The sequence below is a fragment of the Vibrio sp. Vb1127 genome, assembly GCF_033338735.1.
Taxonomy (GTDB): Bacteria; Pseudomonadota; Gammaproteobacteria; order Enterobacterales; family Vibrionaceae; genus Vibrio; species Vibrio alginolyticus.
Window position 1 is genome coordinate 634,386 of the sequence record NZ_JAWOTF010000001.1, and the last position, 57,671, is coordinate 692,056.

At 45.8% G+C, this 57,671-nt stretch carries 49 protein-coding genes and 1 pseudogene (1 of these 50 only partly in view); 31 read left to right on the top strand and 19 right to left on the bottom strand.

The window, feature by feature from the left end; translation table 11 throughout:
- Nucleotide 1: 1 nt before the first annotated feature.
- Nucleotides 2–871, bottom strand: a complete 870-nt coding sequence (locus tag R7H07_RS02745) for an AraC family transcriptional regulator (protein ID WP_005387011.1) — start codon at nt 869–871, stop codon at nt 2–4.
- Nucleotides 872–996: 125 nt separating this feature from the next.
- Between R7H07_RS02745 and R7H07_RS02750 the strand changes: the two genes are divergently transcribed.
- Nucleotides 997–2,145, top strand: a complete 1,149-nt coding sequence (locus tag R7H07_RS02750; RefSeq protein WP_017819834.1) for a PLP-dependent aminotransferase family protein — start codon at nt 997–999, stop codon at nt 2,143–2,145.
- Between the two features lie 412 nt (nt 2,146–2,557).
- Nucleotides 2,558–3,586, top strand: a complete 1,029-nt coding sequence (locus tag R7H07_RS02755; RefSeq protein ID WP_054574562.1) for a hypothetical protein — start codon at nt 2,558–2,560, stop codon at nt 3,584–3,586.
- Between the two features lie 79 nt (nt 3,587–3,665).
- On the opposite strand, the gene R7H07_RS02760 is transcribed toward R7H07_RS02755, so the two are convergent.
- Entirely contained in the window at nt 3,666–3,992 is a 327-nt protein-coding gene (locus R7H07_RS02760; RefSeq protein ID WP_025767966.1) for a DUF4156 domain-containing protein, read from the bottom strand.
- 224 nt (nt 3,993–4,216) lie between these two features.
- On the opposite strand from R7H07_RS02760, the gene R7H07_RS02765 reads away from it, so the two are divergent.
- Entirely contained in the window at nt 4,217–4,927 is a 711-nt protein-coding gene (locus R7H07_RS02765; protein WP_005373753.1) for a biotin/lipoate A/B protein ligase family protein, read from the top strand.
- Nucleotides 4,928–4,986: 59 nt separating this feature from the next.
- On the opposite strand, the pseudogene R7H07_RS23915 reads toward R7H07_RS02765, so the two are convergent.
- A pseudogene (locus R7H07_RS23915) lies at nt 4,987–5,064 on the bottom strand (VOC family protein); the annotation flags it as partial.
- 148 nt (nt 5,065–5,212) lie between these two features.
- Here R7H07_RS23915 and R7H07_RS02770 point away from each other — a divergent pair.
- On the top strand, nt 5,213–6,781 hold the full coding sequence (locus tag R7H07_RS02770; RefSeq protein WP_065275163.1) for a DEAD/DEAH box helicase: 1,569 nt from the start codon (nt 5,213–5,215) through the stop codon (nt 6,779–6,781).
- Between the two features lie 106 nt (nt 6,782–6,887).
- Here R7H07_RS02770 and R7H07_RS02775 read toward each other — a convergent pair whose 3' ends face one another.
- Nucleotides 6,888–9,767 carry an MGH1-like glycoside hydrolase domain-containing protein gene (locus R7H07_RS02775; RefSeq protein WP_206958734.1) on the bottom strand — a complete coding sequence of 960 codons (2,880 nt, stop codon included), beginning with the start codon at nt 9,765–9,767 and terminating at the stop codon, nt 6,888–6,890.
- A gap of 220 nt (nt 9,768–9,987) precedes the next feature.
- On the opposite strand from R7H07_RS02775, the gene R7H07_RS02780 reads away from it, so the two are divergent.
- The gene (locus tag R7H07_RS02780) at nt 9,988–10,899 is read left to right on the top strand and encodes a LysR family transcriptional regulator (protein WP_206958733.1); all 912 of its coding nucleotides are present in this window, start codon (nt 9,988–9,990) and stop codon (nt 10,897–10,899) included.
- On the opposite strand, the gene R7H07_RS02785 is transcribed toward R7H07_RS02780, so the two are convergent.
- On the bottom strand, nt 10,852–11,787 hold the full coding sequence (locus R7H07_RS02785) for a LysR family transcriptional regulator (RefSeq protein ID WP_206958731.1): 936 nt from the start codon (nt 11,785–11,787) through the stop codon (nt 10,852–10,854). The genes R7H07_RS02780 and R7H07_RS02785 overlap by 48 nt on opposite strands.
- Before the next feature lie 199 nt (nt 11,788–11,986).
- Between R7H07_RS02785 and grxB the strand changes: the two genes are divergently transcribed.
- Nucleotides 11,987–12,616: a glutaredoxin 2 gene (grxB, locus tag R7H07_RS02790; protein WP_021452472.1), complete on the top strand. Its 630-nt coding sequence runs from the start codon at nt 11,987–11,989 to the stop codon at nt 12,614–12,616.
- Nucleotides 12,617–12,626: 10 nt separating this feature from the next.
- Nucleotides 12,627–13,751 carry an alkene reductase gene (locus tag R7H07_RS02795; protein ID WP_206958729.1) on the top strand — a complete coding sequence of 375 codons (1,125 nt, stop codon included), beginning with the start codon at nt 12,627–12,629 and terminating at the stop codon, nt 13,749–13,751.
- Between the two features lie 83 nt (nt 13,752–13,834).
- Here R7H07_RS02795 and R7H07_RS02800 read toward each other — a convergent pair whose 3' ends face one another.
- Genes R7H07_RS02800 through R7H07_RS02810 form a run of 3 tightly spaced genes read right to left on the bottom strand, consistent with a single transcriptional unit; the run spans nt 13,835 to nt 16,212 of the window.
- Nucleotides 13,835–14,893 (bottom strand): zinc-binding dehydrogenase, encoded by a 1,059-nt coding sequence (locus R7H07_RS02800; protein ID WP_206958727.1) that lies wholly within the window; start codon nt 14,891–14,893, stop codon nt 13,835–13,837.
- A gap of 4 nt (nt 14,894–14,897) precedes the next feature.
- The gene (locus R7H07_RS02805; protein WP_206958725.1) at nt 14,898–15,410 is read right to left on the bottom strand and encodes a 2,4'-dihydroxyacetophenone dioxygenase family protein; all 513 of its coding nucleotides are present in this window, start codon (nt 15,408–15,410) and stop codon (nt 14,898–14,900) included.
- Nucleotides 15,411–15,450: 40 nt separating this feature from the next.
- Nucleotides 15,451–16,212 (bottom strand): SDR family NAD(P)-dependent oxidoreductase, encoded by a 762-nt coding sequence (locus R7H07_RS02810; protein WP_064354539.1) that lies wholly within the window; start codon nt 16,210–16,212, stop codon nt 15,451–15,453.
- A gap of 131 nt (nt 16,213–16,343) precedes the next feature.
- On the opposite strand from R7H07_RS02810, the gene R7H07_RS02815 reads away from it, so the two are divergent.
- Nucleotides 16,344–17,366 (top strand): helix-turn-helix domain-containing protein, encoded by a 1,023-nt coding sequence (locus R7H07_RS02815; RefSeq protein ID WP_206958723.1) that lies wholly within the window; start codon nt 16,344–16,346, stop codon nt 17,364–17,366.
- A 20-nt stretch (nt 17,367–17,386) separates the two neighbouring features.
- On the opposite strand, the gene R7H07_RS02820 is transcribed toward R7H07_RS02815, so the two are convergent.
- Nucleotides 17,387–18,820 carry a PLP-dependent aminotransferase family protein gene (locus R7H07_RS02820; protein ID WP_158155766.1) on the bottom strand — a complete coding sequence of 478 codons (1,434 nt, stop codon included), beginning with the start codon at nt 18,818–18,820 and terminating at the stop codon, nt 17,387–17,389.
- Between the two features lie 271 nt (nt 18,821–19,091).
- Here R7H07_RS02820 and doeA point away from each other — a divergent pair, with 271 nt between their 5' ends.
- The 6 genes from doeA (at nt 19,092) to R7H07_RS02850 (ending at nt 25,759) form a co-directional block, all read left to right on the top strand.
- Nucleotides 19,092–20,279 (top strand): ectoine hydrolase DoeA, encoded by a 1,188-nt coding sequence (gene doeA / locus R7H07_RS02825; RefSeq protein ID WP_005373780.1) that lies wholly within the window; start codon nt 19,092–19,094, stop codon nt 20,277–20,279.
- Nucleotides 20,280–20,333: 54 nt separating this feature from the next.
- Nucleotides 20,334–21,341, top strand: a complete 1,008-nt coding sequence (gene doeB, locus R7H07_RS02830) for a N(2)-acetyl-L-2,4-diaminobutanoate deacetylase DoeB (protein WP_054729346.1) — start codon at nt 20,334–20,336, stop codon at nt 21,339–21,341.
- 124 nt (nt 21,342–21,465) lie between these two features.
- Nucleotides 21,466–21,945 (top strand): Lrp/AsnC family transcriptional regulator, encoded by a 480-nt coding sequence (locus tag R7H07_RS02835; RefSeq protein ID WP_005373784.1) that lies wholly within the window; start codon nt 21,466–21,468, stop codon nt 21,943–21,945.
- Nucleotides 21,946–22,100: 155 nt separating this feature from the next.
- Nucleotides 22,101–23,621 carry an NAD-dependent succinate-semialdehyde dehydrogenase gene (locus tag R7H07_RS02840; protein WP_031781093.1) on the top strand — a complete coding sequence of 507 codons (1,521 nt, stop codon included), beginning with the start codon at nt 22,101–22,103 and terminating at the stop codon, nt 23,619–23,621.
- Between the two features lie 41 nt (nt 23,622–23,662).
- A complete protein-coding gene (locus R7H07_RS02845) occupies nt 23,663–25,066 on the top strand; it encodes an aspartate aminotransferase family protein (RefSeq protein ID WP_054729349.1) in 1,404 nt (467 codons plus the stop codon).
- Between the two features lie 171 nt (nt 25,067–25,237).
- Nucleotides 25,238–25,759 carry a DUF2058 domain-containing protein gene (locus R7H07_RS02850; RefSeq protein WP_033906326.1) on the top strand — a complete coding sequence of 174 codons (522 nt, stop codon included), beginning with the start codon at nt 25,238–25,240 and terminating at the stop codon, nt 25,757–25,759.
- A 93-nt stretch (nt 25,760–25,852) separates the two neighbouring features.
- Here the strand turns inward: R7H07_RS02850 and R7H07_RS02855 are convergent, their stop codons facing one another.
- The 3 genes from R7H07_RS02855 to R7H07_RS02865 form a co-directional block, all read right to left on the bottom strand.
- Nucleotides 25,853–26,467, bottom strand: a complete 615-nt coding sequence (locus tag R7H07_RS02855) for a LysE family translocator (RefSeq protein WP_017633575.1) — start codon at nt 26,465–26,467, stop codon at nt 25,853–25,855.
- Nucleotides 26,468–26,544: 77 nt separating this feature from the next.
- Complete coding sequence (locus R7H07_RS02860; RefSeq protein ID WP_017819813.1) at nt 26,545–26,937, bottom strand: ribosome recycling factor family protein; 393 nt, start codon at nt 26,935–26,937, stop codon at nt 26,545–26,547.
- Between the two features lie 19 nt (nt 26,938–26,956).
- On the bottom strand, nt 26,957–27,826 hold the full coding sequence (locus tag R7H07_RS02865; protein WP_005373812.1) for a LysR family transcriptional regulator: 870 nt from the start codon (nt 27,824–27,826) through the stop codon (nt 26,957–26,959).
- Between the two features lie 105 nt (nt 27,827–27,931).
- Here R7H07_RS02865 and R7H07_RS02870 point away from each other — a divergent pair, with 105 nt between their 5' ends.
- Both R7H07_RS02870 and ansB read left to right on the top strand, forming a co-directional pair.
- Nucleotides 27,932–29,188: an adenylosuccinate synthase gene (locus R7H07_RS02870; protein WP_054574549.1), complete on the top strand. Its 1,257-nt coding sequence runs from the start codon at nt 27,932–27,934 to the stop codon at nt 29,186–29,188.
- Nucleotides 29,189–29,558: 370 nt separating this feature from the next.
- On the top strand, nt 29,559–30,623 hold the full coding sequence (gene ansB / locus R7H07_RS02875; RefSeq protein WP_206958721.1) for an L-asparaginase 2: 1,065 nt from the start codon (nt 29,559–29,561) through the stop codon (nt 30,621–30,623).
- Nucleotides 30,624–30,707: 84 nt separating this feature from the next.
- On the opposite strand, the gene R7H07_RS02880 is transcribed toward ansB, so the two are convergent.
- Nucleotides 30,708–31,544: a pyruvate, water dikinase regulatory protein gene (locus tag R7H07_RS02880; RefSeq protein ID WP_005373820.1), complete on the bottom strand. Its 837-nt coding sequence runs from the start codon at nt 31,542–31,544 to the stop codon at nt 30,708–30,710.
- Between the two features lie 251 nt (nt 31,545–31,795).
- Here R7H07_RS02880 and ppsA point away from each other — a divergent pair, with 251 nt between their 5' ends.
- The 4 genes from ppsA to tyrS all read left to right on the top strand — a co-directional run bounded on the left by ppsA (nt 31,796) and on the right by tyrS (nt 37,460).
- On the top strand, nt 31,796–34,168 hold the full coding sequence (gene ppsA, locus R7H07_RS02885; protein ID WP_005373822.1) for a phosphoenolpyruvate synthase: 2,373 nt from the start codon (nt 31,796–31,798) through the stop codon (nt 34,166–34,168).
- 170 nt (nt 34,169–34,338) lie between these two features.
- Nucleotides 34,339–35,118, top strand: coding sequence for a hypothetical protein (locus R7H07_RS02890; protein WP_005373824.1), 780 nt, complete (start codon nt 34,339–34,341; stop codon nt 35,116–35,118).
- 193 nt (nt 35,119–35,311) lie between these two features.
- Nucleotides 35,312–36,118, top strand: coding sequence for a response regulator transcription factor (locus R7H07_RS02895; protein WP_021707696.1), 807 nt, complete (start codon nt 35,312–35,314; stop codon nt 36,116–36,118).
- Nucleotides 36,119–36,200: 82 nt separating this feature from the next.
- On the top strand, nt 36,201–37,460 hold the full coding sequence (tyrS, locus tag R7H07_RS02900; RefSeq protein WP_206958719.1) for a tyrosine--tRNA ligase: 1,260 nt from the start codon (nt 36,201–36,203) through the stop codon (nt 37,458–37,460).
- Nucleotides 37,461–37,567: 107 nt separating this feature from the next.
- Here tyrS and R7H07_RS02905 read toward each other — a convergent pair whose 3' ends face one another.
- The gene (locus R7H07_RS02905; protein ID WP_053304597.1) at nt 37,568–38,602 is read right to left on the bottom strand and encodes an ABC transporter substrate-binding protein; all 1,035 of its coding nucleotides are present in this window, start codon (nt 38,600–38,602) and stop codon (nt 37,568–37,570) included.
- A 137-nt stretch (nt 38,603–38,739) separates the two neighbouring features.
- Nucleotides 38,740–39,099: a DUF6559 family protein gene (locus tag R7H07_RS02910; protein WP_017819807.1), complete on the bottom strand. Its 360-nt coding sequence runs from the start codon at nt 39,097–39,099 to the stop codon at nt 38,740–38,742.
- Nucleotides 39,100–39,267: 168 nt separating this feature from the next.
- Here R7H07_RS02910 and R7H07_RS02915 point away from each other — a divergent pair, with 168 nt between their 5' ends.
- Entirely contained in the window at nt 39,268–39,522 is a 255-nt protein-coding gene (locus tag R7H07_RS02915; protein WP_005387084.1) for a hypothetical protein, read from the top strand.
- Nucleotides 39,523–39,623: 101 nt separating this feature from the next.
- On the opposite strand, the gene R7H07_RS02920 is transcribed toward R7H07_RS02915, so the two are convergent.
- On the bottom strand, nt 39,624–42,032 hold the full coding sequence (locus R7H07_RS02920) for a beta-mannosidase (protein ID WP_047102766.1): 2,409 nt from the start codon (nt 42,030–42,032) through the stop codon (nt 39,624–39,626).
- Between the two features lie 303 nt (nt 42,033–42,335).
- Between R7H07_RS02920 and R7H07_RS02925 the strand changes: the two genes are divergently transcribed.
- Nucleotides 42,336–43,922, top strand: coding sequence for a BCCT family transporter (locus R7H07_RS02925; RefSeq protein WP_005373846.1), 1,587 nt, complete (start codon nt 42,336–42,338; stop codon nt 43,920–43,922).
- 62 nt (nt 43,923–43,984) lie between these two features.
- On the opposite strand, the gene R7H07_RS02930 is transcribed toward R7H07_RS02925, so the two are convergent.
- Nucleotides 43,985–44,713: a UTRA domain-containing protein gene (locus tag R7H07_RS02930; RefSeq protein ID WP_047102767.1), complete on the bottom strand. Its 729-nt coding sequence runs from the start codon at nt 44,711–44,713 to the stop codon at nt 43,985–43,987.
- A 210-nt stretch (nt 44,714–44,923) separates the two neighbouring features.
- Between R7H07_RS02930 and R7H07_RS02935 the strand changes: the two genes are divergently transcribed.
- From R7H07_RS02935 to R7H07_RS02975, 9 genes are all read left to right on the top strand, one after another.
- Nucleotides 44,924–45,991 (top strand): ABC transporter substrate-binding protein, encoded by a 1,068-nt coding sequence (locus R7H07_RS02935; RefSeq protein WP_047102768.1) that lies wholly within the window; start codon nt 44,924–44,926, stop codon nt 45,989–45,991.
- A gap of 12 nt (nt 45,992–46,003) precedes the next feature.
- Nucleotides 46,004–46,828, top strand: a complete 825-nt coding sequence (locus R7H07_RS02940) for an alkaline phosphatase family protein (protein WP_005373854.1) — start codon at nt 46,004–46,006, stop codon at nt 46,826–46,828.
- Complete coding sequence (locus R7H07_RS02945; RefSeq protein ID WP_047102769.1) at nt 46,825–47,715, top strand: ABC transporter permease; 891 nt, start codon at nt 46,825–46,827, stop codon at nt 47,713–47,715. Before R7H07_RS02940 ends, R7H07_RS02945 begins: the two co-directional genes overlap by 4 nt.
- A 2-nt stretch (nt 47,716–47,717) precedes the next feature.
- Entirely contained in the window at nt 47,718–48,506 is a 789-nt protein-coding gene (locus R7H07_RS02950; protein ID WP_017633567.1) for an ABC transporter permease, read from the top strand.
- Complete coding sequence (locus R7H07_RS02955) at nt 48,503–49,522, top strand: ABC transporter ATP-binding protein (RefSeq protein ID WP_005373862.1); 1,020 nt, start codon at nt 48,503–48,505, stop codon at nt 49,520–49,522. Before R7H07_RS02950 ends, R7H07_RS02955 begins: the two co-directional genes overlap by 4 nt.
- Nucleotides 49,523–49,524: 2 nt before the next feature.
- A complete protein-coding gene (locus R7H07_RS02960; protein WP_017633566.1) occupies nt 49,525–50,184 on the top strand; it encodes an HAD family hydrolase in 660 nt (219 codons plus the stop codon).
- 192 nt (nt 50,185–50,376) lie between these two features.
- Nucleotides 50,377–51,033: a TetR/AcrR family transcriptional regulator gene (locus tag R7H07_RS02965; RefSeq protein WP_025767986.1), complete on the top strand. Its 657-nt coding sequence runs from the start codon at nt 50,377–50,379 to the stop codon at nt 51,031–51,033.
- Entirely contained in the window at nt 51,020–52,348 is a 1,329-nt protein-coding gene (locus R7H07_RS02970) for an efflux RND transporter periplasmic adaptor subunit (RefSeq protein WP_025767987.1), read from the top strand. The genes R7H07_RS02965 and R7H07_RS02970 overlap by 14 nt, the downstream gene beginning before the upstream one ends.
- The gene (locus R7H07_RS02975) at nt 52,345–55,446 is read left to right on the top strand and encodes an efflux RND transporter permease subunit (RefSeq protein ID WP_206958717.1); all 3,102 of its coding nucleotides are present in this window, start codon (nt 52,345–52,347) and stop codon (nt 55,444–55,446) included. Before R7H07_RS02970 ends, R7H07_RS02975 begins: the two co-directional genes overlap by 4 nt.
- Nucleotides 55,447–55,953: 507 nt before the next feature.
- Here the strand turns inward: R7H07_RS02975 and R7H07_RS02980 are convergent.
- Together R7H07_RS02980 and R7H07_RS02985 are read right to left on the bottom strand one after the other, a co-directional pair.
- Entirely contained in the window at nt 55,954–56,793 is an 840-nt protein-coding gene (locus R7H07_RS02980) for a hypothetical protein (protein WP_025767990.1), read from the bottom strand.
- 4 nt (nt 56,794–56,797) lie between these two features.
- Nucleotides 56,798–57,671 carry the 3' portion of a hypothetical protein gene (locus R7H07_RS02985; RefSeq protein ID WP_025767991.1) on the bottom strand. Its footprint extends 347 nt past the window's final position, so only the last 874 of its 1,221 coding nucleotides appear in the window; the start codon falls outside the window, past its right edge — the gene reads right to left on this strand; its stop codon occupies nt 56,798–56,800.

Consider the following 57,671-nt stretch of genomic DNA (forward strand, 5'->3'; position numbering starts at 1 on the left):
GTTAGAAAAAGCTGATGGGCAGATAGAAGTCCAGCTCAAACGCCTCATCATGGCTAAGGAAATGGTTTTTATGATAGTGAACATAAGCGGGAGTAGAACGCTGCTTAAAGCCTGAATTCGGCAACCACTTCTCTAACACCATACTCAATTGAGGAAGAAGCTCTCCATATACCCCTGTTAAGCGAAAAACAGCATGCAAACCACCCGGAATCGTCATTTGATTCACGACACCACGTACTTTAAGCGGCTTATCAATCGCCATACAAGCCACATAGCGACACTTATCTAGCTCGACCCAAGCGGGGTTGGAGTGATGCAAACCGTATTGAACCGAAAAGTCCCGATTCTCAGAGCTTGCCCACGCCTTCAAAATCAGCCACGCATTGCGAATGGAACGGCTATAACCCTCATGCCGCACATAAGCCGCAAAGCGTTGTGGGACCTCCATAATTTTAGGTTCTGGCAACTCGCGTTTAGCAACCCGATGATAACCCGCAGCCACTTCCGGATCTTTTAGATACGGCTTTTCTGCGACTTGTAAATCATGCTTTCGCCACGCGCCAGGAGACATAGCGAACGTTGCTTTAAATGCTCGGCTAAAAGAAGATACCGAGCTAAAGCCGCACTTGTTAGCAATGTCTAACACCGACGAGCTGGTATCAAACATCAGTTGATTGGCGGCGTATTCCATTCTTGTGCGACGGATATATTGATGGACAGACTCCCCTACCACATCTTTAAAAATACGATGGAAGTGCTGTTCAGAATAGGCTGCTACATCTGCTAGCTCTTTAGCCGATAAATCTCTGCTAATGTCCTGGTGAATGTAAAACAGCACGTCATTGATTCTGGAAACTTGTTGATGGCTCACGGAGTAAACTTTCGCTTAAATAGCATAAACAGACATGTTTAACAGCATAAACGGACACACCAAGCTTGGCAATTTACCTATACTATTTCTGACATAAAAAAAGACAATTACGAGAAGCACAGCACATGGAAATCGCACAGTCATTACAACAAACTAAGTCATCCTACATCCGAGAGATCCTCGCAGCAGCGAGCGATAAGAACGTTATTTCTCTTGCAGGTGGCTTGCCGGACGAAAAAACCTTCCCGATCGACTTAATGAAACCGACTCTCGAAAACCTCGCTAATATGCCAGAGGTGTTTCAATATGGCGCAACAGCAGGCTACGCCCCGCTACTTAACTTTTTGACCGATTATTACCAGCTGCCAGAATCTCATTTGGCGATGATCACAACGGGCTCTCAGCAAGGGCTAGATTTGATTGCGCGTGCGTACGTGAACCCGGGCGATAAAGTGGTGATGGAAGCACCGAGCTACCTTGGTGCTATGCAAGTATTCGGTCTAGTGCAAGCCAACATCGTGACCGTTTCACAAACCGAGTGTGGCCCAAACCTTGAAGAACTCGAACAATGCTTTGCCACGCAGCAACCAAAAATGTTCTACGCCGTACCCGATTTTCACAACCCAACGGGCGTATGCTGGGCGCTAGAGACTCGCCAAAAAGTTGCCGAGCTTTGTATACAATACGACGTGGCGTTCATTGAAGACGCACCATACCGCGAGCTACGTTTTTCTGGTGAAGCGCTTCCACTGGTTTCGGACTTCTGCCCACAGCACTCCATCGTATTGCGCTCTTTCTCCAAAATAGCTTCACCAGGCTTGCGTATTGGTGTAGTTACGGGCAAAAGCAGCTACCTTGAGCCACTCATCAAAATTAAACAAGGTGCCGATCTGCACTCTAGTATTCCTATGCAAGCTTTGCTGCATGGTCTGCTGCAACATGACAACTTCGAAACGCACATTTCAACCATCTGTGCGCTTTACAAATCACGTTACGATGTCATGTTTGCTGAGCTGCAAAAACAGCTGCCAGAAAGTTGCGTACTCAAACCCGTCGATGGTGGCATGTTCGTTTGGGTCGAGATTCCAGAATGCGACACCTTCGAACTGGCGAAAAACCTTCTCGCAAACTGGGTTGCCGTAGTGCCGAGCCCGGTCTTTTATCCAGAAGGTTCAAAGGTAAAAGCCGCTCTGCGTCTTAACTTTACCAATGCTACACCAGAAGAACTGACGACAGCTGTCTCTCGACTCGCGGATGTCCTCAACACGTTGTAATTGAACGCGAGTGTAAGAACCTGCCTTTGAGATTCAAAAAAAGTCTCAAAGGCAGCATCAAAAAAGTTCCCCAAAAAAATTTATATTTTTCCTTCAAATCAACTCTCTACAGTAAGTGCCTGTTTTCTCTTGAACCTCTCACTCATATAAAAATGAGAACTCAATCACGTATTTGATGGTTAGAAAAGTTACGTCTATCTTTCAGTCAAAGACATCAACTTCGCAGCGTTAATGCTCTCAATTTCAGACACTTTATCAATCGTGGCTTAGCGGTTGATAAACGACTAAAAAAAGCATCTGTGGGCAGACCCACTACGAAGGGTTGACCAGAACCATTCTGAATGTCGCGAGCCAATCTTTTGATTGGCAATTACGTCAGTGAATCGCACCAAATGACAGAGGGGTTATCAGGATGAATACTCGAACCACGACAGGACTCGTCACCATCGGCTGGTCCGTTACACTTTCACTTTTTACCGCATTCGCCGTGTATGCCAATACGTCGCCAAACTGTAGTGACGTATTAGCGGGCAACACAACCGCCGCATCGCAAAAAATGATGGTTTTATTGGGCGAAGACATCACCAAATCCAACCGTATAACTACGGTGATTCCAGCCGAAAACAATCCATTTGTGACCGAAGAACTGGTTTCGGTTTCTAACGACGTATCGCCAAACGGTCGTCTTTCACAAAAGAGTTTGGAAGAGATTCGGAAAGTCCGCTCAAATCTAGAGAAAGCAGCACAGGAAGTAAGCCGATTACAGGGCACTTTTGAAGTGGCTTTCATCAGTTTGATTGATGGTTACTGCCAATTTTCTAATCATAAACGTACTCAACATGCCAAAATCGACTTTGACCATTTGGAAGGCCTCACTTTGTATTCAATCCCCGCTTTAATAGCAATGGTCGATCAGTCGTACTACATGGCAAAGAATCGAATCGCTAATGAGCAGAAACAGTTAAGCGACATTGAAAAAGAGAAACAGAGGCAGAAACAGCAAGCAACTGCGGCAGCAGCCGCTCGTTACCAAGACAGTAACGTACTTGTAAGAGTCGAGAACTTTGATGGCGCTAATGTGACATTTTCCGTTACTAACATTGGTTCACAAGGATCATTGCAACCAAATTTCAACTCGTTTAATGCATATCGCACAGAAAGTGGAGAATTAATCTACAAGTCAGAATCTTTACTACACCTGGCGGATACTGCCGGTAACACACTTGAAACAATGGGTATCGCTGAGCTCTCATCACAAGGTGGAAGTGACATATCGATCTCTCCTGGAGAAACCCGAAAATTCGTTACTAGCATTGCTTCAGAAGTCGCGCCACATACGCAGTTGAGCTTAGAGTTTCCAGCCAAAGTGCTTAATACCGAGCGAGACTTTACATTGTCGTTTTCTGATACATCAGCGGTGGCGACAGCAAACGTTAATTAACGTGAAGTAGCCAGTATTTGTAGAACGCATCAAAGACAGGCGAGCAGCGCCTGTCTTTCAATTATGATCAAGCCAATAGCTACTGTTTGCACTTGTAAGCATTTGCAAACATCGTCACTGACGTAGAAAAGCTCAACGGTTGATATAAGTACAAGGTATCTGCGCCTAAATCTGCCGCCTTGATGCGCATTTGGTTTAACGTACCCCAAACCATGTCTTTATCTGCGTGAAGCCAATAGTCGTAAAAGTGTCCTTCTGAACCGATCACGGTACCCATTAGTTCACAGTTTTCAATCGCATTCACATTGTCCCAAAGCACCTGTACTTGCTCAGATTCTTGAGTTGGGAACGTCACACATCCCGTTAATGATGCCGCTAACGCGAGAGTCATCACTCGCTTTTTCATACTTATATCGCCAAAATTTTTCATAGATGGCAGATTTTATGAATGGCTGATGTGATGACTAGCAAAAACTTTTTATCGCGTGTTCAAGCAGAATTAATGGACAACGGAAAAGATCCAAAAGATGATCATGCAGCTAGCGAGCAAAAGCCTAATCACTCAGACCTAGCAATAAAGCTGTATCTGAGATACAACAGTAACGATTAAATAGCCGCGAGGGATAGAGTTTGGTTGCTAAAAATAAGCTAATTCGCTACACAGCTACGGAAGTCGCTGATGCATTTGACAAAGAAGATGAGCTCATTAAACAAGTTCAGTCCAACCAACTCTCGCAAGTGCTATTGCTTTGGCAAGTAAAAAGTCCAACGCTCGTGCTTCCCGCGGGTAAGAAATGGCCAGTGTCTAATGAGTTAGAACATGCGTTAAATACGTCTGGCTGGAAGCTCTTTTCTCGTAAAACCGGTGGTGCCCCAGTCCCTCAGGTGCCAGGTATTATCAATCTATCCCACATTTACCACTGGCCAGAAGGCGAGCCTTACAACATCAAAAAAGCGTATCTCGATTTATGTGCAATATTAACGGTTTTCTTTAAACAGCTCGGCGTGAAAGTGGATGTTCATGCTACGCCTTATTCCTACTGCGATGGCGAGTACAACCTCAACATTGGCGGGCAAAAAGTCGTGGGAACCGCGCAGCGTGTTTTACTTAAAAAAGGCGGCGGACAAGTGGTATTGTCACAAGCATGCATTCTGATTGATGCCGACGTCGAGAAGATTGTCGAACCAGTACGAATGTGTAATCAGCTTTGCGGTCACAGCGATGATATTCGTGGTGATGTCCACACACCGCTCTTCCATCATGTATCCGACCGCCCATCGGTAGATTCGCTCTTTCAGCAATTGACGAGTGCGTTTTTAACGCATGCAAAAGCGGAGTAATGAAAGGAGCAAGCCTCCCCCACACTCCGAACAGCATTTGATAAACTAAAACTGCATACCGTGATAGCGATGTAAGAATGGGCATCGCCAACGTAAAACCATTCAATCGATCGACCAAACCAGTTATCAGTTTTGCCTGCCAAAAAGAAATGAGATCCAGTTCAAATATTTATCCATGACGGAATTAGTTGAAGCCTGCGCGTAAAAGCCTCAGAATGTCGCACTTTTCGCACCGATTTGTTTTCGGCGCGTTGTTATCTAACTCTACAATTGAGAATCATACATATGGGTTTTACCTCGTTAGGTCTATCTGCTCCAATCCTTAAAGCTATTCAAGAGAAAGGCTACGACACCCCTTCGCCAATTCAGGCAAAAGCAATTCCTGCTATTTTGGAAGGGAAAGACGTAATGGCAGCAGCGCAGACTGGTACAGGTAAAACTGCAGGCTTTACGCTACCGATTCTTGAGCGTTTATCGAACGGCCCTCGCGTTCGTGCTAACCAAGTTCGAGCACTGATCCTAACGCCAACACGTGAGCTTGCAGCTCAGGTGCAAGAAAACGTGTTTATGTACGGCCGTCATCTTCCACTAAGCAGTGCGGTTGTTTTTGGTGGTGTGAAGATCAACCCGCAAATGCAGCGTCTTCGCAAAGGTGCGGATGTGTTAGTCGCGACACCAGGCCGCCTGATGGATTTGTACAACCAAAATGCAGTGAAGTTCGACCAACTGGAAGTACTAGTACTGGACGAAGCAGACCGCATGCTAGATATGGGCTTTATCCGTGACATTCGTAAGATCCTAGCTCTGCTACCAAAACAGCGTCAGAACCTACTTTTCTCTGCAACTTTCTCGGATGAAATCCGCGACCTTGCGAAAGGCTTGGTGAACAACCCGGTTGAGATTTCCGTTAACCCGGCAAACTCGACGGCGAGAACGGTTGAGCAAAGCATCTACCCAGCAGACGTGAAGAAGAAAGCACCGATGTTGGTTAAATTGATCAAAGACGGCGATTGGAAGCAAGTGCTGGTGTTTACGAAAACGAAACACGGCGCAAACCGTCTGGCGAAGTTCCTGATCGAACAAAATCTACCGGCTGCTGCCATCCACGGCAACAAGAGCCAAGGCGCGCGTACCAAAGCACTGGCGGATTTTAAATCGGGTGAAATTCGTGTGTTGGTCGCGACGGACATTGCTGCGCGCGGTATCGATATTCCGCAATTACCGCAAGTGGTGAACTTTGAGCTACCGAAAGTGGCAGAAGACTACGTTCACCGTATTGGTCGTACTGGCCGCGCGGGCGAAGTAGGTAAAGCGATTTCACTGGTGTGTGCGCTAGAAGCATCTGAGTTGTTTGCGATTGAACGTTTGATTCAAGAAGTACTACCACGTAAAGAGTTGGAAGGTTTTGCGCCAACCAATGTGGTGCCAGAATCTAAACTGGATACGCGCCCAATCAAACCGAAAAAACCTAAGAAGCCGAAAAAACCAAAAGCGCCAAATGCTGCAAGTGAAAATGCCCCAGCAGCCGAAAAGAAAGCAGGCAATGGTGCAAACAAACCTAAACGTCGCTTCAACGGTGGTAGCAACGGCAACAAAAACAGCACCAACCAAGGCGGTGCAGGCAAGCCTAAAGGCAACCGTGAAGGCCAAAGTCGTGCAAACAGTAAACCAGATGACCGCAAACCTAACGGCAACAAGCCAAATGGTAATAAACCGAATGGAAATAAACCAAACGGTAATAAGAGTGGCAACGCTGGTAAACCGTCTGGTAACCGCAAGCCAAACAATGCTAAGCCTGCAGGAAACAAACCGTCAGGTCAGCGCCGTAAGCCTCGTCCGCAAGCTGCAAACTAACCTGTAAACGGCCCCCGATAGCAAATACAACAAAGCCGCTGATAATCTCAGCGGCTTTGTCTTTCTTAGAACACAGTTTTCTAGAACACTGCTTTGTTAAAACAGCCTACATTAAAGGTGTGATTCGAATATCTGCGATTTGCGCTTCGTTCTTTTCACCCTCAATACCACCTGCGTAGATGTAGGTTTCATTCGATTTGAGGTAACTCATATTGAAGTGGTCCTTCAGCGCGACCTGATAGGTTTTTCCCTGCTCCAACGTCACCTCAATTGGCGTTGAGTAACGCATACCTTGGTTTTCACCAATATGGCCCATCTGCAAGTAACCTTGACCAACCACTTTACCTGCATCATCCAATACCTCTAACAATTTCACGGTGTTCGTGATGCCAGTATTAAGTTGCCCTAGGTTATTGTTGTACCAAGCATCGAACTGGTAAGTGCCCGTTACAGGGGCTGTAAACGACTCTGCACCTTTTACGATGCCACTGTCTTTACTCACCGTAACCACTGAGACATTGTCTTTGAGTGGCTGATATTCGCCATCAAGTTTGATGCGGATCTCTTCACCGACACAAACAGGTTGGCTTGGGTTAGAACGGAAGCCTTTATCGTTAATGCTTTCAGCCAAATAACAAGCAAAACCTGTTGGCGTATCGGAATAAGATTGAGCAATCACGTTCTTTTGAATCAGCTCGCCATTGCGATACAAGTTCACGTTGTACTTACTCGTCACGTCAATCGAAACCGAATTATCAACGCTTTTTACCACCAATGTTGGCTCTTGCGGAGAATAAACACGGCTGTCTTTACTCACATACGGTTTCACATCAGAAACTAAAGTAATGCTGCTATCTACATTCACAAGCGCGCCTAATGTCACGTGGAAATGCCCCTCTTCGTCCATCGTGACATTCTCAACTGGGTAGTAACCTGTTTCATCTTTGCTTACTTCAGGCAAGTCAATCGTTACCGAGTAGTTCTTTCCTTTGAAGGCAAAGTTTTCCAAAGTGATTTGTTCAGACTGAGCCAACAAGTTATTGCGCACCCAACTTGTGATAAATGGCTGCACTTCCAACTTACCCGTTTCGGTATGAACGCCGAATAGGGTCTCTACCACCATGTTCAAGTAGCCACCCACAGACCAAAGCTGACGCTGAGAGTTAATCACTGGGCCATCCATGCTTGGATCTTCACCATGATCACTATGGATGATGAATGACTTACCAGAAAGCCACTCTAAGTTTTCCATGTTGGATAAATTAGTTGCCGTGCCACGAACCAACGATTGAATCGCATTGTTCGCCGCAGCCACGTTCTGTGTTTGATGCGCGGCGCGCAAGCTGTACGCGGTAACAAATGGCCAAATTGCGCGGTTATGGTACACAGGCACATCCGGTTGTTGAGGGAAGTAAACCGGCACGCCAAACTCACTGTGTGGGTAATTGGCCATGATTTGTTTCGCCTGCGCATCACTTGCCACGCCACTGATGATTGCCAACGCTTCGCCCAACATATCGTATTTGTCGACCGCAATGTCTTTGCCATTGTCAAACAAATAGCTTACGTACATACCGCGTTCGGCATTCCAAAACTGCTCGTTGATAGCGGTTTTTAACTGCTCAGCCCAATCGGTGTATTTGACCGCGTTGGTTGAATCGTACTTCTCTGCCAACTTAGCCGCGAGCTGAATCGCGCGGTAGTGAACCACGTTTGTCGATAACGCTTTGCTGCTACCAATCGCATTGACATCGTTTGGCGTCCAAGTTGAGTAAGTTTGCTCACGCCAATCGAGGAATGATTGTTCGCCAGTGTATAAACCGGATTTAGAATCAAAAGCCGCCAAGCGATCGGCTTCAAGTGTATTACTGATAGCTTTGTAAGCGCGCTCGGCAAACTGGTTGTACTCTTCCCCATCCAATGCCGAAAGTAAGCGTTCTGCACCAAGCGCCCAAGTCGTGCGGTCGGTACTGATTGGCCAGCTGCCGCCAGTGCCCGTGTCTTGCACAATCTGCTCGCCATCATATTGCTGATCGGTCGTGTCGCGAAAAGCGGACAATTTGAAATTCAAACCATTTTGCACGCGAGTTGGATTCATCAATGCAAGCGAAAGGTCTGCTGCGTACGCCAAATCACGCGTCCATACGTAATGCCACTTCGCGCCCGTCTCAAAAACTTCCGCTTTGATTGGGTTGTTGTAGTTGTAATTGCCGTCTTTGATTTCAGAAACGGCAAGCTGGTCTAGCTCTTTCATCGTCAATGCAAACAACGCGTCAAACGCGACATCACCCGACACCACTCGCGGTCCTGTTTGTTCATTGACCACTAAGCCTTGGTCGAGCGCATCACGCAATTCTGTCGTCGTTGAAATACCAAATTCACGCAGCTCAGCTTTAGGATCTTTCACCGAGAAAATCACGGTATCACTCGAGTCATCGTAATTGGCGAACAGTTTCACTTCTTTACTCTGATGCCCTTGATGCACCATTGCAGGGTCGAGAATCGCATCAGAGTAGTATTTTTCCGCTTCTTCTTGCGTTGCTTTCGTCACAGTCATTGTCGCGCGACTTTCATCGGCAAAGCTCACAGAAAACTTGTAATACCCTTTGTCTTCAAACGTGATCTCAGAGTTGCAATCATCGTTCATACACGCTTCATTCGTGTCCGGTTTTGGCAGGTACTCCTGAGCTTTATCGAACGCCGCTGGCTCCTCAAAATAGGTGTATTGGATCTGCCAACCCGGATCAGCAATCTTGAACTGATTGCTACCTCGAGCGACGCGCAGTACGGTTTCGTACTCGTTATTACCCAAATAGTTTAGCTTGGCATGCTCTGCCGTGCCCCAATCCCCATTTAAACCACGTAAATATAAGTCGGCTGAAATAATTGGTTTGTCGACCTGCACAGGCGCATCAGAGGAATCTGATCCACATCCAGCAAGACCAATACAAGACGCGACAGCAAGCGCAATAAAACTCGGTTTCATGTTCATCCCTTAGATTGTTGTTTTGGCGACAGTCTAAAGAACACCTTTTTGAGGGGAAAATAGGAAGTCAGGAGCGAGCTATAGATAACATCTATACGTCAGACCCCAACAGTGATGTAGATCTATGAAATGCGCATAATTTCAATCAAATGAGATCACAGATTTGTGATTTATAAATGAAATTGTGCAAAATACCCCTCGTTCTTAGAGGGGATAGAAAATGGACAAATCTCTGCAGCAATTTTTACTGGTTGCACGCTGCCAAAGCATCAGCGCTGCGGCAAGAATGGCAGGGTTAAGCCAGCCAACGGTAACAAGCAATTTAAAGAAGCTGGAAGAGAATCTCGGCGTGACGCTGTTTGAACGTCATCCTAATGGCATGGTGTTGACCGAATACGGACGCATCCTCTATCGCCATAGCAACGCGATGCAGCATGAATACAACCAAATGATGCAAAGCATTGATGAACGGAAACAGTACCAAGTCGGAAAAATTAAAATGGGCACTGGCGATGCGTGGTGGCCGCTGTTCGTCAAACAAGCACTCAATGAACATCTGACCAAGCAGCCATCGGCATCTACGCACGTCGAATTTGGCAACCACTTAGGCTTGATGGATTCATTAATCAACGAACAGATTGAATTCTTCATCGGCCACGAGATTGTCGGCTTGTCGTCTAGATGTGATGTTACGTTTATTCCGCTATTTCAAACGGTTGATGCCTATTTTGTTTCCCCAAACCACCCACTTCTAGAGAAAACCGTCACCGAAGATATGCTGCACGAATACCCCGCTCTTTCGGTCACTTATGACGCTAAGAAATTCGCTCACGTCATCGATAACCCAATCCCGAAGCAAAATGAACGCGAAAGGCAGCAACTGGATGACAGACCGACTTACGAAGTGGATTCTCTGCTCGCCAGTATTGATGTACTGAAAGAAAGCGTCGCGGTGATGTCTTATACCCGCCACCTCAAACCGTATTTGGAATCCTTTGGCTTACGATGCTTAACCATGGAAAACGAACCAAACCCTGGCACCGTCGGGATTTATCGCCACCGCCGCGAAACCTCTGAATCGCATCTAGATCTGATTGCTGGCATCACTCAGCGCGCTAAATTGCTCAACTAGAAAGTCCAAAAACAGGCGAACTCTTTTCGGTTGATATTGGCGGCTTTGATAAATGACATGTAGATCCGCTTCAGCGCCTTGCGAAAAGGCGCTGAAGTTTTTCATATACCCATCCAAAACCGTTACTAAACGTTGTTTTTTGAGGTCTTGCTGAATATCTAAAATCGATTTCAACGCAATCCCCGCACCGTCCAACGCCCATTGTCGAATCACTTCACCATCATCAGAAAAGCGCTTTGGCGTGACCGTAATCGTTTGGTGAGACTCTTCATCTTTAAAGTGCCACGTTTTTAATTCTTCATTGCTGCGCACCATGGCTAAGCAGCGATGAACCGCGAGATCTTGTGGGCAGTTTGGGACACCTTGCTTCGACAAATAATCAGGTGACGCACACAGCACACGTTGACTCGATGCCAGCTTGCGCGAAATGAGATTACTGTCCGCTAACTCGCCGTAACGAATCACTAAATCGAGCCCCGATTCAGCCAAGTTCGATAAATTGTCATTAAGATAAAGATAAGGCGTCACATCCGGATATTGCTCAGAAAAAGCCGACACCATCGGCGAAATAATTTGTTTGCCAATATCTCGTGGAGCTGAAATTTTCAACGTTCCGCGCACTTCCGAAATACCCGTTTGCAGTAAGTTTTCCGTCTCTTTCACGCTATCAATGATGTTCAGACAAGCTTGATGGTACATTGCCCCTGCGTCCGTGAGTGATACATGGCGTGTGCTTCGGTTGAGCAGCTTTACGCCATAGCGTTCTTCTATCGCTTGCAGCCTTGCCGTTACCGTCGCCGGAGACAAACCTAGCTCCCTTCCCGCCGCTGCCAGACCTTGATGTTTAACGATGCTGACAAACAACGTCATATCCGAAAACTTATCCATCTTCGCGCCCTTATTGTTTAGAAAAACTGAATAATCAATTCAGATATTACCCAATTATCAAATTAAGTCGAATCCATATACTGGCCCTATCGACATTGTTTAGACCCAGAACGTTATGTGACAGGGCAAAGTTAAACGCCGTAACGCTGTACAACGCACAACAACACGCCCTGCCCAGCCAAGAGATAGGAAACCAAAAATGAAACTGTACATTTATGAACATTGCCCCTTTAGCGCCCGCGTCCGTTTTGTTGCAGGCATGCTGAATATTCAGCTCGATGTCATCAACATTGCTTATGACGACGAGAGCACCACCACAAACCTTATCGGCGCAAAACAAGTTCCTCTTTTGATCAAAGACGATGGTGAAGCCATGGCGGAAAGCTTAGACATCATCAACTACTTCCTTGAATTGGCATCTTCCAGCGAAAAAAGCCAACCCTCAACACCGGTTTTAGACTGGCAAAAACAAGCGTTTTTACCGCTACAAAAAGTCGGGTATCCGCGTTGGTCAAACATGACGTTACCGGAATTTGCAACAGAAACCGCTAAACAAGCATGGCGTGCAAAAAAAGAAACCGAAGCGTTAAATTTTGAAGCTTTGATTAACGATACACCTGCGATTGCGAAAGAAGTCGCCGCTTTGATAGAACAAACTAAACCCTTGCTCAACCTAAGTTCAGAAAAGCAAACGTCACTGGTTGATCAAGCCATTATGTTTTCCATTCTACGCGGCTTTTTCAGTGCGCCCGAAGTGCAATGGGATCCAGCCGTACTTCACTGGATGGCAACCGCTCGTAAAGCGACCAACGTGCCAGTACTTATCTAAGGAGCGCAACATGAAACAAAGACCAAATAAGCTGTTTGAACCAGCTCAACTGAAAGCGTTGTCACTACAAAACCGCATTGTCATGGCACCAATGACTCGCGCACGCACCACTCAGCCGGGCAACATCCCGAATGAGATGATGACAACGTATTATCAACAGCGCGCTTCTGCCGGGCTGATCATTTCCGAAGCCACACAAATTTCGGACGATTCTCAAGGCTACTCGTTCACCCCTGGCGTTTACACCGATGCGCAAGCGGCGGGCTGGCAAGGTGTGACCCAAGCGGTCAAATTACAAGGCGCAGCGATGTTTTGTCAGCTATGGCATGTGGGCAGAGTGTCTCACCCAACATTCCAAAATGGTGAACAGCCTATCGCACCATCTGCGCTAGCTCCGGTAGAGACGCAAGTTTGGATTGCAGATGAACAAGGCAACGGCAATATGGTCGATTGTGTTGAGCCTCGCGCAATGACACAAGCGGATATCAACCGAGTTGTCGGTGATTTCGCGAACGCAGCCAAACGCGCCATTGAATCGGGTTTTGATGGTGTAGAAATCCACGGCGGGAATGGGTATCTGATCGATCAGTTCTTAAGAACCAACTCAAATCATCGAACAGACAACTACGGAGGTTCACGAGAAAATCGTATCCGTTTTCTTATCGAAGTAGTAGATGCTGTTATCGCCGCTGTTGGTGCGCATCGAGTTGGAGTGAGATTGGCACCATTCATTACGTTTAAAGATATGGACTGCCCAGATATCGTGCCAACGATCTTGGAAGCATCAAAACAGCTACAGGAGCGCGACATTGCCTACTTGCACTTGTCCGAGGCCGATTGGGCTGATGCACCAACGATTCCCGAGACGTTTCGAATCGAACTTAGAAAGCGCTTTCGCAACGCTATCATTGTCGCAGGTCGCTACAATCCTCAACGAGCAAACGAAGTGTTAGAGAAAGGCTACGCGGATCTTGTCGCATTCGGACGACCATTCGTAGCAAACCCAGACTTAGTCTCTCGCTTGCAACATCACCATCCGTTGGCAGAACTCGATGGCTCAACGTTGTTTGGCGGAAACGAACGAGGCTACACCGATTACCCTGCTCTGCAACAGGAATGCGCAGAACAGGCCTAACAAAAAAAGCCCCAACCTAGCTGCTACGGTTGGGGCTGTCACCAAACTAAAATTGGTTTTAGCTAGCTTAATCTGGCTAAGAATTAAATCACTTCTAACGCGCCGCAGCGCCAAGGTTCAATAACGACTTTGATGTGGTCATTTGGCGTCATTAACTGTCTAAACGCATCTTCCACACCGTCGATTCCCACTTTGGCGGTGAGCATTTTCTGCCAAGGCAACTTATGTTCGGCAATCGCTTGTAGGCATTGCTCAAACTCGTGCGGTTGGTAGTAGTAAGAGAATCTCAAATCGAGCTCTTTTACCGTCGCGTAAGCGTAGTTAATGATTGCGGGTGTCGTATGGATACCCGAGATGACGATTCGCGCTCGGGCAGGAGCGCGGCGCAGAAAATCATCAATCAAAGTATGCTTACCAACACACTCGTAAATGACCAGACGTGAGTTCATCGCGTACTGCTCACCAACGGCGATCTCGTCTTCCTTGGTCGGGTTGATCAATCGATTTGCTCCAAACTCACTAGCAAGTAGCAACTTCTCTTCCTGAAGATCGACCGCAAGAATATTGCTGACGCCACGTTGTTTCAGTGCAGCAATCACCGCCAGCCCTATAGGGCCGCAACCGACAACCAGCGCTGTTTCTTCCGTTTCGATTTCACTGCGGTTGACCGCGTGCAAACCGACCGCTAGTGGTTCGGTTAATGCCGCCGCCTCAGACGGCATTCCGTCTGGCACAGGTAGCAATAACGCTTCATCAAGCAGGAAGTACTCAGAGTAAGCACCATAAGTACCCGGAGTGACACCAACGCCCGCGCCATTTTGGCTGAGCAACATCGGCACTGAGGTGACTCGGCTACCAACGGACAACGTTTGCTGCGTATCGGCACCGTATTCGATAATTTCCGCACAGAACTCATGCCCCAACATCACTTGAGCGTGCTCACCGGCTTCATCAGGCATCAACCCGAGCTGGTGGAATACATCAAATACCTCATCCGCGTGTCGAGTAATGTGAAGGTCGGAGCCACAAATGCCACAGGCAAGGCTGCGAACCAACACTTGTCCCGCTGCAGGTTTGGGGATTTCGACTTGCTGCAGGCGGACTCGGCCATCCTGCATTACAATACTGTTCATCTGTTGCATGGGGTTACTCCGCAAGATCATCACTCAGGGCAGCAATCGCACCCGGTTTGATATAGCGCGCAGTGAAGCCTTGCGTTTTGGCAGCGGCAACCACCACTTGCTCAATCCAACCTGCATCCATAATGTTGATGAAGTTACCCTCTTCGTCAAAGTTAATGTTCGCACCTTGGATCACCATAAAGCCATCAGCACCACCCGACTCTTCTGGACAGTGAAAGGTATGAATCGAACCACCTGGCTCATACAAATAACTACCAGCGGTTTGGACTTGGTCTGGGTATTCAATGTAGTGCCAAGCGCCACTCAGTGTATAGAAATGCACCACACCAGTATGGAAGTGCTTAGGTAAAGTCACGCCCGGTTTGAATTTGGCGCGAATCACCCAAGTCCCGTTTTCTGGGTCAAGAAACAACGGGTAAACATCCACACCCGGTAGAGCGTCTTTGATGAGCGACTCCTCATTGGTATTAAGAGTTAATAAGAAATCTTGGTGCTGAATAACTTCTGGTAATGACATAACTTACATCCTCGCTATTGCTGTAATGTGGCGTACTCACCTATCCCATAAGTGGGTACTTAAAATTCTCGAAACCGTCAGATGCGCTGATGGTACAACCGTTGATACAGTTGGCTTTCTCGCTGACCAGAAACGCCACCACATCAGCAATCTCTTCTGGTTGTGTGAAGTTTTGACGCATCTGTTCTTTGCGGATGTGGTCCCACAGGCCAATCTCTTCGTATTGCCTTAACATCGGAGTATCAACGCGTCCCGGAGCGACAGCGCAAACACGAATACCCAATGGTGCGAGTTCTAATGCGGCGCATTTGGTCATCATATCGACTGCGGCTTTACTGACGTTGTAGGTAAAGGTCATCTCAGACGCCATTCGTGCGTAAACAGAAGAAGTATTGAGGATCACGCCCGGCGTGCCTTGCGCTTGGAATTGTCTTCCAGAGGCAAGAATGCCGTAGTAAACGCCATTTTGGTTGACCTTAGAGATCGGCTCAAAATCGGCAATTGGGTCGTGGTCAAGCAGAGGTTTCGGTGCACCGATGCCCGCGTTGTTGACCATGATGTCAAGCGAGCCAAACTGTTCAACCGCGCACTTCACCATAGCTTCAACTTGTTGGTAATCGGTGACGTCCGCGACAAAGGTTCCCAACTGCTTTGGGTCAAAACTTGTGTACATTTGCAGTGATTGTTCTGAAATATCGACAGCAAGCACTTTGGCTCCTTGCTCTCTCAGCTTTGCAATGATGGCTTGGCCAATTCCACCAGCTGCCCCAGTCACAATGGCCGTTTTATTGATAAGTTCCATACACCTTCTCATCCATGCGTTGTTGTTATCAAAATGTAACCTAGATCAACTCACTGACACTCACTTGACCTTTTGCGAAGTAAATTTGATACATTGCGATTTACAATCTATTAACATTTTAAAATCGAGACATGTATATCGTACGAAGTGGCGCTGCCGATAAATTTGATAGCTTGGTTTCCGAACTGGGGCAGAATCCGCAAGAGATAATGGCCGATGTTGGCCTGTCTGCCGCGCAGTTTCGCGATCCCGATATCTATCTCGCCTACCCTAGGTTGGCTGAATTACTGGAAGAAGCGGCTGCTCGTTGTAAGCAACAGTTGTTTGGTGCGTTACTCGCCGAGCGCCAAAACCTGCAAAGTTTAGGCGATTTGCCGATGTTGGTTTCCCGGGCGCAAACGGTCGGTGAAGCCTTGGCGCGGGTGAATGATTTTCTCTATCTGCATTCGTCAGGGGTCACTCTCAACATGACGCCACAAGATGATTGGGTACGGTTGTCGCTCAATATTGATGTGCACAGCGAACGAGGTATCGCGCAGCTGATGCAGCTCAGTGTGTCGCACTTAGCCATGTTTGTTGCGAGCCTGCTTGATATTGAAGCGAGCCACTTCTCTTTACACCTCACCCAACACGCGAGCTTCGAGGCAGAACAGAGCGAATTTGCCCAGAAGAGCAAACTGCGTTTCGGTGATAAGTTTGACGGTATCCTACTTAAAGCAACTCTGCTTAACGCTAAGAACCACCAAGATGAAGACGCACTAGAGCGCCATTTTCAACAGCACCTCAAAGAGCTGCAAACCCGTTACCCCAACAATCTCAGTGACCAAGCAGCAAACATGATTGGCCGTCTGCTCTCAACCGGAGAATGCAGCGTTGAGCGCGTTGCAAGAGCATTGGACCTGCATCCGAGAATGCTGCAAAACAAGCTGAAACAACAGGGCACAAATTATCGGCAGCTTTTACAACAAGTGCGTCAGGATTTCGCCGAACAGCGATTGCATGAGAATATTCAGAGTATTACCGATATCGCGTTGCAACTGGGCTATGCAGAAACTGCGGTCTTCAGCCGCCACTTTCGCCGTTGGACGGGGAAATCGCCGAGACAATGGCGACAAGAAAAAACTCAGTTACAAACGTTTAAGCCCATCAGATAAAAGCATAGATAACCTATCGTTCAGACCAAAAAGTGTGAGGTGGGAGGGTTGGTATCGAGAATTTCAGCAATCACAGATAACCCGTGTTTGATGTAGCCTCGGTTTGTTTCTGCTCCCAAGCTGATTCGCACGTAAGGCATTGGCTGATTAGTATCGAGAACAAACGGTTTATATCCCGTAATCTGCACCCCTGAACGCTTAGCCGAAGCAACCAGGTCATCGCTATTCCACTGCTCGGGTAGTCTCAACCAAATGTGCTGTCCATTCGGGTGCGAGCTATAAACATGCCCTTCTAAAGCGGCTTTTGCTATTCGCTGTCGCTTAGCAAACTCATTGACTTGAAAGCGAATAAGTCGATTTAACGTACCGTTCTCGATCCACAAATGAGCGACTTCAAATGGTAATGGAGTCGCGGACCAACTCGTTGCCGCTAAACGACCAATCGCGTGCTGCAAAAAATGACGTGGGACCGTCAGATAGCCAGTGCGCATGCCTGGCGCTACAACTTTGGTTAAACTGGTGACATAGAAAGCTTGTTCGGGTAACAATGTGGCAAGGGGTGGGACACGGTTAGGTTCTAGTGCTCCATACACGTCATCTTCAATTACATAGATGTCGTATTGCTGCGCAATATTCGCTATCGCCTCTCGGCGTGCAACATCCATATGCGCACTAGTCGGATTAGCCATGCTCGGTGTGCAACACAATACCTTGATTGGTTTGTGTTTACATGCCCATTCAAATGCATCCGGCGTTATACCAAACTCATCCATTTCAAGTGGTTGCAACTTAAATCCAAGCATTCTCGAGCGAGAGATCAAGCCATGATCAACCAAGTGACCACAAGCAACTAAATCACCGTGTTCAACAACTGTGCTTAAAGCCAACGTTAAACCATGGCATGCACCATTTGTGAGTAATATTTGATCGGCACCCACATCCAGCCCTTGGCTACTTAGAAATCGTGCTCCTGACTCAATATGATGAGGCTGACCTGTTACCGGCTTTGCTTTACTGATCAAACCACGATTGTTTGTTTGCCCAGCAATCTCCATTAACGCCTGATTAAAAAGCGTAATGTGGCGATCGGTCACCACTGGATGTGCAATCGACATATCAATTTCATCCGGCGTTTCTTTCATCTCTTGTGTCAGCATGAACTCCGTGTCCGTACTTTCATCCACAAAACCTGATTTGACAAAAGTACCATTCCCAACCCAAGACTCGATCGCCCCTTTTTTCTCTGCATAACCATATGCATGGCTCACCGTTTGTACGCTGACGCCAATTTGCTCTGCAAACTCACGATGTGTGGGTAATCGAGTCCCCGGTTTTAGATAACCACTGCGGACACATTCGACAAGATAGTTACCAATGGAGATGTATTTAGCGGTGCCTGGCCGAATGATCGGGTTCAAAGAAATTGTCATGACACAATATTTTAATTGATTCATTTTTAACGCTCATTGTAACTTCCATTTAACAAACAGCGAACTTTAACTCACAAAATGAGGTGAAATGCACAAAAATAAACCACAATTGTAATGATTGACATGAAATGTATGGGTTAAACAAACATGTTAAACAGCATCGTTCAATCCAAATACAACCCCAGAGGTAAATTGCAATCATTTTTAACGCAGATCTGGCTAGCTGGTAGAAGGTAGAAATACCTCAGCGTCTCCGAAGGCCCATAAGGCGTCGGATTTCTAACAAGGAGAAAATATGAGAGGCGTTGCTTTGCATTTTACACTGGATGAGTTCCAGGATCGGTTAACGAAAGTTCGGCAATCGATGGAAGAAAGAGAATTGGATGTCCTTATCATTCATGACCCTTCTAACATGGCGTGGCTGACAGGCTATGATGGGTGGTCTTTTTACGTGCCACAATGTGTCGTTGTTGGTCCATCTGATGAACCTGTTTGGTTTGGACGCTGCCAAGATGCCAACGGAGCATACAGGACTGCGTATATGTCGGCAGAAAACATTACCTACTATCCAGACCATTATGTAATGAACCCGCCGTTACACCCGATGGATTTCCTGGTCGAAGCCGTACTGGCTCCGCGCCTTTGGGATCGTGGTCGCATCGGTGTAGAAAAAGATAACTATTACTTTAGCGCCACCGCTTACGAATCACTCACTACGCACCTACCGAATGCTCAACTTCTCGATGCAACTGGACTAGTCAACTGGTGCCGCGCCGTTAAATCCGATCAAGAACTGGCGTACATGTACCGTGCCGCTCGCATTGTTGAAAATATGCACCGCGTCGCGTTCGACATGATTGAACCAGGATTACCGAAACACCACCTTGTTGCCGAGATTAACCGCCAAGCCGTGCTCGGGCATGAAGACCACTTTGGCGATTACACCGCGATTGTGCCGCTTTTGCCATCAGGTTCTGATGCTTCCGCACCTCACCTGACTTGGGATGACAGACCCTTCAAGAAAGGTGAAGGGACGTTTTTTGAAATCGCAGGGGCGCACCGCCGTTACCATTGCCCACTCTCACGCACTATTTTTCTTGGCGAGCCTGACGACAAGTTCAAACGAGCCGACGAAGCCCTAACTTTAGGACTTGAAGCAGGCCTAAAAGTGGCAAAGCCCGGAAATACCTGCGCCGACATCGCCAATGCACTAAACCAGGTTCTCGATAAAGCGGGATTCTCACGCGAAGGCGCCCGTTGTGGCTATCCAATAGGTTTGAGCTACCCGCCAGATTGGGGGGAACGAACCATGAGTTTGCGAGACACCGATAAAACCATCTTGAGAGAAGGCATGACATTCCATTTTATGCCGGGGCTGTGGTTCAAAGATTGGGGGTTAGAAACAACGGAAAGTATCGTCATTACCCATGATGGAGCAAAAACGCTGTGTGACTTTCCACGCCACTTATTTGTTAAACACTAATTTTTCAAACCTCAAGCTCTGTTGAGCTAGGTCTGAGAACGAAAAGGACTTGATATGCAAAAAAGCTCGATCACAGCCACTATAGACTTTGACCGAGAAGGTGTACAGCACGGCTTTTTAACGCTGCCCTATTCACATGACGACTCCGCTTGGGGCAGTATTATGATACCTATCACCGTGATCAAAAATGGTCACGGACCAACCGCACTGCTTACTGGCGGTAATCACGGAGACGAATACGAAGGCATCACCAGCCTGCTAAAATTGACGAACTCGCTTCAGGCAGATCAAATCCAAGGTCGTGTCATTATTGTACCCATGATGAACTTACCTGCGGTACAAAATGCCTCACGTACGTCGTTTATCGATAAGGGGAATTTAAATCGCAGCTTTCCCGGCAACCCCATAGGCACAGTGACCGAGAAAATTGCGGATTATTTTACTCGTTACCTAGTTCCTAAGTGCGATTTTGCGTTAGACATTCACTCAGGTGGTAAAACGTTAGATATCGTGCCGTTCGCCGCTGCCCATCGTCTCGACAATCTCGATCAAGAAGAAGCCTGCATATTAGGTGCAAAACTGTTTGGCGCACCTTACACCATGATCTTGCTCGAAATGGACGCCACTAGCCTGTATGACACTGCCGTGGAGTCTCAGGGAAAAATCTTTGTTACCACCGAACTCAGAGGAGGCGGAACCAGCACTCCAGAAACCATCGCTTATTCCGACCGTGGCATTCGCAACTTCTTGCGCTTCTCAGGCAACTTGCCCGGTGACTACGAACAACCAACCCAACCAACTAAGTTATTAGATATGCCTGATGCAAGTTGTTATGTGCAAAGCCAGCACCAGGGCATCACAGAATACTTATTTGATCTTGGCGATACCGTCAAAAAGGGAGATGTATTAGTGAGAATCTTCTCGACCGAGCGCACAGGTACCGCCCCCGTTGAGTACAAGTCACAGCGCAATGGTATTTTCGCGGCGCGTCGTTTTCCTGCTATGGTGAATATCGGTGACACTATCGCAGTTATAGCCGAAGACTGCGGCGAGATAGGCTGATTGAAAAGCCAACTAAAGAAATCAAAACAAATGGCATACCAGAAGCAAACTGGAAAGCACCTTATAACAGCGACCAGTCATCAGCCTTTCATGAAATGATTAGTATTCTACAGGGAGACTCATTATGCGCCTCGATCGCTACGACGTAAAAATTCTACAAATACTTCATGATAATGGTCGTATCACCAAATCTCACCTTGCCGAGGCCATCAACCTATCCGTGAGCCCTTGCTGGGAGCGCGTCAAAAAACTGGAAGAAGCAGGCATCATTGAAGGTTACGGAGCAAAAGTAAATACCGATATTTTGTTCAAACGAACGTCAGTTATGGTTGAAGTTACGCTCAAAGAACACAACGCCCAAGCGTTCAAACGCTTCGAGCAACTGGTTCAACATTCACCAGAAGTCACTGATTGCTATGCCACGGGCGGTGGTGTCGATTACATCCTTAAAATTCAGTCAGAAGATATCGACCAATATCAGCGGCTTATCGACAACTGGTTAGACTCAGATGTGGGCATTGAGCGCTACTTTACTTACATTGTGACAAAAACAATCAAACGTGATGCGGGCACATTCGAAGTAAACCAAAACGCTTTGTTATAAAAGGGAAAATGTGCATCAGGCGTGAACAGAAAAAACACCATATTTAACGGCACTAAAAAGAAAGTTCTGACGTTTTAAACCTCGGTATCAGAAATTATTTCGGTCACTTCTCCATTACAGTTTCATTATGGACAACGATGCTGGGAGAAGGACTCATGGCAGCACTGCACAGCTTACACACTGAAGAATTAAAAGCCTCACACGACATGATGGCGATAATGAAAGACGTACGTTTGGTGAGAGGTTTAGCGTACGTGAATGGCAAATGGGTAAGTGGTGATCAATTTCATCCGGTGGATAATCCAGCAGATGGCACGGTCATCGGTTACATCACTAAGCTATCTCAGCAACAACTCTATCAAGCGATTGATGAAGCCGACCAAGCCTTTCGTCAATGGCGAAAAATGCAAGCAGAAGAGCGCGCTGAAATTCTCATGCGTTGGCACGACCTGATTCTAGAATCAAAGCAAGATCTTGCTCATTTGATGGTGATGGAGCAAGGAAAAACACTAGGTGATGCTGTAGGTGAGATTGACTACGGCGCATCCTTTGTTCGTTGGTTTGCCGAAGAAGCACGCCGCTGTTATGGCGAAACCATCCCAAGTCATATTCCGAATGCGCAGCTATCAACGGTGCGCGAGCCAATTGGTGTCGCAGCACTGATTACGCCTTGGAACTTTCCTAATGCCATGATCACACGCAAAGCCGCTGCCGCACTAGCAATAGGCTGTCCGGTGATCATTAAGCCCGCCAGTGAAACGCCTTTTTCTGCGTTAGCGTTGGCAGAGTTAGCAGACCGAGCTGGCTTTCCACCTGGTGTATTTAACGTGATCACTGGCGATGCGGTGATGGTGTCACAAACCTTGTGCCACTCCGATAAAGTCAAAGCACTCTCGTTCACAGGCTCAACTCGAGTGGGCAAACTATTGCTACGCGACGCGGCACAAACCGTGAAGAAGTGCAGTATGGAGCTCGGTGGTAACGCCCCTTTCATCGTGCTGCCAGATATGGATGTCGAGCAAGCAGCCAAAGCCGCCGTGGATGCGAAGTTTCAAACCGCAGGACAAGACTGCTTGGCCGCAAACCGTATTTTCGTCCCTGACGATAAGTACGAAGCGTTTTTGGAAGCGTTTGCCAAAGAAATGAGCCACATCGTTTTGGGCAATGGCTTAGACGAAAAAACCACCATGGGACCACTTATTAATCGCACTGCGGTGGATAAAGCGCATGATTTGGTGCGTGACGCGCTCGACAAAGGCGCGCGATTGGTAGCGGGATACCACCAGCCCGTACCAGGCGAAAACTTCTTCGCGCCGACATTGCTAGCCGATGTAACCCCTGAAATGGCGGTGTATCGCGAAGAGAATTTTTGTCCTGTGGCAGGCGTATTGCCTTACCAAGACTTAGATACCGTGATTGAAATGAGCAACGACACTGAATACGGCTTAGCTGCCTATGTTTATGGTCACGATATCCACCAAATTTGGCACTGCATGCGCGGTTTGGAGTTTGGCATGGTGAGCGTGAACTCCGTCAAAATGACAGGGCACCCTATCCCATTCGGCGGCGTGAAACAGTCTGGTCTTGGACGAGAAGGAAGCCGTCACGGATTTGAAGAATACAGCGAAATCAAATACTGCTGCTTAGGCGCTTTACCAACCGTCAGTGGCAGTTGAGACACGAAATATGGATATCCAATTATTCGAGGAGAAGGATCATGAGTAACAAAACCCAACAACTTTTAGAGATCGATCGTCAGAGAGTATTTCATGCCTCAACCCACCTAAAGCAGTATGCGGCCGGGGAGCTTCCGGGAAGAATTATCTCGAGCGGAAGCGGAATACGCATCACCGATTCAGAAGGCATCGAGCTGATAGACGGCTTTGCCGGGTTGTATTGTGTAAACATTGGCTATGGCAGGACCGAAATGGCCGATGCGATTTATGAGCAAGCCAAAGAACTGGCGTACTACCACACGTACGTCGGTCATACGAACGAAGCGCTCGTGACACTGTCAGATCGCATCATCAAAATGGCGCCTGAAGGCATGAGCAGAGTTTACTACGGCATGTCAGGCAGCGACGCGAACGAAACTCAACTTAAGTTGGTGTGGTATTACAACAATGCTCGTGGTCTACCAGAGAAGAAAAAAATCATTTCGCGTGACCGCGGCTACCATGGTTCAAGTATCGCGTCCGGTTCAATGACAGGTTTGCCGCTGTTCCACGCCCATTTTGATTTACCACTTGAGCGTATCAAACACACCATCGCGCCATATTATTATCGCCGTGAAGACGAGAGTATGTCTGAGCTCGAATTCTCTCAATATTGCGCAGATCAACTCGAAGCGATGATCTTGGAAGAAGGCCCAGAAACGGTAGCAGCAATGATTGCGGAACCAGTGCTCGGTACTGGCGGTATTGTGCCACCACCAGCAGGGTACTGGCAGGCGATTCGCAAAGTACTCGACAAATACGATGTACTCTTGATTGCGGATGAAGTGGTGTGTGGCTTTGGTCGCCTCGGCTCCGATTTTGGCTCACTCCACTACGACATGAAACCAGATCTCATCACGGTAGCGAAAGGGTTAACCTCAGCGTATCAACCGCTGTCTGGCGTGATCGTCGGTGAACGAGTTTGGAGTGTGCTAGAAAACGGCACCGACCAATGGGGCGCTATCGGACACGGTTATACCTACTCTGGTCACCCAATGGGAGCGGCAGCCGCAAACTGCAACCTCGATATCATTGAGCGTGAAGGCTTGGTAAAAAACGCGGCTGAAGTCGGTGCTTACTTGCAGCAACGTATGGCAGAGACGTTTAACGATCATCCATTAGTCGGTGATACTCGTGGCGTTGGCTTGTTGCATGCGTTGGAGTTTTCTTCAGACAAGCTTCGCCGAGCACACTTTGATCCAAACTTGAAAGTAGGCCCGCAAATCGCGGCGGCCTGTTTAGAGCAAGGCTTAATCGCTCGCGCTATGCCACATGGTGACATCCTCGGTTTTGCTCCACCGCTTATCGCGAATCGTAACGATATAGACACCATTGTCGACAAAGCGCATCAAGCGGTAAACAAAGTGATGGATAACCTCGTCACATCTAAACAGTGGCAGCCATAACCCACCTAGATTTCAGTAACGCTCGCGGGCTTTGGAGAAGGCCCGCTTTGCACTTTCCTTAAAGAGATAACAAGCCAACCAAACATTTTAGACCCATAGGAAGCACTATTATTTACTACAAGTGGCAATAGTGGGTAAAATGCCCAAAATTGCGCACTAACTGGATAAAACATGGCAAAACTTACCCTTCAAGAACAAATGCTGAAAGCTGGCTTAGTTAATGAAAAGAAACTAAAGAAAGCGAAGAAAGGCTCTAAAAAATCACGCGTTCAAGCACGCGAAGTAAAAGCGGCGGTTGAAGAGAATAAACGCCAACAGTTAGAGCGTGATAAACAATTGAGCGAGCAACAAAATGCTGAGCGATTAAATAAAGAGATCAAAGCGCAGATCAATCAATTGATTGAGATGAACAAGATCGACTTAAAAGATGGCGACATCAAATACAACTTCACTCACGGTACGCTAGTGAAATCACTTTATGTAGATTCACTTATCCGCGAGCAGTTGATCAAAGGTATTTTGGCAATCGCAATTTTTGGTGAAAGCTATGTTGTCATTCCACGTGGAGTAGCGAATAAAATTGCTCAACGTGATGAGTCCGTCATCATCGAACAAAAAGAACCTGAATCGGACATTCCAGCAGAAGACGATCCATACGCAGATTTCGTCGTGCCTGACGATTTGATGTGGTAACAATAAATTAATCGATACATCAACGAAAAGAGCCGCTAATGTAACATCAGCGGCTTTTTTTATAGAAAAATAATCTACAGAGATGATGTTTTGTTATTGCTTACTTAGAAGCAAATTCGCACCTGATGCAGCTAAAAACAACGAACATCCGCGATTGAAACGTTTCGCCATTTTTGGATTTGAAAACCAGTGTCTCAAGTACAAACCAAAGATGGCATAGATTGAAATGGCGACCATTTCTAATATCAAAAACGTCGAGCCAAGGGCAAAAAACTGCTCTTGAACGTTGGCATTGGCATCAACAAATTGCGGCAAGAATGCAGTAAAGATAAGAATCGCTTTCGGGTTGCCAGCAGCAAGCGTAAATTCTTGCTTCGCAAGTCCTGCGTAATTGCGCGAATTGTCCAAGTCAGAGATCGGGCTGGACTCTGAACGCCAAAGGTTGAACGCAATCCACAGTAGATACAGCGCCCCTACCAGCTTTATTGCCAAAAATAGCATTTCTGACGTATACAAAATCACAGCCAGACCTGATGCAGACAACGCAATCATCGCTGAAAAAGCAGCAATTCTGCCTAAACTGGCCGTAAACGCGGCCCTAAAGCCGTAACAACGCGCATTATTCATTGCCAATAAATTGTTTGGGCCTGGAGCCATATTTAGAGCGAAGCAAGCAGGAATAAAAAGGAGAAGCTGCCAAATATCCATAATAAAATGGTCTTAGTGAGTGATTTTGATCGGTACCCTAACATCTGTTAATAAAGTGAGTAAACCACAAACCGATCTTAAAGCAACTCAGCATCAAATCGTGCCGTGCGAGCTTGAACTAACGTGCAGTTCGTTTCAGCCATCAGCTCCGCTAGGGTGATGTTTGGGTTTTGTCTCACCAAACGTATCAACTTCACGTCCAAAGGTTCCAATTTGTCTTGGTGAGCAAGTAGAGCTTGTTCGATCTTATTGATCGCAAATCGCATCGTCTCTGCTTCTTCGTTTTTGAGATGCTCTAAAAACGCTTTTACATCCAAAGCCTCGCCTGAGATTTGCCAATGACGAGATCGTCTAATTCGCTTAAGATCGCACTGTTTTTCTGCTGCGAGTGTTTTCGCTCGCTTGGCATGGTCGCCCCCAATACGGTGAATCAAGGATGGGAGCGAAATCGTAATCTTCGTCTCTTTCATGGCCTTTTCTTTCATCGCCTTAGCCCTCAACCACCGACACATTCTCGCCAACCCAAGCCAACAACTGTTTTGCCGCTTTGGATAACACCTGATTTTGACGCACGATGTAGCCGAAATCAGTGTTTGGAAAACTTGGCAAAGGCGTAACTTCTCGAGAAAGCTTTAATCTCGGATCGAGCGAAAAATCCGGCACAATAGCAGTCCCAAACCCCGCTTCCGCCCAGTCGATTTGTGCTTCCACACTGCCCACTTCCATCACGCGATGCTTAGGCAGATTTAGTTCAGGTAAAGACGCATCAATCAGCTCTCGGGTTCGAGTATCGTGCCCTAGCAGGATCAGCGTCTGGCTCTCTTTTCGATTGTCTTGCCACTCAAAAATGTTATCGCCAAACGCACACCAGTGAATTTGCGTGAGAGGCGTAAAATGCAGCGGTTGACTCTCTTTTTGTGCGATAACAAAGCCGATATCGGCACGCGCACTTTTCACCAAATCCACCGCTTGAGAAGATGTGGTATTGAACAATGCCAAGTCGATCCCCGGATATTCACTTTTGAATTGCTGAAATGGTTTGATAAGCAGTAAACGTGAAACAATATCGCTCGCCGCAATAGAAAGCGTCCCCTGCGTAAGATCGTTGATGGCATTGAGATCCGACTGACAAATTTGCAGCTCATTAAGCATCCGCTGCGCCGTAGCTAACAAACGCTTCCCCGCTTGCGTCAACTGCACGGGATTTCGCTCAATCAATTTCGTGCGCGTGGCTTGCTCCAACTGCTTGATATGCAAACTTACGTTCGGCTGCGTCATGTGCAGTTCCGTCGCTGTTTTACCAAAGTGTTTTACCTCTGCAAGAGTTACGAAGGTTCGCAGCCAGTTCAAATCTAACATTGCCAATTCCGATATGAAATTCTTATCAAGTTAATGAGTATAATTAATTTCTCTTATTATGGCGAACACCTTAAGATTTTTGCATCTGTTTTTGGAGATTAAATTATGTCGTCTATCGTTGTTGTGGGTGCAAACTGGGGTGATGAAGGCAAAGGCCGCATCGTTGACTTTTTGGCAGAGCAAGCTTCTGCGAGCATTCGTTTCCAAGGTGGTAACAACGCGGGTCACACCGTGGTTAACGACCTAGGTACGTTCAAGCTGCACCAGCTACCAAGTGGCGTTTTCAACCCAGACTGTTTGGCAGTATTAGGTCCGGGTATGGTTATCAGCCCTGCGTTGCTGTCTCAGGAGATTGCGGAAGTTGAAGAAGCGGGCGTAAAAGTGAATATGTGCATCTCTGATCGCGCAACACTGTGTCTACCTCTACACGCACTAGAAGATACGCTAGAAGAACAGCGTTTAGGCGACAAAGCATACGGTTCAACTCGTCAAGGTATTGCACCTGCTTACGGTGACCGCGTAATGAAGAAAGGCATCCTTGTTGGTTGGTTGAAGCAACCAGAAGTATTGGTTGAACGCCTTCAATTCATGATGGATTGGAAACTGCCGCAACTGCGTGCGCTTTACCCGACGTTCGAGTTTGAACAAACCGCTGAAGAACTGGCGAACTGGCTGCTAGAAGTCTCTGCACCTTGGCGCAATTCAATTTGCAACGTAACGCTTCCTCTAAAAGAACTACAAGCGAAAGACAAAACTCTATTGTTCGAAGCGCAGCTTGGCGCGGGTCGTGACCTTGTTTACGGTGAGTACCCTTGGACAACATCTTCTAACGTTGTATCAATGTACGCGGGTATCGGTAGTGGCCTTCCGGCACTTCGTCCTGAACGCGTTATTGCGGTTGCAAAAGCCTTCAGCTCATCAGTGGGTACTGGTACGTTGATCACTGCAATGGAAGAGCAAGACGCTTTCCGCGAACTTGCTGGCGAGTTCGGTGCAACTACGGGTCGTCCACGCGACATGGGCTACTTCGACGCAGTCGCTACGAAAAATGGCGTTGAACTGCAAGCCGCAACTGAAATTGCACTAACGAAAGTAGACTGTTTGACTGGCCTTAACGATCTGAAAATCTGTGTTGGCTACGAAGGCGACCACAGCGAAAACCCAATCTGGCCTCAAACTGCCTCTCTTGCGCCAATCTACGAGAAGATGGAAAGCTGGAGCGAGGACATCACAGGTTGTCGTAAGTTTGAAGAGCTTCCAGTAGCAGCACAGAAATACGTTCTACGCATTGAGGAACTCATGGGCGTACCAGTAAAAATGGTGTCTGTGGGTCCTGGTCGTGAACAAATGATTATGCGATAAGATGTGAATTAACACATCATTGGCAAGCGGCTTTTATCTGTTCCGGGGTAAAGCCGCTTTTTTTTACACTGTAAACTTTGGAAAATTACACGGCTAAATTCATATTTAGTAACCTCATCACGAGACTCCTACCGCCTTTATTTATAAATCAATAAATTATAGGGCTTAACACGTTGTGCACGTTACTAGCACATCTCACTTGTTAAAGAAGCACGTCAATTAGGTTAACTGGTTGATTTGATATTCTTTAAGTGATTAGTTGATCACGATCTTCATCTGCAATTTGTTGAACTAGTACTCAAAAAATCTAACCCGCTGTTTTTAGGATAGATGAGTTCCCCAACATCCAACCTAACAGCAGGTGATTCCCATGACGAAAAATCTTTTCCGCCTCAGTACGATAACTCTCGGTTTATGCATCAGTTCGTTCTCTTTTGCGCAATCCGATCTTCCGAACATTAAAATTCTTGCCACTGGCGGCACCATAGCAGGCGCAGGTCAATCTGCAACAGAGTCAAACTACACAGCAGGTAAAGTCGGCGTTGAATCATTGATTTCTGCGGTGCCGAGTATGACCAAGATTGCCGATATTTCTGGAGAGCAAGTGGTCAGTATCGGTTCACAAGATATGAATGATGAAGTGTGGCTAAAATTATCGAAAAGAGTTAATGAGCTACTCGCTCAAGATGATGTTGACGGCATCGTCATTACTCATGGTACGGATACGTTAGAGGAAACCGCTTACTTCCTTGATCTGACCGTCAAGAGCAAAAAGCCTGTCGTGATCGTTGGTGCAATGCGTCCTTCCACCGCAATGAGTGCTGATGGACCAGTCAACTTATACAATGCAGTCGTAACAGCCACCGATGAAGATTCAGAAGGACGTGGCGTGCTAGTCGCAATGAATGACACGATTTTCGATGCGCGAGATGTGACAAAAACCAATACAACCTCCGTCAGCACTTTCCAGTCACCCAACTTTGGTGCTATCGGCTACATTCATAATAGCGATGCCAAATATCAACGAAGCCCAGAACGTAAACATACGACAGAAACCCCATTCGATGTATCAAAGCTTACTAAGTTGCCTAAGGTCGGTATTGTTTATAACTATGCAAATGCCTCCAGTTTGCCGGTGAAAGCCTTTGTGGATGCGAAGTTTGACGGCATCGTAAGTGCTGGTGTCGGTAATGGTAACTTGTACCACACTGTGTTTGATGAGCTAGAGAAAGCGAGTAAAGATGGCGTTGTTGTTGTAAGAAGCTCCCGAACGCCTAGCGGCTCAACCACTTCGGATGCTGAAATTGATGACGAAAAATACGGCTTTGTTGCCTCAGGCACACTAAACCCACAAAAAGCACGTATCTTACTGATGCTGTCACTTACTCAAACCAAAAACTATCAAGACATCCAAAAGATGTTCCAATACTATTAAATCATTCTGTGTAAGGCATCTTTAGATGCACAAGAGGAGGAGTTACTCGCCTCCTCTTGCACACGACGATGTTGGTGCCCCTTGTTAACCAAACAAACGGCGCTTCATCCCTGCTTTTTCCAGAATACGCGTAGTAATTTCCTCAACAGACAGAGAGGACGTATTGATATATGGGATCGCCTCTCTTCTAAACAAAGCCTCAACAGTGTCTAGCTCCAGCTTGCACTGCTCTGTGCTAGCGTAATCACTTCCAGACAAACGATTCTCACGGATTTCAGTCAAACGTTCAGGGTCGATAGTAAGCCCGAACAACTTATGACGATGGATCTCAAACTCAGGTAACAAACGCATCATCTTCACATCTTCCGCAATAAACGGATAGTTCACAACACGTAAACCAAATTGCATCGCCATATACAAGCTAGTCGGCGTTTTTCCACTACGCGACACGCCAAGTAAGATGATATCAGCTTGCTCCAACCCTTTTAGTGTGATGCCATCATCATGCGCCAATGTGTATTCAATAGCCGCAATACGGTCAAAATAGGTGTCGGAATCTTTCCCCACGCTGCGAGAACGCTGCAACTTAGGCTTTGGTGCCATCTGAATGTCGTCTTGCACTTTCTGCACAATACTCTCCAACACATCGTAACTGTATGCTGGCGCTTCAAGCAGCATTTCACGTACTTCTGGAACGACAATTGAGAAAAAGACCAGAGGTTTGACGCCATTGCGCTGGTAGGAAGTTTCAATTTCTTTGACTACGTCAGTAGCTTTGTCCTGGCTTTCAACAAACGGAAAGGTTTTTTCGTTAGGAATGAACGGAAATTGACCGAGAACAACATGCCCTAATGTCTCACATGTTATCGCCGTACCGTCAGAAACATAGAACACATCACGACTTTGGTTATTTATTTGCATTTCTGTTTAATTTTTCAAAATCTTTTGAGTAGGATGGTACACATAATATTAATAAATCAGTTTGGCTTTCAGTTAGGTTCACCACAGCTTTAAAAATTCGTTTGAATTTTTTTCAGCCAGAACGTAATCGTTTGCCTTTGATATCAATCTGAATGAAGCAATGTATGGTCAACGTGTAATAACAGCCAACATGCGATTGTTTAGATCGATTTAAGTCCCCCTACTAAGCTGCAATGTTTCTGGAGAAAGACATGCAAAAGAACACCCTCTGGTTCAATGGCCTATCCATGGATGATGTCGACAAAGTCGGCGGTAAAAATGCTTCACTTGGCGAAATGGTTTCTAACCTAGCGAACGCAGGCGTTTCTGTACCAAATGGTTTTGCGACAACCTCATACGCGTTTAACCAATTCCTTGACCACGAAGGTTTGGATGAGCGTATTCACCAATTACTCGATGAACTAGACGTTGAAGATGTAGAAGCTCTGCGTAAGACAGGTGCAAACATTCGTCAATGGGTATTAGAGGCCCCTTTCCCTGCGGACCTTGAACAAGAAATTCGTGAAAATTACCAAGAACTGATCGAAGGCAATCCTGAGCTTTCAGTCGCAGTTCGTTCATCTGCTACGGCAGAAGACCTACCTGATGCTTCTTTTGCTGGTCAGCAAGAAACGTTTTTGAACGTGAAAGGCATCGACGCAGTACTAGAAGCAACTAAGCACGTTTACGCTTCTCTATTTAACGACCGTGCGATTTCTTACCGCGTTCACCAAGGGTTCGACCACCGTGGCATCTCGCTATCTGCGGGTATCCAACGTATGGTGCGTTCAGATAAAGCCTCGTCGGGTGTTATGTTTACACTAGACACTGAATCGGGTTTCGACCAAGTTGTCTTCATCACCTCTTCATGGGGTCTAGGCGAGATGGTCGTTCAAGGTGCAGTAAACCCTGACGAGTTCTACGTTCACAAGCCAATGCTTGAAGCAGGCGAACACCCAATCGTTAAGAAAACATTTGGTTCTAAGTTGATCAAAATGATCTACTCAGATAACCAAGAAATCGGCAAACAAGTTGATATCGTTGATACTTCTGATGAAGAGCGCAACACGTTCTCATTGAACGACGACGAGATTAAAGAGCTCGCAAAACAAGCAATGATCATCGAAAAGCACTATCAGCGTCCAATGGACATTGAATGGGCAAAAGATGGCATTGATGGCAAGCTGTACATTGTTCAAGCGCGTCCTGAAACCGTATGTTCACAAACGGAACAAAACGTGATTGAGCGCTACGAGCTACAAAACAAAGCGGATGTTTTGGTTGAAGGTCGTGCAATCGGTCAGCGCATCGGTAAAGGCGTGGTTCGCTTGGTTGACTCTCTGGACCAAATGTCATTAGTCCAAGAAGGTGACGTGCTAGTTACAGACATGACTGACCCAGATTGGGAACCAGTGATGAAAAAAGCATCTGCAATCGTAACCAACCGTGGTGGCCGTACTTGCCACGCTGCCATCATCGCTCGTGAGCTTGGTATTCCTGCAATCGTTGGCTGTGGCGATGCGACAAGCAAGTTAACCGATGGCGCAACCGTGACCGTATCTTGTTCAGAAGGTGAAACGGGCTACGTTTACCAAGGTGAACTTGAGTTTGACGTAAAACGCTCTTCTGTTGATGAACTGCCACTGCTACCAACAAAAGTGATGATGAACGTGGGTAACCCTGATCGCGCGTTTGACTTCGCACAAATTCCAAATGAAGGTGTTGGTCTTGCTCGTCTTGAATTCATCATCAATAAGATGATTGGTATCCACCCGAAAGCATTACTTAACTTTGATGCACAAAGCGATGAGCTAAAAGCAGAAATCACTCAGCGTATTCGTGGTTACAAAGATCCTATCGATTTCTACGTAAGCAAGCTGACAGAAGGTATCGCAACCATTGCTGCGGCATTTTGGCCGAAACGCGTTATTGTTCGTATGTCTGACTTTAAGTCTAACGAATACAGCAACTTGGTTGGCGGTAAAGCATACGAACCGCATGAAGAAAACCCAATGCTTGGCTTCCGTGGCGCGTCTCGTTACATTTCTCCAGTGTTTGAAGACTGCTTCGAGCTAGAAACTCAAGCAATCAAACGCGTTCGTAACGAAATGGGTCTGAAAAACGTTGAAATCATGATCCCATTTGTTCGTACACCAAGCGAAGCAGCATCAGTGATTGATTTGCTAGCGAAGTTTGATCTGCGCCGTGGCGATCAGGGTCTTAAAGTCATCATGATGTGCGAACTGCCATCCAACGCGGTCCTTGCCGATGAGTTCTTAAAGTACTTTGATGGCTTCTCGATTGGCTCAAACGACATGACTCAGCTAACGCTTGGACTTGATCGTGACTCTGGCGATGTTGCACATCTATTTGATGAGCGTAACCCAGCGGTTAAGGTGATGCTTCAGATGGCGATTGACGCAGCAACAAAAGCAGGCAAATACGTTGGTATTTGTGGTCAAGGCCCATCAGACCACGACGACCTAGCGGAATGGCTAATGGATCAAGGTATTAGCTCTGTATCACTAAACCCAGATACGGTTATCGATACTTGGTTAAAACTAGGTAAAGTTAGCAGCAAGTAACACACGATAAACTCTAGCCCTCACACTCCCCTTGTGAGGGCTTTGTTATTCACACGTCATTTCACAATCAGTTCGTGATTCCTCTCTCAAGTTCGTCATTTAGTCAATTTCATTATCAAAGTCTGATGACCTAAAATGAATGGTATATCGATAACTCCAGAGAGAATTTGATGAAAAAGCCTATCGCACTCCTTACTACATTGATGCTCCTGGCATCCCCTGCTTATGCCGATTGGGATGAAATTTCCAATAAAATGTCTGAGCTTGGCGACGCAGTTTCTGATACTGCACAAGATGCTTGGGACGACACCAAAGCGTTTTCAAAACAAGCGTGGCAAGATTTCACGAATTGGTCCGAGGAAGCGATCAATACCGCAGGCGAATGGACAGAAGCCAGCATCGAGAAGAGCAAAGAATGGATAGATGCTGCCGACAAAAAAATTGATGAGCTGATGGAAGGCGATACGCCAGAAGAAGCTCGCCAAGCCGTGGACTTAATGGCAGATAGCGCTTTGCTCAAGTTATTTAATGAAAAGCCGGAGGCAAAAGCTATTTACGACAACGCGTACGGCTACGCGGTCTTTGATTCTCGTAAATTATCTTTGCTGTTTCACACCAACTCAGGGTCAGGAGTCGCAGTGAATAAGGAAACAGAAGAACGCACTTATATGAATATGTTTGGTTTGGGCGTTGCACTTGGGGCTGGCGGCAAATTTTACCAACAAGTGGTTCTGTTTGAGAGCAAAGAAGACTTTGATACGTTCGTCAACGAAGGATGGGAGGCCACAAGTGAAGCCTCTGCTGTTGCGGGCGAAGATTCAGAGCAACTTTCAAAACAATTTAACAGCGGCGTCGCCGTCTATCAGTTGAACGCTAAAGGTTTGCTCATCGATGCTAACGTGTCTGGTTCTAAATATTGGGTTAACGAAGAGCTCACTAACTCGCAGTAATGCATAGCAACTAATCGCTTAAATAAAACCGTTGTTATGCACCCTTATCAATAAGTTAACGGGGATATGATTCCTCAAAACTGAGCACTTACGCAACTTTCTCTATGGAAGTCACCAGAAGATGGCGACTTCCCTTTCTCGTTGGATTGCTTTTGGTTATGCTTGCGCAAAACCACCTGCAATTCGGTATCCCATGCCTGACAATAACTTTAATAATCTGCTAGCAGAAGCAATTTCTGCTCTTAACACGCCTAACTTTACTCCTAAACTTATGCGTGTCATTCGCACTCTTTTTCATTTTGATTGCGCAGTTATTTTAGGTTACCGAGAAGGTAAACATCCTATTTATCTCTACGACTCAATTGAGAACGAGCGAGAGTTACTTTTTCAACGCTACCTTACTGACTCATTTCAAAATGACCCTTTTTTTCTCAAACTAAACGAGACAAAGCAACAAGGCGTATTTACGCTCAAAGACGTGGCGCGTAAAGGCGTTGACTTCACCTCATACTGCGAGCAGTTCTATCATCAAACAGGGTGGAAAGACGAGCTTAGCATGCTAGTCGAAGTTGAATCTGGCCGTTGGGTCATGCTGTACTTCGGATATATGACTGATGGAAAATACTTTTCTCAGCAACAAATCAATAAGCTAAAGCCCTATTTCCCGATAATTCAGTCGCTTTGTCAGCAGCATTGGAAACAAACGGAATTTACCTTTTCTGAGCCTGTTTTTGCACAGAGTGCTTATTCTGGCAGTATGCGATTAGCCATTGAGCAAGCTTTAGCAACGTTTGGCGTAGAATCACTCACCCGTCGCGAACAAGAGGTGGCTTCGCTTCTCGCTCAAGGGTTTGACACCAAAGAAATTGCCGCGCGGTTACACTTAGTTCAAGGCACGGTCAAAAATCATCGAAAGCGAATTTACTCGCAATTAAATGTGTCTTCATTGAGTGAGTTATTCCAGCTTTTCCTCAATCACCTCATTCTCCATTCAAGATAAAAAACTGTCCCTTAAGGGATATATCGAGAAAAGGTGTCGCGTTTTAGTCTGAATACAACAACCACTAAAACAGACAAAAAGAATGACGACACCATTACTGCAAGATTTACAAGATCGTGGCTTGATTGCACAAGCCAGCGATTTGGAAGAAATTCAGACACTTCTCTCACAGCCACAAACCGTTTACTGCGGCTTCGATCCTACAGCTGGCAGTTTGCATATCGGCCACCTCGTGCCTTTGATTATGCTTAAGCGCTTTCAAGATGCCGGACACCAAGCTGTTGCCTTGATTGGCGGTGCAACGGGCATGATTGGCGACCCAAGCTTTAAAGCGACTGAGCGCAGTCTGAACTCAGAAGAAATCGTCTCAGGCTGGGTTAACGATCTTTCTAATCAAATTCAGCAGTTGATGAACCACCAACTGACCAAGCCGATGATCATGGTGAACAACGCTGACTGGATGAAAGCGATCAATGTGATCGACTTCTTCCGCGATGTGGGTAAGCACTTCTCGATCAATACTATGGTCAACCGAGAATCGGTAAGACAACGCCTGCAACGACCTGACCAAGGTATCTCCTTCACCGAATTTAGCTACGCCCTACTGCAATCGTACGATTTTGCCGAGCTAAACCGTCGATACGGTTGCCGTTTGCAAATCGGTGGCAATGACCAATGGGGAAACATCGTCAGCGGGATCGATTTAACTCGCCGTCAAAATGGTGAGCAAGTATTTGGCTTAACTCTGCCGCTGATCACCAAATCCGATGGCACCAAATTTGGCAAAACTGAAGGTGGTGCAGTATGGCTAGATCCTAGCAAGACCTCTCCTTACGCGTTCTACCAGTTCTGGCTTGGCGCAGAAGACGCCGACGTTTACCACTTCTTGCGTTACTACACATTCTTGAGCTGCGAAGAAATTGCCAGCATTGAAGCGCAAGGCCAAGCAAGCCAAGGTAAGCCACAAGCACAACGTATTCTCGCTGAAGAAATGACGCGATTTGTTCATGGCGAAGAAGGCCTAGCCAGTGCCGAGCGTATCACTCAAGCTTTATTCAGCGGTAATGTGCAACAACTGAGTTTGGGTGAATTAAAACAGTTGGAGTTGGATGGTTTACCAAGCATTGAGAGCACACAACAAGATTTGGTTGAGCTGTTGATTGAGTCGGGCTTAGCAAGTTCGAAGCGTGTTGCACGCGAACACATCAGCAACAACGCCATCAGTGTAAACGGTGAAAAAGTGGCGGCTGATAACCCGAGTTTAAGCTTCCCACTGTTTGATCAATATTGGTTACTGCAACGCGGTAAAAAGCACTTCTGCCTCGTAAAGCGTGCCGCGTAGCAACACTCGCAGTACAAAACCTATAAAAAAATTCCCCTCACCACTTTCGTGATGAGGGGAATCCAAATTTGAACGATTTTAAGCCTAACAATAGGCAAAGACGTTGCTTATTGCGTTCTTAAACGTTGCCAGTACTTTTCGTAAATCGCTAACGTTTCTGCGCCAACATCATTAATAAACTCGCCTTTTTTCATGTCTTCTGATGAAGGGAAAATAGTACGGTTATTTTTCAACTCTTCTGGCAATTTGTCACGCCCAGCGTTTGTTGCCGACGCATAACCCAAACTGGTCACGATTTCCGCTTGGTTCTCTGATTGGTACATGAAGTTAATAAATTTATGCGCCAATTCTTTGTTTTTACTGCCAGACGGAATAGTGAAGTTGTCCATCCACAATACCGCGCCCTCTTCCGGCATCACGAACTTCAGTTCAGGCATTTCAACCTGCCCTTGGAATGCGTTGCCGTTCCATTGCATGCCGACCGATGTTTCACCGGACACGTAAGGGACTTGCGGCGCATCTGAGTTATACAGTAATACGTTGTTTTTCAGCGCAACTAGAGAATCAAAAGCCTGTTCGATTTCAGCTTCGTCTTTTGTATTCACGCTATGGCCATTTTTCTTAAGCGCCATACCAAACACATCGCGCACGTCATCGATCAACATGACTTGTTGTTCGTATTGAGACTCCCATAAGTCTGCCCATTTGGTCACTGGTTGCTCAACCATGGATTCGTTGTAGCTGATCCCGGTAATGCCCCAAATATAAGGCAGCGAGTAATCATTTTTCGGATCGTGCGCTTGGCCAAGTAAACCGTCCATTGTGTCTTGCATGTTTGGCACTTGAGCGTGATCTATTTTCGAAAGCAGCCCTTCTCGACCCATTTTTTCAATGAAGTACGCAGAAGCAAAAACCACATCGTAACCAGAACCTTTTAGCAATTTTAGCTTGGTGTACATTGATTCATTATTCTCAAAGGTCGAATAATTAATCGTAACGCCTTCTTGTTTTTCAAACGCTTTTAACGATGCTTCCGGCAAATAGCCACCCCATGCATAAACGTTCAACGTTTTGCTATCTGCATGAGCAAACATGCTGAGCACAAGAGCACTCAGCCCCAATCCTTTGATGATTAATTTCATGGTATGCAATCCAACCAGTCCAGCGACGCGCTGGGATTCGGGTGCATAATTAGGTAATTGTTACCCAATTGAAAGAAAATTTAATTAATCTTTAACAGCAAAAATATTTATCGAATTTATAAAATTAACGCATGTTTTTAATAGCGACTGTGCATACCAAAATGATGAGACATTCCATCTTCCATTCGGCCGCCTTTCCAGCCACCAGAGCCGAGTAAATTAAGCACATCTTGAGCGGTATAGTCGGCACCAGAAAAGAAATCATGCGCCACGTCTGAGCGTATTGCTTGCAACTCTGGTTGATTTTCCAAATCAAGATCTTGCGGATCCGCATATAATGCCAACGCAATTTTTTGTTGGCACGCGCTTAACTCACTGGTGCTCGTCTTTACCTGACCAACCGAAAAATACTCACGACTGCCGTATCCCACCACCAATCTAGTACTCATTAGTTTAATCACTTTCTTAATGCGACGACGTTGTATAAATCTCAACATGTTTTGTTATTCCTGTATTAAGTTGGCTATGGTCGTATTCTTTTTGTTCGAATTAAAACACTCTGTTTTATCCGCGAAATTTCTCTAGCGCTTTTCGCGATGATCGGTTGTATAATACGATCCTGAAATATTTTGTTACGTTACCTCGGTAACCCCTGAGACTGCAACATGAACAACAGCAGATGGGTCGGCTTTATAGGCGGCACGATTGTCTTACTTAGTACCTTTATCCTCTTCGGATCTTCCGTCCACGCTGCTTGGTACCGAATCCCTGCGGAAGCCATTCATGGTATCGCCTTCACTTTGGCTTTTGGTTTAGGGTTAAACAGCCTGCTGGCGTACGCGACGGCAGTGATTACTCTTGCTGCACTATTCTACATTGGCTTTGTCGTTAGCTATCGGGTCCATCAGAAACTTAAATAGTCTTCTGTCTCAACCTGAGCTTAATAACGGATACTTGGTAACTAAAAAGGGAGCAAACGCTCCCTTTTTAGTTATCAGCATGTAGATGTTCTATGCCCGCTTTAATCATTAAGGTGGCATACCCTCAACGACTGCTGCATACCTGAAACATCATCACCTAAATACTCAACCGTCATTGGAACCTTAGCCAACAGAGTAAAACTGGAGTCACTGAATCTTCCATCAGCATCACTCTCCAAATGAACAAAAAACGCAGGCTTATCCGCAATCAATGTAATTTTCCTCCCTTCAATAGAGACACCTATATTGGCTTTCGCTATCGGCAAGGTTTTTAGCTCGTGAGTACTAAACCATGTGTTGCTTATTCTGTCTTCACCGATTTGCGCTTCAACATAGAAGAAGCCTGACGTAAGTTCGTCCTTCTCGATCGATTCATCCAATTGCCACAAAATCGTATTGCTGTCTGCTATGACTGTTTGTTCTAAGCTCCAACATTGCTTTTCTTCCCCTTGCCAATCTACCCACTTAAGCAGTGTGTTGACGCTTGCGGACTCTTTGGCATCATTGAGCAAATGTAGGCTCAACTTGCCTGTATGCTCGGAAAATACCAAATACTGTGGCGCGAAAAATCGCTTCGCATGGTAGTGCAACTGCTTCCATCGACCACTGTATTCCAAACTAGACCAAGAACTGACAGGCCAATTGTCGTTGAGTTGCCAGTACAGCATGCCGCGACAAACTGGAGAAATGGCACGCCAATGATCGCATGCAGTTTTGATCGCGATTGCCTGCTGAACTTGACTTAAATACAGCATACTCTCAAATCCAGAGGGAAAACGAAAATAGCGCGTGAACATCTCTGTGATAATACTATTACCTCGAGGGTTCTTCTGATGTTGTTCGAAAGTTGGGGATGTAATATTCCAGTCTTGCTCAGGGACAAACCGCTTAACTTCAGCAAAAGATGGCCAAGATTGAAAACCAAACTCAGAGCAAAAACGAGGATTCACGTCAAGGTAGGCACTGAATGATTTTCCTGAATGCCAAACGTCCCAAAAGTGCATATCGCCTTTACTATCATCATGCCACGCATCACCGAAATCCAGTTCACCATTACATGGGGAACTTGGCCAGAAACGGCGAGTGCTATCTTGCTCGGTAATCTCCTTCTCAATCATGCGGTTGAGGCGATCGTAGTTAACCGTGTATTTGACTTTACTGCGCTTAGATTCGTCATACCAACCAATAGCTCCAATCACTTCATTGTCACCACACCAAAGTGCGATTGATGGGTGCTCCTTGAGCCTCGGGATTTGGAATCTAAGTTCTTCTTCTACCTCTTTTAAAAACTCGTCGTTTGATGGGTACAACGAGCAGGCGAACATCATGTCTTGCCACACCAACAAGCCAAGTTCATCACAAAGGTTATAAAAGATTTCACTCTCGTACTGACCACCGCCCCATACGCGAATCATGTTCATGTTGGCGTCAACCGCACTTTGCAAAAGGTTGCGATAACGTGTTTCGCACTCTCGCCCCGGCATTGCGTCAATAGGGATCCAGTTGGCACCTTTAGCATTAATCGGTACGCCATTGACGATAAATTCCATTGCAGAGCCGTGCTCATCAGCTTGATTATTTAGAGTTAGCTGACGCAAACCAATGTTGTGCGTTAACTTTTGCTCTCTGCAAGAAATGGTAATGGGATAGAGATACGCTTCGCCATAACCCGATGGCCACCAGCGTTGAGGCTCCAAAATGTGGAACTGGCAATGATAGTGACCACTTCCTTTTGTTTGAATACATTGACGCTCACCATTAAATTCAACCATCATTTCATGGCGTTCACTGTCCGTTTCCACTTCAACTACTACATCAAGAAACACACTCCCATCGGCTTGCCATTGCTGCTCTGTCGAGAAGCCTTTGAGCCAAAGCTCATTCACAATGTCGATTTGAATGGGGTCGTAAATACCCGATACCATCAAGCAAATGCCCCAGTCCCATCCGGAATGGCATTGTGTTTTGCGGATCAAGTTCATGTGTGGAATTTGGTTGTTGCCCATTGCCGATGGAATAGGAAATGGCAGTTTTTTTGCTCTTGCGATACCTTCTAAATCCACCCGAGCAAACTCAACCCGAATCGTGTTAGTACCTTGCTTTAAATGCGGTTTAATATCCACACGTTGCTGGGTAAACATGTTGCTGCAAGTTAGTGCTAACTCACCATTAACATAGAAGGTTGCCAATGTATCGACACGAGTTAGCGTCATCCAAATTTGCTTGGCAGACAACGTAAACGCGTCGACGTCAAACTCACGTGAGATATGCCACTCACACTCTTCAATCCATCGAACTTTGTTTTCATTATCGGCAAAATAAGGATCTGGAATCTGCTCTGCTTGTAAAAGCGCCGACACATTATCGCCCGGAATAAACATTGGAATTTCAAGATTGGGACGCTGTGGCGAGGTAAGCATCCACTGCCCGTTAAGTTCGAAGTGAGCCATCGAGTTAAACCTTAGCTTGGGAAAAACATGTTTTCTCAATGTAATCCTGATAATTCCATGCAAAAACAAGGGAAATGTTAATTACATACGAAATGCGGTGCATTTCACGTAAAAACTCTTTCTTTTGATCTCTACCCAAAAATCAGCAACTTGGCTAACCTGTTAAAAATTAATCGAAATCTAAGGTTATATTTGCAACTTCGACATGTTAACATCATCGGCTTTTTGAACATCCTCACACTTTTCGTTGAAACGATGTGAGGGGAAATGCACGGCTTCATAGCCCTAAAAAGCGAAGTAATTATGTCAAATATGACGAATGCCGCCTCCCACACAGCGCCTATTCAGGATGCTGACTATTCTGCTATTCATCCCCCATCTTTACTCAAGCGCCTCGAACTCACCAATCCTGTCTTTTGGTTAAGTGGTAGCTTCCTCACTCTATTCGTTTTACTTGCTCTAACGAATACCGACTCTCTAACCGCAATGGTTAACACCGGCTTCGGCTTTGCTACTAAATATTTCGGAGCTTACTGGCAAGTACTGCTTCTTCTGAATTTCCTAATTGGTTTGGCTCTTGCGTTTGGTCGCACTGGTTATGTGCGCCTAGGTGGTCTAGCGAAACCTGATATTGATAACTTTAAGTGGTTGTCAATCGTACTCTGTACTCTACTTGCAGGTGGTGGTGTGTTCTGGGCCGCTGCTGAGCCTATCGCGCACTTTGTGACTGCTCCGCCTCTATACGGGGAAGCCTCACCGAAAACTGCCGCAATCAATGCCCTATCTCAGTCTTTTATGCACTGGGGCTTCTTAGCTTGGGCGATCCTTGGTGGTCTATCTTCCATTGTCTTAATGCACTTGCATTACGATAAAGGCCTGCCTCTTAAACCGCGTACTCTGCTTTACCCTGTGTTTGGTGATAAAGCCATTAAAGGCTGGATTGGTGATGTTGCTGACGCATGTAGCATCATTGCAGTAGCAGCAGGAACCATCGGTCCTATCGGCTTCTTAGGTTTACAAATTAGCTACGCGCTAAATTCATTGTTTGGCCTGCCAGATACGTTCGTAACGCAAAGTATGGTTATTATGGCGGCGATCCTGATGTATACCCTTTCCGCACTGAGCGGTTTGAGCAAGGGTATTCAAATCGTCAGTCGTTACAACATCATTTTGTCTGTACTGTTAATTGGTTACATCCTGTTCTTCGGGCCGACAAGCTTTATCGTTGATGGCTACGTGCAAGGCGTTGGCCGTATGGTGGATAACTTCTTCCCTATGGCACTTTACCGTGGTGATACAGGGTGGCTAAGCTGGTGGACAGTATTCTTCTGGGGTTGGTTTATCGGTTATGGCCCAATGATGGCGATCTTTATTGCTCGTATCTCTCGTGGTCGTACAATTCGCCAATTAATCATGTCTATTAGCATAGCGGCACCGCTGATTACTTGCTTCTGGTTTAGTATCGTTGGTGGCAGTGGCCTTGCGTTTGAACTTGATAACCCAGGTTTGATTTCATCTGCGTTTGAAGGCTTTAACTTGCCTGCAGCACTGCTAGCGATTACTGGTGAATTACCTTACCCAATGATCATTTCGGTTCTGTTCCTGATCTTAACGACAACATTTATCGTGACGACGGGTGACTCGATGACTTACACAATCAGTGTAGTGATGACGGGCTCAACAGAACCAAACGCAGTGATTCGCTCGTTCTGGGGGCTGATTATGGGTATTGTCGCTATTGCGCTTATCTCAATGGGCTCTGGTGGTATTTCTGCATTGCAGTCTTTCATTGTGATTACCGCCGTGCCTGTGTCTTTCATTTTGCTGCCAAGCATTTGGAAAGCACCCGGCATTGCAAGCAGAATGGCGAAAGAGCAAGGCCTCGTTTAAACCGCCTCTCTAACCAATATGCGAAAAAGAGCCCTTCATTGGGCTCTTTTTAATTCTGCGCTTTATCCTACGCTATCAATGCGAATCATCACTGCGTCTGGACGCCAATACTCGAATTCGCAGTCCATTAAATGCCCATCTTGTTTGTAGTTTACCCGCCGAATTTTCAGAACGGGTTGTCCTTCGGCCAAGTTCAACGCTTTAGCGACATGAGCAGGTGCTGACGTTGGAATCACATCAAAACGAGAGCGCTTTGTTTCGTAACCATACTTCTCACGATAAATGCCCGTCAGGGACATGGTGAGGTTCTCAGACAATATACCCTCAAACAGTGCCGCTTTGAGCACGTTCTCAACAAACAATACCGCTCGCCCATCAATAAAACGTAACCGTTCAATTACATAAATTGGGGTAATTCGCTCCACCTCTAACGATTTGGCATACTCACCTGCGGCCATTTCACTTCGCACGTTGAGTAACTTAGTTTCTGCAATACGATGCTGCTCTCGAATCATCTGATGGAAGTGAGAACGAGACAACGGGTTGTAACAGATACGCTCAGGAGATACATACCAACCCCGGCGCTCTTCTCGATAAATAAGGCCTTCAGTTTCTAAAGACACCAACGCATCTTTGATAGTGATTCGAGTTGTAGAAAACAGCTCACTGAGCTCTCTCTCTGACGGCAGTTTTTGTCCTTCCGACATGATGCCGGAAAGAATCTGCTGTTTTAAGCTGCTTCTAATTTTTCCTAATTGGGTACCAAATTGTCCGGTGCCTGTCACTCTCATTCTGATCTAGTCCAACGATAATTTGACGAATAACATAAGGCGTTTACGTAACAAAAATATGACATTAATCAACAGAACACATACTGAACGTATGAAATATAAGTGCCATATAAAATCAGCAAAACTGTCAAATTACTTGCGCTAAATCGTCACATTCCATCCATAGCATACAAAGCGAACTTACTGACCTAGTCCAGAAGGATGGAGACAATGAAAACTTTGCTAAGTCGTTCAATTACCGCACCAGCGGCAATCATTGCGGTAACGCTCGCTGCGCCAACAGTAGCGAAAGAAGCCGATGTTGAATCTTTGGTAGCAGCAGCACAAAAAGAAGGGGCGGTTTACAGTGTGGGTATGCCTGACAGTTGGGCAAACTGGAAAGACACTTGGGCTGATTTAAAGTCAAATTACAACCTTAAGCACCAAGACACGGATATGAGCTCGGCTCAAGAAATCGCAAAATTCGAAGCTGAGAAGAAAAACGCGACCGCAGACATTGGTGACGTAGGCTTTGCCTTCGCACGTGTAGCGGTTAAAAAAGGCGTCACTCAGCCATATAAACCAACAACTTGGAATGACATCCCAGATTGGGCAAAAGACGAAGATGGTCATTGGGCACTTGCTTACACTGGCACTATTTCTTTTATCTCCAACAATAACCTCGTAAAAGACGCGCCAAAAACGTGGGATGACCTATTAAAAGGCGACTACAAAGTGACCGTAGGTGACGTAGGCGTAGCAGCACAGGCAAACAACGCGGTTCTCGCCGCAGCGTTCGCCAACGGTGGGGACGAATCCAACCTCAAGCCTGCGCTCAAATTCTTTTCTGAACTCGCGAAGCAAGGTCGTCTTTCATTTACCGATCCGAACATCGCCAACCTAGAAAAAGGCGAAGTGGAAGTGGCGATCATGTGGGACTTCAATGCATTGAACTACCGCGACAAAATTGACCGCGACCGCTTTACAGTGAGCATTCCTCAAGATGGCTCTGTGATTTCTGGTTATACAACCATAATCAATAAATACGCGAAGAACCCTAATGCAGCAAAGCTTGCTCGTGAATACATCTTCAGCGATCAAGGGCAAATCAACTTAGCAGAAGGTTATGCGCGTCCAATCCGCACCAACATCACACTGCCTCAAGCAGTGCAAGACAAGCTAATTGCTAATGACCAATACAGCAATGTTCACCCAGTGACTGACTTCTCAGCTTGGGAAAAGTCCGCACGTAAGCTGCCACGTCAATGGCAAGAAAGTGTCTTAATCCACCAGCAATAAGAGTAAGTCGTTATGAGCAATAAGGTCATCCTTGTTGTTCTAGATGGACTGAACTATCAGGTAGCCCGTGATTGCATGGGCTACCTCAATGGTCTTCTAGAACAAAGTCGTTCCCAACAAGAAACTCGCGCAACGCTTTATCCTGTGCAGTGTGAGCTGCCCTCTATGTCTCGCCCACTTTATGAGTGCATTTTAACGGGCGTTCGCCCTGTAGAAAGCGGCATCGTAAACAACAATATCGTTCGTCTATCCAAACACGATTCCATTTTCAGTTTGGCAAAAGCCCAAGGAAAAGTGACCGCTGCGGCTGCCTACCACTGGGTAAGTGAGCTTTATAATCGCGCGCCATTTGAACCTGTTCGCGATCGTTTCACGCATGATGAAACCCTGAATATCCAGCACGGCTGCTTTTACCATTGGGATCATTATCCTGATGAAGCCTTGTTCCTGGACGCAGAGTATTTACGCCGCAACTATCAACCTGATTTCTTACTGATCCATCCGATGAATATCGACGATACAGGACATAAGTTTGGCCTAGACTCTCGCCAATACCGCAATTGTGCGCGAGGTGCAGACATTATTCTTTCCAACTACATCGATCAATGGCTTGCTGATGGGTATCAAATCATTGTGACCAGCGATCATGGCATGAACAACGATCTTTCTCACGGTGGGATTTTACCTGAAGAGCGAGAAGTTCCCCTGTTTGTCATTGGTGATAAGTTTACCCATCAAGATTGTCATATTAAGCAAACTGATATTTGTGGCACCGTTTGTCAATTGCTAAACCTTGACCACACGAAGCCATACACTCAGGAATTGTTAGCACTATGAGCAGTTCAGTCCTCTCCCCAAGCTCCAGCGAATCACGCTCAAATTTGGCAAGTACTTGGTTAAAGCGCTTTAAGCCAGCCATTTGGTTGGTGCCTTTCGCGCTGTTTTTCTACCTATTTCAACTCGCACCGATGATTTGGGTACTGTTAAACAGCTTTATCTACGATGGCGAGTTTGCCTTCGATAACTACATTGAAGTGCTCGACTCCGCCTTTATGATGCAGGCGTTTGGCAACAGTTTGTGGTTAGCTGTATGGTCGAGCATTTTTGGCTTAGCCATTGCGACTCTGTTGGTCTCTTCTCTACGCAGAGTCGATTCTAAAGTCCGCGACGGTGTGATTGCGTTTACAAACATGAGCAGCAACTTTGCAGGCGTACCTCTGTCATTCGCTTTTATTATTATTTTGGGCACCAATGGGGCGATTACCCTTTTGCTCAAGCAGTATGGCTTACTCGGTGATTTCGACCTTTATGGTAAATGGGGCCTGCTGGCCATTTACATCTACTTCCAAATCCCGCTGGCGGTGTTGTTGCTCTACCCTGCGTTCGACGCGTTGAGTGATGATTGGCAAGCAGCAGCTGCGCTACTGGGAGCCAAAACATCACAGTATTGGGCGAAAATCGCTCTGCCAGTGCTCTCACCAGCCTTATTCGGTACCTTTATTATCTTAATAGCCAACGCAATTGGCGCTTATGCGAGTGTTTATGCGCTGACCTCCGGTAACTATAACGTCATCACAATTCGAATTGCGAGTCTGGTATCGGGAGACCTGTTCCTTGAACCTAATCTCGCCGCTGCAATTTCAGTGATTCTAATGGCGTTACTTGCCTTTATCACAGTGATTAACCAATGGCTCATTTCGAAAAGCTATGCAGGTAGGAAGTAGTCATGAACAACGTTAATACTCGATTCCATAAAACGGTGGTTTATTCCATTGTTGGGATCATGCTCATCCCGATTTTAGCGACCTTTGTCTATTCGCTTTCATCACGCTGGGGTGCCACGGTGCTTCCAGATGGTTTCACTTTTGATTGGTACGTTAAATTGCTGACCGACCCACGCTTTTTGCAAGCGTTTGGGCGTTCGCTGTTTATTTGTATTGCTTCGCTAACCCTCAGTGTGCTTCTGGTTCTGCCAGCGATATTCGTGGTGTTTTACTACTTTCCGAAGCTCGATAAGCTCATGAACGTATTGATTTTGCTACCATTCGCTGTACCACCAGTGGTGTCCTCCGTCGGCTTGCTTCAACTTTATGCTGACAGTGAAATCTCCCTTATCGGTACTCCTTGGATTCTAGTAGGTACTTACTTCACCATCGCGTTACCGTTCATGTATCGTGCGATTTCTAATAGCTTCGAAGCAATTAACCTTAACGATTTAATGGACGCTGCACACTTGCTAGGGGCAAGCACAACCAAAGCGTTTTTGATGGTCATTTTACCTAACCTCAAAAAAGGACTGATGGCATCGCTTTTCCTTTCATTTTCATTTCTATTGGGAGAGTTTGTGTTCGCCAATATTTTAGTCGGCACACGTTATGAAACCCTGCAAATCTACTTGTATAACATGCGTCAGACGAGCGGCCACTTTACGTCTGCCTTAGTGATGACCTACTTCCTATTTATTTTTTTACTGACTTGGTTGGCAAGTCGTTTCAGCCGAGGAGTCAAACAATGAGCTACGTAACAGCGAAAAATCTGACTAAACGTTTTGGTGATAACACCGTATTTGAGGACATTCACTTTAACATCGAGCAAGGTGAATTCATTACGCTTTTAGGCCCTAGCGGTTGTGGTAAATCGACACTACTTCGCAGCCTTGCTGGGCTTAACCCTGTCGATGGAGGCGAGATTTGGGTAAACGGAGAAGATATCACGCATCAAGTCCCGCAAGAGCGTGGTATTGGGATGGTCTTTCAATCGTATGCGCTGTTTCCCAATATGACCGTCGAAGGCAACATTGCATTTGGCTTAAAAATGAAAAAGCTTGCGAATGATGATATTCGACGTGAAGTGGCTAAAGTCATCAAACTGGTGGATCTGGCAGGTAAAGAAAAACACTATCCGCATCAACTTTCTGGCGGTCAGCGCCAGCGTGTCGCACTCGCTCGAGCGTTGGTGGTGAAACCTCGCATATTATTGCTTGATGAACCACTTTCTGCGCTTGATGCCAAAATCCGCAAACACCTTCGTCAGCAAATCCGAGATATTCAGAAAGAGATGAATCTCACCACTATCTTCGTAACTCATGACCAAGAAGAGGCGATGATTATGTCTGATCGTATCTTCCTAATGAGTAAAGGAGAAATTGTTCAAGCAGGAACACCTGAAGAAATCTATACTCATCCTGCTAACGAGTTTGTGGCCGGTTTCATGGGGCACTACAACCTTGTAGAGGCCAATAAAGCCAAGCAACTCTTCAACATTGATACCGAATGGAAAGTGGCGATTCGCCCAGAGTCTATATATGTAAAAGAGCAAGGTCGTCAATATGATAGCCACATCTCAGCGCCACAAGTAGGTACGATCACCAACCACCAGCTTCTAGGTAATGTTATTCGCTATCAAGTGAACGTTGAAGAGTGTGAGCTCACTGTTGACTTACTTAACCGCTCTTCAGAACGCTTACTAGCGAATGGCAGCCAACTAGAACTACTCTTTAACCTAAACGAAATTCAACCAGTGAGAGCCTAAACATGTCCAAACCTTTGTATGTTTTTGATATGGATGAAACCCTAATAAACGCTGACTGCGCAATGATTTGGAACGAGTTTATGGTTGAGAAAGGCATCGCGACTGATCCTTTATTTATTATGGAAGATCAGCGTCTAATGGCCTTGTACTCTGAAGGCAAAATGGACATGGAAGATTACCTAGCGTTCTCCATGAAGCCACTAGAAAACATGCCGATTGAAGAAGTAAACGCCTTGGTTGAAGAATGTGTTGAAAGCCATATTTTGCCTAAACAGTTCCCTCAAGCCAAAACCCTGATTGAGCAACTGTCTCGTGATGGTATAGATATGGTTATCATCTCTGCCAGCGTCACTTTTTTGGTGGAAGCCGTTGGTCGCCGTCTTAATATTCCAACCGCACTCGGAATTGATTTAATCGAGAAAAACAACCGTTATACTGCTGAAATCGACGGTATCCCGAGTTATCGTGAAGGCAAAGTCACGCGATTAAAACAGTGGCTAGAAAATCAGCCTGAGCCTTATTCCGAAATCCATTTCTATACCGATTCAATCAACGATTTACCGCTTTGTGAATACGCGAACTACGCTTATCTGGTAAATCCATGCCCACAACTAAAAGAACACGCCAACAGACCGAATTGGAGTGTGTTAAGTTGGGGGTGATATAGCCTCACAAGACCGTTCTTCCTAAGTAAATACTTTTCTATTTGTTCAAAGAGCAGTTCTTTCTGCTCTTTTTTACTTCTCTTCATCACAAATTAATCACTTGATTAAATACTGATTAATTTTTCACATGTCGCATGAGAAATCAGCGTCTTATAATTAATCAAATGTTTAATATTTTGAGAGAAGATTGTGACGGAAGCGCATCGAAGGGCGGGAAGACCCACAGATAATATCGACGCACGGGAAAAACTGATTTTCCACGCGCGCGAACTCTTCACCATTATGGCTTATGACAAGGTCTCTACTCGCCTAGTCGCGCAGAAAGCAGGCGTGAACGTTGCGATGATTCGCTACTACTTTGGCAACAAAGAAGGCCTGTTCGAGACCATGTTGCGCGAAACACTGTCACCGATGCAAAAGCAGATGCAGACGTTGGTATCCAACAGTAACGAGCAAAACTTTCTCGATCTAATGCGTACCTACTACCGCGAAATGATCAAGGTACCACAGTTCCCACGCTTAGTTGCCCAAGTTATGCATATGCCCCCATCGGAAACCCAACGCAAACTGCTCGAAAAAGTCTTCGCAGATATCAGCAAGCCAATGCAAGGCGTGATCTTTGATAAGTTGATTGACAGTGGCGTTTTACGAAAAGACGCCGACCCTCAACTTTGTCGCGTCTCTTACATCAGCTTGATGGTGTTTCCTTTTATGGCACCACCAGCACTGCTCGCCATTCATGGCATTGAACTTTCTGAAGCCTTCTTGAACCGATTATTCGAACACAACATACAACTGATGAAACATGGATTTTTAGACTCGGGCGACCAATATGAAGATAAATAAAAAGCTGCTGTTCTTTCCTGCTCTTGCGGTGGGGGTCGTCATTCTGTTTTTGGCGATTAGCCTCAAACCAGATTTGCCCGTAAAACCCGCTGGAGATCGTGCACGGTTGGTCGAGACGATTCCACTTGAGCTGAAAGCGATTGCACCTGTTGCTATTGGCTTTGGTAAAATCGCACCGAAAGTTGAATGGAAAGCGATAGCCGAAGTGACCGGTAAAGTGGTTTACCGTCATCCGCAACTGGAAAAAGGACAAGTGCTGCAAGCAGGAACGGAAATCTTGCGAATCGACCCACTCGATTACGAGTTGAAACTGGTTCAAGCTCAAGCCGATCTCAAATCTGCTCAAACCTCTCTGGCTAAGCTGAACCAAGAAGAAGCGAATCTCAAAAGCACACTCAAGATAGAAGCCAACCGTCTGGTTATCGCCAACAAAGAGTTAGACCGTAAACAAAACCTACGTAAGAAAGGCTTAACCTCGCAATCGGATGTAGATCAGCAAGAGCAAAGCGCGCTCTCTCAACGTAAGTTAGTACTGGATATTGAAAATCAAATTGGTTTGATGCCGGATGAGAAACGAGTCGCGGAAGCCCTAGTTAAAGTTAATGCATCAAAAGTGGATGAGGCCGAACGCTCGCTTGATAAAACCATCATCACGCTTCCTTACGATTTGCGTATTGCTGACGTAGAAATTGAGAAAAAGCAAGTGGTTAACCTCCAACAAACCATGGTGACAGGACATGGTATTGATGTCATGGAAGTGGAAGCTCAACTATCCATTCATGACATGCAAACTTTGGCGGCGAGCATCGGTGAGTTTGTCCGTGATGAATCTGGTATTCCACAACCTGATATGAATGCGATTCATGCCAACATTGAACTCAGCAGCGGTAACCTCTCTGCAAGCTGGCCTGCGAAAGTTGCACGCATCAGTGAAACGGTTGATCCAAGCCAAGCGACTGCCGGTGTGATTCTGGAAATTGAACAAGACTACCGTGCATTAAACCCAACGTCTGCGCCTCCATTGGTGAACGGCATGTTTGTGCGTGCCTTGATTGAGGGACAAGAGAACCCGAGTTGGGTCATCCCAGAGCGTGCGCTTCATGGCAATAAGATTTACCTGATGGGCGATGACAATCGTCTGCAAGTCGTCACGGTTGAAGTGTTATATCGTCGCAATAACCAAGTGGTGATCGATGGTGAACTAGAGCAAGGTCAGAAGCTGATCATCAACGATTTGCTGCCTGCGATTAACGGCATGCTATTGAAAGAGTCACCTGAACAGTCAGAAACGGCTATTGAGGAGTCTGATTCATGATCCGATTCTTCGCCAAGCATCCAACAGCAGCCAACTTGCTGATGCTAACGCTGCTGATATTGGGGATTTCTTCACTTTCCACGATTAAGCGTGAAACTTTTCCTGAGTTTGATCCGCCCTACATCCTAGCTGGTGTGGTTTACCCCGGCGCTTCCCCTCAAGAGGTAGAAGAGAGCATCTGTATCCGAATGGAAGATGCTGTCGATGGCCTTGCCAACATTAAAGAAACTCAGTGTGAAGCGATTGAGGGTTCTGCGCGTCTTATCTTAAAACTGAATGAAGAAGCCGACATTGGGCGCATGTTGGTTGATGTTCAAACCCAGATCAACTCGATAAACGACTTCCCACAAGAGATTGAATCTCCTGTGGTCCAAGAGCTCGATTGGAACGAGCCAGTTGTGGATGTCGCGATCACCGCAGATACCACATGGCCAGAGCTAAAAGCGTATGCCGAACAGCTTAAACGCACGTTAAAAATCGATTACGATGTCTCTTTGGTTGAAGTTGCTGGCTTCTCTGACCACCAATACCGAGTAGAGTTAGACACTCAAGCTATCCGACAACTTGGTTTGAGTGTTGGTGATATTGCGGACCAGATTGGTCGTCAAAACGTCAAGTTGCCAAGTGGTAATGTCGAAACGCCAGATAAGAACTTTCTGATCCGCTTTGACGAACGACGCGTGACGCCGGAAGAGCTTGAGACTATCGTCGTGGGCTCTGGTACAAATGGCTCAATCATCCGTCTAAGAGATATTGCGACGATTACCGACCGGTTTGAATTGGACGAACAGAAAGTCCTCTTCGATGGTCACCCTTCTGCCCTACTAAAAGTCAGCAAAAACAAAGAAGATGACGCACTGCGTATCAAGGAACGGGTTGCTCAATTTGTCGAAGAACAACAAGCTATCGCGCCAGACGGTGTGATGCTACAAATGACCAATGACCTTTCATCCGTGCTTTGGGATCGCCTGACCATGATGGTCAAAAACGGTTGGCAAGGTATCATTCTGGTCTTCGCCACCATGTGGTTGTTCTTTAGTTTTCGCTATTCCTTTTGGGTCGCAGCTGGTTTACCCGTTGCCTTCTTAGGTGGGTTATTTTTGATGGCGCAACTTGGCCTGTCCATCAACATCATGTCTTTGGTCGGGTTACTCATGGCCATCGGTATCATGATGGATGATGCCATCGTTATTGCCGAATCGATTGCCGCTCACCTCGACCGAGGAGAAGAGATCGATGATGCCGTTATCAAAGGAGTGAAAAAGGTACTGCCAGGGGTAATTTCTTCCTTCCTAACTACGGTGTGTATTTTTGGTAGCTTGTTATTCCTGCAAGGTGAAATGGGTGCGGTACTTAAAGCAGTTCCTCAAGTTCTGATCCTCGTTTTGAGTTTGAGTTTGGTGGAAGCCTTCTTGATCCTACCTAACCACCTTTCTCATTCGCTACATAAACAAAAGCAAGAGCGAAAAACACCGAAGTTCAAACAAAAGCTGCTCGCTTCTTTTGAAAACTTCCGCAACACCACCTTGGTCAACGCAGTAGATAAAGTGGTCGAGTATCGCTATGCCTTTATGGGTGGCGTGGTTGCCTTGCTTCTTATCTCCGCGGCCACGTTAGTAGGTGGTTTACTCAAGTTCCAACCCTTCCCTGAATTGGATGGCGACATTGCAGAAGCGCGTATTATTCTTCCTCCGGGTTCTTCTCTGTCTCAAACGGAAGCTGTCGTCGATAAGATCGTCGCTTCCGCTCAAAAGCTAGATAAAGAATGGACAGAGAAAGTGGAAGACGGCAATCCATTGGTTCTACACATTACCAGTCAATTCAACGCTAACGCCGACGCGAATGAATCTGGCCCTCACATTGCCACGGTACGTCTGGATTTGCTGGGCGCCGAGAGTCGTAACACACTCATCGATGAATTTATCGACGCATGGCGTGAAGACATTGGTGAACTTGCCGATCCTATCTCGCTGGTATTTAAACAACCGACCATGGGGCCGGGTGGACGAGCGATTGAAATTCGAGCGAAGCATGATGAACTGGATGCGCTCAAAGCCGCCTCTATCGACATTCAACAATACTTAAATGAGTTTGACGGTGTCCATGGCGTGTTGGATGACATGCGTATGGGTAAAGAAGAAGTCTTGGTAAAACTGCGTCCGGGCGCAGAAGCTTACGGGATTAACGGCCAACTCATCGCCAATCAATTGCGTGCAGCTTTCTTTGGCCAAACCGCAGACGAGATCCAAGTTGGGGTAGAAAACATTTCAATCGAAGTTCGCCTCGATAAAGCACAAGCCGGTGACTTACAGCAATTGGCAAACTTTCCGATTATCTTGTCCGATGGCAGTCAAATCCCCCTCGCAACCATTGCGACTTTGGATTTCCAACGTAATTACGTAAGAATCCAGCGCATTGATGGCTTGAGGACTGTGAGCGTATTCGGCGATATCAACAATACGAAAGCCAACTCAACCGCCATTATTCGTCAGTTCCAACAGGATGAGGCGCCAAAGCTTATGCAAAAGTATCCTGGTCTTCGCTTTGATTTTGAAGGCGAAGCCAAAGATACCGCTGAAACTGGCGCATCAATGGGTAAAGGCTTCTTGCTTGGTTTATTTGGCGTGTTTGCGATTCTGAGTTACCAATTCCGCAGTTATTTGGAACCATTCGTCGTCATGCTTGCGATTCCACTCGCCTTTATTGGCGTGGTATGGGGACACATCCTACTCGGTCACTCATTAAGTATGCCGAGTATGATGGGCTTTGTCTCACTAGCGGGGATTGTGGTGAATGACTCGATTCTGTTAGTTCAGTACATACGCCATCATGTCGATGAAGGGGATAATGTGCACGACTCAGTAGTCAAAGCCAGTCGGGAACGCTTTAGAGCAGTATTCCTGACATCAATGACCACTGCAGCAGGTTTGCTTCCGTTACTGACTGAAACCAGTTTGCAAGCACAGGTTATCCAACCACTGGTTATCTCTATCGTGTTTGGTATTTTCGCATCCACTCTGCTGGTGTTGTTTATGATCCCTGCTGCGTATGCCATTTTAGCTGACTTCGGCCTAGTCCATAAGCACGAAGAAATCTAAAACGACTGATAAGTAAACTTATCAAAATGCACAAGAGCGGCTTAGGTCGCTTTTTGTTCAATACCAATGCGTTAAAAAACACACAATCACTTAACAAACAGAGGGTTATTGTGTCTCATTAAGTGTGAATATGAACAGTTAAGGATTAAGTATGTTGAGTTTTATATAACCAAATCAAATAACCAACACAAGATTTATAATATGTCTTATTGTCAAAAACGGAATTTCACAGAGTAAAAATACACGCAGGCAACACATTCACAATTTAAACTCACGATAATGAAAACATTGATTGAAGAATTAACATTTTAACAATCATTACAACAATGTTAACTTTAGCCTCGTTGGTCGTGCTGGTGGTAAGCCTCTCACCAAGCCTATTGTCAGTTTTATATGGACGTTCGACCACCTCCAAAATGAATAGACACCCAATTTGGTGCCCTTTTTTCGCCCGTGAAAGCATTTTTCGCGGGCTTTTTTCTTTAAGTTAAGTATGAACGCTCTGGATCAACTTTTTTTTGTCAACCTTTCGGATTTGGAGGTAGTATGTGAATCAATAAGCGGAGACAGTGCTAGCAACTCTAAAACATTTTTTTCAAAGATTTCATCCGCGTGTCTTACCCAATCTAAAAACTTTTTTTGAGCAAACATAGGCTCGATTTCATATAAAAATTCAATACTAAAGTAAAACTCATTTTTGATAGGCAAATTGTACACTCTTCGATAGTCTTTTTTATACTCCAAATTTCCTTCTACATATTTTGAAAATGTATTTTCACCAATCTTGATATCTTGGCATTTGATTGGAGGGTAACCACGAAGAAACTCTCCTACAAGGAACTCTTCTTTCGCTCTCTTTTTTTCTTCGTTTATCGGGTCCATTCCCCAACGATGATTTGCGTACGCAATGGCATCATTCATCAACTCTGTATGATCACCTTTTCGAGAGCCGTCAGGTGACTCTACAGCATGATAAAAATCCACGTACTCTTTCTCTATAAATGAAGATAGTTCATTAACACTAGTAATATATTTATCTGAAGATTTAATCCTTAACCGAATATATAAACCACCTTGTTTATTGATTGGTAATAGTGGATTTATTATTTTATTTTGAAAAGAGAAATAAATCGTGGCCAATTTTATAAACTTTTCATGCCGCTCTACTTTTGAATCAATATTGAACCGTTGTAATTCAATAAAATCTTGGTATACATGTCCTTCATATATGTTGTTCGGACACTCAAATGACAGCACTAAGTCATCTATCTGGAATACATTATGTAACAAGTTTGCAAAATCTGGCTTTCCTCGAAAGCCATCTTTATACATTTTAATAAGGCCCATATATCTAACCCTTGTTCTTTAAATATTCATCAATATCTTTTAAACGTTTACTAGCCATATTATTACCAGACATCATCAGTTGTCGTCGATAAGATTCCACACCGAAATAGGGTAATGTATGTGGGCTCTCTGTGACCTCTCCATTCATCACTAATCCCAAGAATTTACAACAACGAACGAGACTACTTGCAGATAATGGAGTTTGTCTCGCAGCAATATTTGGGACAATATCAAAGGGATTCGTTCGGGTTTTTGTGTAATTAACTTTCAAACCAAGCTGCTGTGCATTTTTCCCTATCTTCGTTGTATTTGTTCCCCCTGCATGCACAACGATTTGTTGATTCAATAGTCTTAAGCTCGGATTATTTTTTCTAACATACTCAAGAGCAGAGTTAAAAATAATGGCACCTTGGCTATGCACTGTCCATTTTACTTCCTTACCCTGCTCTGCACATTGTTTCATTACTGCTGCTAGGTGTTGAGCATTGTGCGAAGTAAAACGAGTTTTGTCATAAACACATTCAATAAGGTCCAGCTTCGCATTATCAGAAGGGTTGTGAAACAACGTATACTCTGTTGGCTTATCTTCTTTGTACGCCACCTGCGTATGTACCCCCATCAGTGTCGCCGCTTTCTCATAATCATTCAACATTCCATTTACCGTTGCATGAAGCGTATTGACTTGATGAGTTACTTGAGCTTTAGTGTGGTCCCACTCAGCCAACAATAACTTTGCTTCATCATTGTTCTGCACTCCATTATACTCACCATTTTTACCTGTTTCTTTCTTCACATGATACATTTGGGTTCTTTGATGTGAATGCTTAAAAATAGACTTACCATGCAACTGTCGATCAAAAGCAATATCATGAATTACA

Coding starts and splice junctions, on each gene's coding strand:
- R7H07_RS02800 (WP_206958727.1), bottom strand. CDS start 14,893: ATGCAACAGATGAACAGTATTGTAATGCAGGATGGCCGAGTCCGCCTG.
- R7H07_RS02770 (WP_065275163.1), top strand. CDS start 5,213: ATGGGTTTTACCTCGTTAGGTCTATCTGCTCCAATCCTTAAAGCTATT.
- R7H07_RS02820 (WP_158155766.1), bottom strand. CDS start 18,820: ATGAATCAATTAAAATATTGTGTCATGACAATTTCTTTGAACCCGATC.
- R7H07_RS02805 (WP_206958725.1), bottom strand. CDS start 15,410: ATGTCATTACCAGAAGTTATTCAGCACCAAGATTTCTTATTAACTCTT.
- ppsA (WP_005373822.1), top strand. CDS start 31,796: ATGCAAAAGAACACCCTCTGGTTCAATGGCCTATCCATGGATGATGTC.
- R7H07_RS02940 (WP_005373854.1), top strand. CDS start 46,004: ATGAGCAATAAGGTCATCCTTGTTGTTCTAGATGGACTGAACTATCAG.
- R7H07_RS02855 (WP_017633575.1), bottom strand. CDS start 26,467: ATGGATATTTGGCAGCTTCTCCTTTTTATTCCTGCTTGCTTCGCTCTA.
- R7H07_RS02835 (WP_005373784.1), top strand. CDS start 21,466: ATGCGCCTCGATCGCTACGACGTAAAAATTCTACAAATACTTCATGAT.
- R7H07_RS02795 (WP_206958729.1), top strand. CDS start 12,627: ATGAAACAAAGACCAAATAAGCTGTTTGAACCAGCTCAACTGAAAGCG.
- R7H07_RS02870 (WP_054574549.1), top strand. CDS start 27,932: ATGTCGTCTATCGTTGTTGTGGGTGCAAACTGGGGTGATGAAGGCAAA.
- tyrS (WP_206958719.1), top strand. CDS start 36,201: ATGACGACACCATTACTGCAAGATTTACAAGATCGTGGCTTGATTGCA.
- R7H07_RS02955 (WP_005373862.1), top strand. CDS start 48,503: ATGAGCTACGTAACAGCGAAAAATCTGACTAAACGTTTTGGTGATAAC.
- R7H07_RS02890 (WP_005373824.1), top strand. CDS start 34,339: ATGAAAAAGCCTATCGCACTCCTTACTACATTGATGCTCCTGGCATCC.
- R7H07_RS02960 (WP_017633566.1), top strand. CDS start 49,525: ATGTCCAAACCTTTGTATGTTTTTGATATGGATGAAACCCTAATAAAC.
- R7H07_RS02865 (WP_005373812.1), bottom strand. CDS start 27,826: ATGTTAGATTTGAACTGGCTGCGAACCTTCGTAACTCTTGCAGAGGTA.
- R7H07_RS02750 (WP_017819834.1), top strand. CDS start 997: ATGGAAATCGCACAGTCATTACAACAAACTAAGTCATCCTACATCCGA.
- R7H07_RS02910 (WP_017819807.1), bottom strand. CDS start 39,099: ATGTTGAGATTTATACAACGTCGTCGCATTAAGAAAGTGATTAAACTA.
- doeB (WP_054729346.1), top strand. CDS start 20,334: ATGCAAAAAAGCTCGATCACAGCCACTATAGACTTTGACCGAGAAGGT.
- R7H07_RS02755 (WP_054574562.1), top strand. CDS start 2,558: ATGAATACTCGAACCACGACAGGACTCGTCACCATCGGCTGGTCCGTT.
- R7H07_RS02980 (WP_025767990.1), bottom strand. CDS start 56,793: ATGGGCCTTATTAAAATGTATAAAGATGGCTTTCGAGGAAAGCCAGAT.
- R7H07_RS02760 (WP_025767966.1), bottom strand. CDS start 3,992: ATGAAAAAGCGAGTGATGACTCTCGCGTTAGCGGCATCATTAACGGGA.
- R7H07_RS02935 (WP_047102768.1), top strand. CDS start 44,924: ATGAAAACTTTGCTAAGTCGTTCAATTACCGCACCAGCGGCAATCATT.
- R7H07_RS02815 (WP_206958723.1), top strand. CDS start 16,344: ATGTATATCGTACGAAGTGGCGCTGCCGATAAATTTGATAGCTTGGTT.
- R7H07_RS02780 (WP_206958733.1), top strand. CDS start 9,988: ATGGACAAATCTCTGCAGCAATTTTTACTGGTTGCACGCTGCCAAAGC.
- R7H07_RS02970 (WP_025767987.1), top strand. CDS start 51,020: ATGAAGATAAATAAAAAGCTGCTGTTCTTTCCTGCTCTTGCGGTGGGG.
- doeA (WP_005373780.1), top strand. CDS start 19,092: ATGAGAGGCGTTGCTTTGCATTTTACACTGGATGAGTTCCAGGATCGG.
- R7H07_RS02905 (WP_053304597.1), bottom strand. CDS start 38,602: ATGAAATTAATCATCAAAGGATTGGGGCTGAGTGCTCTTGTGCTCAGC.
- R7H07_RS02845 (WP_054729349.1), top strand. CDS start 23,663: ATGAGTAACAAAACCCAACAACTTTTAGAGATCGATCGTCAGAGAGTA.
- R7H07_RS02950 (WP_017633567.1), top strand. CDS start 47,718: ATGAACAACGTTAATACTCGATTCCATAAAACGGTGGTTTATTCCATT.
- R7H07_RS02785 (WP_206958731.1), bottom strand. CDS start 11,787: ATGGATAAGTTTTCGGATATGACGTTGTTTGTCAGCATCGTTAAACAT.
- R7H07_RS02840 (WP_031781093.1), top strand. CDS start 22,101: ATGGCAGCACTGCACAGCTTACACACTGAAGAATTAAAAGCCTCACAC.
- R7H07_RS02895 (WP_021707696.1), top strand. CDS start 35,312: ATGCCTGACAATAACTTTAATAATCTGCTAGCAGAAGCAATTTCTGCT.
- R7H07_RS02880 (WP_005373820.1), bottom strand. CDS start 31,544: ATGCAAATAAATAACCAAAGTCGTGATGTGTTCTATGTTTCTGACGGT.
- R7H07_RS02860 (WP_017819813.1), bottom strand. CDS start 26,937: ATGAAAGAGACGAAGATTACGATTTCGCTCCCATCCTTGATTCACCGT.
- ansB (WP_206958721.1), top strand. CDS start 29,559: ATGACGAAAAATCTTTTCCGCCTCAGTACGATAACTCTCGGTTTATGC.
- R7H07_RS02945 (WP_047102769.1), top strand. CDS start 46,825: ATGAGCAGTTCAGTCCTCTCCCCAAGCTCCAGCGAATCACGCTCAAAT.
- R7H07_RS02920 (WP_047102766.1), bottom strand. CDS start 42,032: ATGGCTCACTTCGAACTTAACGGGCAGTGGATGCTTACCTCGCCACAG.
- R7H07_RS02915 (WP_005387084.1), top strand. CDS start 39,268: ATGAACAACAGCAGATGGGTCGGCTTTATAGGCGGCACGATTGTCTTA.
- R7H07_RS02775 (WP_206958734.1), bottom strand. CDS start 9,767: ATGAAACCGAGTTTTATTGCGCTTGCTGTCGCGTCTTGTATTGGTCTT.
- R7H07_RS02930 (WP_047102767.1), bottom strand. CDS start 44,713: ATGAGAGTGACAGGCACCGGACAATTTGGTACCCAATTAGGAAAAATT.
- R7H07_RS02850 (WP_033906326.1), top strand. CDS start 25,238: ATGGCAAAACTTACCCTTCAAGAACAAATGCTGAAAGCTGGCTTAGTT.
- R7H07_RS02975 (WP_206958717.1), top strand. CDS start 52,345: ATGATCCGATTCTTCGCCAAGCATCCAACAGCAGCCAACTTGCTGATG.
- grxB (WP_021452472.1), top strand. CDS start 11,987: ATGAAACTGTACATTTATGAACATTGCCCCTTTAGCGCCCGCGTCCGT.
- R7H07_RS02925 (WP_005373846.1), top strand. CDS start 42,336: ATGTCAAATATGACGAATGCCGCCTCCCACACAGCGCCTATTCAGGAT.
- R7H07_RS02810 (WP_064354539.1), bottom strand. CDS start 16,212: ATGGAACTTATCAATAAAACGGCCATTGTGACTGGGGCAGCTGGTGGA.